The organism is Salmonella sp. NW38 (assembly GCF_051807745.1).
GTDB classification, from domain to species: Bacteria; Pseudomonadota; Gammaproteobacteria; order Enterobacterales; family Enterobacteriaceae; genus Salmonella; species Salmonella enterica.
In genome coordinates this window covers 1-57,671 of the sequence record NZ_JAMMTO010000016.1, presented here as the reverse complement: position 1 = coordinate 57,671, position 57,671 = coordinate 1, and the positions used below count along the sequence as shown (strand labels likewise).

General features: G+C 52.4%; 53 protein-coding genes and 1 pseudogene. 24 read left to right on the top strand and 30 right to left on the bottom strand.

The window, feature by feature from the left end:
• Positions 1-130 precede the first annotated feature (130 nt).
• Together dnaN and dnaA are read right to left on the bottom strand one after the other, a co-directional pair.
• A complete protein-coding gene (gene dnaN, locus NA624_RS22050; RefSeq protein WP_000673474.1) occupies positions 131-1,231 on the bottom strand; it encodes a DNA polymerase III subunit beta in 1,101 nt (366 codons plus the stop codon).
• A gap of 4 nt (positions 1,232-1,235) precedes the next feature.
• Positions 1,236-2,636, bottom strand: a complete 1,401-nt coding sequence (gene dnaA, locus NA624_RS22045; RefSeq protein ID WP_000059093.1) for a chromosomal replication initiator protein DnaA — start codon at positions 2,634-2,636, stop codon at positions 1,236-1,238.
• 339 nt (positions 2,637-2,975) lie between these two features.
• Here dnaA and NA624_RS22040 point away from each other — a divergent pair, with 339 nt between their 5' ends.
• From NA624_RS22040 to NA624_RS21975, 14 genes and pseudogenes are all read left to right on the top strand, one after another.
• A complete protein-coding gene (locus tag NA624_RS22040; protein WP_418142141.1) occupies positions 2,976-3,068 on the top strand; it encodes a hypothetical protein in 93 nt (30 codons plus the stop codon).
• Between the two features lie 228 nt (positions 3,069-3,296).
• Positions 3,297-3,437 (top strand): 50S ribosomal protein L34, encoded by a 141-nt coding sequence (gene rpmH / locus NA624_RS22035; protein WP_000831330.1) that lies wholly within the window; start codon positions 3,297-3,299, stop codon positions 3,435-3,437.
• A gap of 16 nt (positions 3,438-3,453) precedes the next feature.
• On the top strand, positions 3,454-3,813 hold the full coding sequence (gene rnpA, locus NA624_RS22030) for a ribonuclease P protein component (RefSeq protein WP_000239725.1): 360 nt from the start codon (positions 3,454-3,456) through the stop codon (positions 3,811-3,813).
• Positions 3,777-4,034: a membrane protein insertion efficiency factor YidD gene (gene yidD / locus NA624_RS22025; protein WP_001307474.1), complete on the top strand. Its 258-nt coding sequence runs from the start codon at positions 3,777-3,779 to the stop codon at positions 4,032-4,034. Before rnpA ends, yidD begins: the two co-directional genes overlap by 37 nt.
• Positions 4,035-4,036: 2 nt before the next feature.
• The gene (gene yidC / locus NA624_RS22020) at positions 4,037-5,683 is read left to right on the top strand and encodes a membrane protein insertase YidC (protein WP_000378283.1); all 1,647 of its coding nucleotides are present in this window, start codon (positions 4,037-4,039) and stop codon (positions 5,681-5,683) included.
• A gap of 141 nt (positions 5,684-5,824) precedes the next feature.
• The gene (gene mnmE / locus NA624_RS22015) at positions 5,825-7,189 is read left to right on the top strand and encodes a tRNA uridine-5-carboxymethylaminomethyl(34) synthesis GTPase MnmE (protein ID WP_000019081.1); all 1,365 of its coding nucleotides are present in this window, start codon (positions 5,825-5,827) and stop codon (positions 7,187-7,189) included.
• Positions 7,190-7,512: 323 nt separating this feature from the next.
• Positions 7,513-8,730: pseudogene (locus tag NA624_RS22010) on the top strand (tyrosine-type recombinase/integrase); the annotation flags it as partial.
• Between the two features lie 324 nt (positions 8,731-9,054).
• Positions 9,055-10,017, top strand: a complete 963-nt coding sequence (locus NA624_RS22005; RefSeq protein WP_000461377.1) for a retron St85 family effector protein — start codon at positions 9,055-9,057, stop codon at positions 10,015-10,017.
• On the top strand, positions 10,017-10,952 hold the full coding sequence (locus NA624_RS22000; RefSeq protein ID WP_000353754.1) for a retron St85 family RNA-directed DNA polymerase: 936 nt from the start codon (positions 10,017-10,019) through the stop codon (positions 10,950-10,952). Before NA624_RS22005 ends, NA624_RS22000 begins: the two co-directional genes overlap by 1 nt.
• Before the next feature lie 257 nt (positions 10,953-11,209).
• The gene (locus tag NA624_RS21995) at positions 11,210-11,338 is read left to right on the top strand and encodes a hypothetical protein (protein ID WP_001641723.1); all 129 of its coding nucleotides are present in this window, start codon (positions 11,210-11,212) and stop codon (positions 11,336-11,338) included.
• A gap of 514 nt (positions 11,339-11,852) precedes the next feature.
• Positions 11,853-13,040 carry an MFS transporter gene (locus tag NA624_RS21990; protein WP_000819622.1) on the top strand — a complete coding sequence of 396 codons (1,188 nt, stop codon included), beginning with the start codon at positions 11,853-11,855 and terminating at the stop codon, positions 13,038-13,040.
• The gene (gene yidZ / locus NA624_RS21985; RefSeq protein WP_000749364.1) at positions 13,009-13,968 is read left to right on the top strand and encodes an HTH-type transcriptional regulator YidZ; all 960 of its coding nucleotides are present in this window, start codon (positions 13,009-13,011) and stop codon (positions 13,966-13,968) included. The genes NA624_RS21990 and yidZ overlap by 32 nt, the downstream gene beginning before the upstream one ends.
• A gap of 157 nt (positions 13,969-14,125) precedes the next feature.
• The gene (locus tag NA624_RS21980) at positions 14,126-14,881 is read left to right on the top strand and encodes a 4'-phosphopantetheinyl transferase family protein (protein ID WP_000190678.1); all 756 of its coding nucleotides are present in this window, start codon (positions 14,126-14,128) and stop codon (positions 14,879-14,881) included.
• A 16-nt stretch (positions 14,882-14,897) separates the two neighbouring features.
• Complete coding sequence (locus tag NA624_RS21975) at positions 14,898-15,464, top strand: NADPH-dependent FMN reductase (protein WP_000005236.1); 567 nt, start codon at positions 14,898-14,900, stop codon at positions 15,462-15,464.
• A gap of 44 nt (positions 15,465-15,508) precedes the next feature.
• Here NA624_RS21975 and adeP read toward each other — a convergent pair whose 3' ends face one another.
• Positions 15,509-16,846 carry an adenine permease AdeP gene (gene adeP / locus NA624_RS21970; RefSeq protein WP_001519317.1) on the bottom strand — a complete coding sequence of 446 codons (1,338 nt, stop codon included), beginning with the start codon at positions 16,844-16,846 and terminating at the stop codon, positions 15,509-15,511.
• 168 nt (positions 16,847-17,014) lie between these two features.
• On the opposite strand from adeP, the gene yieH reads away from it, so the two are divergent.
• On the top strand, positions 17,015-17,680 hold the full coding sequence (gene yieH / locus NA624_RS21965; RefSeq protein WP_000078081.1) for a 6-phosphogluconate phosphatase: 666 nt from the start codon (positions 17,015-17,017) through the stop codon (positions 17,678-17,680).
• Positions 17,681-17,774: 94 nt separating this feature from the next.
• Here the strand turns inward: yieH and phoU are convergent, their stop codons facing one another.
• From phoU to NA624_RS21930, 7 genes are all read right to left on the bottom strand, one after another.
• Complete coding sequence (phoU, locus tag NA624_RS21960) at positions 17,775-18,500, bottom strand: phosphate signaling complex protein PhoU (protein ID WP_000377800.1); 726 nt, start codon at positions 18,498-18,500, stop codon at positions 17,775-17,777.
• A 14-nt stretch (positions 18,501-18,514) separates the two neighbouring features.
• The gene (pstB, locus tag NA624_RS21955; protein WP_000063118.1) at positions 18,515-19,288 is read right to left on the bottom strand and encodes a phosphate ABC transporter ATP-binding protein PstB; all 774 of its coding nucleotides are present in this window, start codon (positions 19,286-19,288) and stop codon (positions 18,515-18,517) included.
• Positions 19,289-19,398: 110 nt separating this feature from the next.
• Positions 19,399-20,289, bottom strand: coding sequence for a phosphate ABC transporter permease PstA (pstA, locus tag NA624_RS21950; RefSeq protein ID WP_000212198.1), 891 nt, complete (start codon positions 20,287-20,289; stop codon positions 19,399-19,401).
• Positions 20,289-21,248 carry a phosphate ABC transporter permease PstC gene (gene pstC, locus NA624_RS21945; protein ID WP_000741630.1) on the bottom strand — a complete coding sequence of 320 codons (960 nt, stop codon included), beginning with the start codon at positions 21,246-21,248 and terminating at the stop codon, positions 20,289-20,291. Before pstC ends, pstA begins: the two co-directional genes overlap by 1 nt.
• A gap of 136 nt (positions 21,249-21,384) precedes the next feature.
• Positions 21,385-22,425, bottom strand: a complete 1,041-nt coding sequence (gene pstS, locus NA624_RS21940) for a phosphate ABC transporter substrate-binding protein PstS (protein ID WP_000867131.1) — start codon at positions 22,423-22,425, stop codon at positions 21,385-21,387.
• 165 nt (positions 22,426-22,590) lie between these two features.
• Positions 22,591-23,964 carry a fructose-specific PTS transporter subunit EIIC gene (locus NA624_RS21935; protein ID WP_000162542.1) on the bottom strand — a complete coding sequence of 458 codons (1,374 nt, stop codon included), beginning with the start codon at positions 23,962-23,964 and terminating at the stop codon, positions 22,591-22,593.
• Positions 23,965-24,013: 49 nt separating this feature from the next.
• Positions 24,014-24,832, bottom strand: coding sequence for a shikimate 5-dehydrogenase (locus NA624_RS21930; RefSeq protein WP_000166716.1), 819 nt, complete (start codon positions 24,830-24,832; stop codon positions 24,014-24,016).
• Between the two features lie 94 nt (positions 24,833-24,926).
• On the opposite strand from NA624_RS21930, the gene NA624_RS21925 reads away from it, so the two are divergent.
• Entirely contained in the window at positions 24,927-26,684 is a 1,758-nt protein-coding gene (locus tag NA624_RS21925; RefSeq protein WP_000213156.1) for an SgrR family transcriptional regulator, read from the top strand.
• Positions 26,685-26,833: 149 nt separating this feature from the next.
• Here NA624_RS21925 and glmS read toward each other — a convergent pair whose 3' ends face one another.
• The 16 genes from glmS to asnC form a co-directional block, all read right to left on the bottom strand.
• Positions 26,834-28,663, bottom strand: a complete 1,830-nt coding sequence (glmS, locus tag NA624_RS21920; protein ID WP_000334069.1) for a glutamine--fructose-6-phosphate transaminase (isomerizing) — start codon at positions 28,661-28,663, stop codon at positions 26,834-26,836.
• 188 nt (positions 28,664-28,851) lie between these two features.
• A complete protein-coding gene (gene glmU, locus NA624_RS21915; RefSeq protein ID WP_000934845.1) occupies positions 28,852-30,222 on the bottom strand; it encodes a bifunctional UDP-N-acetylglucosamine diphosphorylase/glucosamine-1-phosphate N-acetyltransferase GlmU in 1,371 nt (456 codons plus the stop codon).
• A 319-nt stretch (positions 30,223-30,541) separates the two neighbouring features.
• Positions 30,542-31,240, bottom strand: a complete 699-nt coding sequence (locus NA624_RS21910) for a Bax inhibitor-1/YccA family protein (protein WP_000009908.1) — start codon at positions 31,238-31,240, stop codon at positions 30,542-30,544.
• A 229-nt stretch (positions 31,241-31,469) separates the two neighbouring features.
• The gene (locus tag NA624_RS21905; RefSeq protein WP_001251971.1) at positions 31,470-31,889 is read right to left on the bottom strand and encodes a F0F1 ATP synthase subunit epsilon; all 420 of its coding nucleotides are present in this window, start codon (positions 31,887-31,889) and stop codon (positions 31,470-31,472) included.
• A 20-nt stretch (positions 31,890-31,909) separates the two neighbouring features.
• A complete protein-coding gene (gene atpD / locus NA624_RS21900) occupies positions 31,910-33,292 on the bottom strand; it encodes a F0F1 ATP synthase subunit beta (protein ID WP_000190499.1) in 1,383 nt (460 codons plus the stop codon).
• 26 nt (positions 33,293-33,318) lie between these two features.
• A complete protein-coding gene (gene atpG, locus NA624_RS21895; RefSeq protein WP_000896506.1) occupies positions 33,319-34,182 on the bottom strand; it encodes a F0F1 ATP synthase subunit gamma in 864 nt (287 codons plus the stop codon).
• Positions 34,183-34,232: 50 nt separating this feature from the next.
• Positions 34,233-35,774, bottom strand: a complete 1,542-nt coding sequence (atpA, locus tag NA624_RS21890) for a F0F1 ATP synthase subunit alpha (protein WP_001176751.1) — start codon at positions 35,772-35,774, stop codon at positions 34,233-34,235.
• A 12-nt stretch (positions 35,775-35,786) separates the two neighbouring features.
• Entirely contained in the window at positions 35,787-36,320 is a 534-nt protein-coding gene (gene atpH / locus NA624_RS21885; protein WP_001288957.1) for a F0F1 ATP synthase subunit delta, read from the bottom strand.
• 14 nt (positions 36,321-36,334) lie between these two features.
• Positions 36,335-36,805 (bottom strand): F0F1 ATP synthase subunit B, encoded by a 471-nt coding sequence (gene atpF, locus NA624_RS21880; RefSeq protein ID WP_001052212.1) that lies wholly within the window; start codon positions 36,803-36,805, stop codon positions 36,335-36,337.
• Between the two features lie 59 nt (positions 36,806-36,864).
• Complete coding sequence (atpE, locus tag NA624_RS21875; RefSeq protein WP_000429386.1) at positions 36,865-37,104, bottom strand: F0F1 ATP synthase subunit C; 240 nt, start codon at positions 37,102-37,104, stop codon at positions 36,865-36,867.
• 46 nt (positions 37,105-37,150) lie between these two features.
• Positions 37,151-37,966: a F0F1 ATP synthase subunit A gene (gene atpB, locus NA624_RS21870; protein ID WP_000135632.1), complete on the bottom strand. Its 816-nt coding sequence runs from the start codon at positions 37,964-37,966 to the stop codon at positions 37,151-37,153.
• Between the two features lie 8 nt (positions 37,967-37,974).
• Positions 37,975-38,355, bottom strand: a complete 381-nt coding sequence (gene atpI / locus NA624_RS21865; protein WP_000116685.1) for a F0F1 ATP synthase subunit I — start codon at positions 38,353-38,355, stop codon at positions 37,975-37,977.
• A 615-nt stretch (positions 38,356-38,970) separates the two neighbouring features.
• A complete protein-coding gene (gene rsmG / locus NA624_RS21860; RefSeq protein ID WP_001528235.1) occupies positions 38,971-39,594 on the bottom strand; it encodes a 16S rRNA (guanine(527)-N(7))-methyltransferase RsmG in 624 nt (207 codons plus the stop codon).
• Between the two features lie 102 nt (positions 39,595-39,696).
• Positions 39,697-41,586, bottom strand: a complete 1,890-nt coding sequence (mnmG, locus tag NA624_RS21855) for a tRNA uridine-5-carboxymethylaminomethyl(34) synthesis enzyme MnmG (protein ID WP_000499876.1) — start codon at positions 41,584-41,586, stop codon at positions 39,697-39,699.
• A 378-nt stretch (positions 41,587-41,964) separates the two neighbouring features.
• The gene (gene mioC, locus NA624_RS21850; protein WP_000763722.1) at positions 41,965-42,408 is read right to left on the bottom strand and encodes an FMN-binding protein MioC; all 444 of its coding nucleotides are present in this window, start codon (positions 42,406-42,408) and stop codon (positions 41,965-41,967) included.
• Positions 42,409-42,497: 89 nt separating this feature from the next.
• Positions 42,498-42,956, bottom strand: coding sequence for a transcriptional regulator AsnC (gene asnC / locus NA624_RS21845; RefSeq protein ID WP_000433016.1), 459 nt, complete (start codon positions 42,954-42,956; stop codon positions 42,498-42,500).
• Between the two features lie 150 nt (positions 42,957-43,106).
• Between asnC and asnA the strand changes: the two genes are divergently transcribed.
• A complete protein-coding gene (gene asnA, locus NA624_RS21840; RefSeq protein ID WP_000845120.1) occupies positions 43,107-44,099 on the top strand; it encodes an aspartate--ammonia ligase in 993 nt (330 codons plus the stop codon).
• Positions 44,100-44,103: 4 nt separating this feature from the next.
• Here asnA and viaA read toward each other — a convergent pair whose 3' ends face one another.
• Both viaA and ravA read right to left on the bottom strand, forming a co-directional pair.
• Positions 44,104-45,555 (bottom strand): ATPase RavA stimulator ViaA, encoded by a 1,452-nt coding sequence (gene viaA / locus NA624_RS21835; protein ID WP_000956592.1) that lies wholly within the window; start codon positions 45,553-45,555, stop codon positions 44,104-44,106.
• The gene (gene ravA / locus NA624_RS21830) at positions 45,549-47,045 is read right to left on the bottom strand and encodes an ATPase RavA (RefSeq protein WP_000940988.1); all 1,497 of its coding nucleotides are present in this window, start codon (positions 47,043-47,045) and stop codon (positions 45,549-45,551) included. The genes viaA and ravA overlap by 7 nt, the downstream gene beginning before the upstream one ends.
• Positions 47,046-47,393: 348 nt before the next feature.
• Between ravA and kup the strand changes: the two genes are divergently transcribed.
• The 7 genes from kup (at position 47,394) to rbsR (ending at position 55,361) form a co-directional block, all read left to right on the top strand.
• Complete coding sequence (gene kup, locus NA624_RS21825; RefSeq protein WP_000102338.1) at positions 47,394-49,262, top strand: low affinity potassium transporter Kup; 1,869 nt, start codon at positions 47,394-47,396, stop codon at positions 49,260-49,262.
• Positions 49,263-49,478: 216 nt separating this feature from the next.
• A complete protein-coding gene (gene rbsD, locus NA624_RS21820; RefSeq protein ID WP_000715944.1) occupies positions 49,479-49,898 on the top strand; it encodes a D-ribose pyranase in 420 nt (139 codons plus the stop codon).
• Between the two features lie 7 nt (positions 49,899-49,905).
• Positions 49,906-51,411 carry a ribose ABC transporter ATP-binding protein RbsA gene (gene rbsA, locus NA624_RS21815; RefSeq protein WP_000339361.1) on the top strand — a complete coding sequence of 502 codons (1,506 nt, stop codon included), beginning with the start codon at positions 49,906-49,908 and terminating at the stop codon, positions 51,409-51,411.
• 5 nt (positions 51,412-51,416) lie between these two features.
• Complete coding sequence (rbsC, locus tag NA624_RS21810; protein ID WP_000211345.1) at positions 51,417-52,382, top strand: ribose ABC transporter permease; 966 nt, start codon at positions 51,417-51,419, stop codon at positions 52,380-52,382.
• 24 nt (positions 52,383-52,406) lie between these two features.
• Positions 52,407-53,297 carry a ribose ABC transporter substrate-binding protein RbsB gene (rbsB, locus tag NA624_RS21805; RefSeq protein WP_001056260.1) on the top strand — a complete coding sequence of 297 codons (891 nt, stop codon included), beginning with the start codon at positions 52,407-52,409 and terminating at the stop codon, positions 53,295-53,297.
• Between the two features lie 132 nt (positions 53,298-53,429).
• Positions 53,430-54,359, top strand: coding sequence for a ribokinase (gene rbsK, locus NA624_RS21800; RefSeq protein WP_000844725.1), 930 nt, complete (start codon positions 53,430-53,432; stop codon positions 54,357-54,359).
• Between the two features lie 3 nt (positions 54,360-54,362).
• The gene (gene rbsR / locus NA624_RS21795; protein WP_000224491.1) at positions 54,363-55,361 is read left to right on the top strand and encodes a ribose operon transcriptional repressor RbsR; all 999 of its coding nucleotides are present in this window, start codon (positions 54,363-54,365) and stop codon (positions 55,359-55,361) included.
• Here the strand turns inward: rbsR and mdtD are convergent.
• Both mdtD and NA624_RS21785 read right to left on the bottom strand, forming a co-directional pair.
• Complete coding sequence (mdtD, locus tag NA624_RS21790; protein WP_439040292.1) at positions 55,327-56,754, bottom strand: multidrug transporter subunit MdtD; 1,428 nt, start codon at positions 56,752-56,754, stop codon at positions 55,327-55,329. The genes rbsR and mdtD overlap by 35 nt on opposite strands.
• An 11-nt stretch (positions 56,755-56,765) precedes the next feature.
• Positions 56,766-57,470: a FadR/GntR family transcriptional regulator gene (locus NA624_RS21785; protein WP_001131144.1), complete on the bottom strand. Its 705-nt coding sequence runs from the start codon at positions 57,468-57,470 to the stop codon at positions 56,766-56,768.
• Between the last annotated feature and the right edge of the window lie 201 nt (positions 57,471-57,671).

Here is a 57,671-nt window from a genome sequence, read left to right as displayed (position 1 = left end):
CGTACTGGAGTACGTGAGGATTGCTCGCTGCGCTCGCCCTTCGGGCCGTCCATAAGACGTCCAAAATACTTCGTATTTTGTGCGAGCACTGCCCGGAGCCAGAATAACAAGTAAGATAGCCCGATATTCTTTACAAGCGCATTGGCATAACAACATAGGCAGCCGACTGTGACGCCGCATCCTCAATCTGTACGCTGGATACGGAATCCGTCAGCATAATGCGCACGGTTTCGCACTTCAGCGCATTGAGCACGTCCAGCACATAACTGACGTTAAAGCCGATTTCCATCTCCGTCCCGCCGTAGCTCACGTCCAGAATCTCTTCCGCTTCTTCCTGCTCCGGGTTATTGGCGGTGATTTTGAGCTGATTCTCACTGACGTACAGACGCACGCCGCGGAATTTCTCATTCGAGAGGATTGCCGCGCGGGCAAACGCCTGCTTGAGGATATCGCAGCCCGCTTCCAGATGTTTATCCGGATTCTTCGGCAGAACGCGACGGTAATCCGGGAAGCGACCATCCACCAGCTTCGAGGTAAAGATAAAGTCGCCGACGTGCGCGCGGATATTATTACTGCCAATCTGCACGCGCAGCGGGTTTTCGCCGCCGTCGAGCATACGCATCAGTTCAATCACGCCTTTACGCGGCACAATCACCGAGTGGCTGGGTAAAGACGCTTCCAGCGGCATTGAGCACACCGCCAGGCGGTGGCCGTCGGTCGCGACAGTGCGCAGTTCGCTACCTTCCGTTTCAAACAGCATACCGTTTAAGTAGTAGCGCACATCCTGATGGGCCATCGAAAACTGGGTCGCTTCAATCAGGCGCTTCATCGTGGCCTGCGGCAGCGTAAATTCAACTTCGCTTTGCCAGTCGTCAAGATTCGGGAAATCGGCGGCAGGCAGCGTAGACAGCGAGAAGCGGCTACGGCCAGAACGCACCAGCATCCGATCGCCTTCCAACTGAACGGCAATCTCCGCGCCCTCCGGCAGGCCGCGGCAGATATCAAAGAATTTCCGCGCCGGCACGGTAGTAGCACCCGGCTCATGCGGCTGAGAAAGCGTAACGCGCGCGACCATCTCCATTTCAAGATCGGTGCCGGTCAGAGAAAGCGTACCGTCCGCTACCTGGAGGAGCAGGTTACCGAGAATCGGCAGCGTAGGACGACCGCCCAGCGGGCCGCTGACCTGCTGAAGCGGTTTTAATAAATGTTCACGTTCAACGGTAAATTTCATAGGATCACGACGACAATGTTCTGATTAAATTCGAAAAATCTTCTTTGATATCGTGGCTTTCTTCACGCAGTTGCTCAATTTTACGACAGGCATGAAGTACGGTAGTGTGGTCGCGCCCGCCAAACGCATCGCCGATTTCCGGCAGACTGTGGTTGGTGAGCTCTTTTGCCAGCGCCATAGCCATCTGGCGCGGACGTGCTACCGAGCGAGATCGACGCTTAGAAAGCAGATCCGCAATTTTGATTTTGTAATACTCCGCCACCGTCTTCTGAATATTGTCGATGGTGACCAGTTTTTCCTGCAACGCCAGTAAATCGCGCAGCGCTTCGCGCACAAAGTCGATAGTAATCGCCCGGCCGGTAAAGTTGGCATTGGCGATCACCCGGTTCAGCGCGCCTTCCAGCTCACGCACGTTAGAGCGTAGACGCTTGGCGATAAAGAACGCGACCTCGCCTGGCAGACGAATATCATTTTCGTCCGCTTTTTTCATCAGGATCGCCACGCGGGTTTCCAGTTCTGGCGGTTCGATCGCCACTGTTAGCCCCCAACCAAAGCGGGACTTGAGACGATCCTCAACGCCGTTGATCTCTTTCGGATAGCGATCCGACGTCAAAATGATCTGCTGATTGCCTTCCAGCAGAGCGTTAAAGGTATGGAAAAACTCTTCCTGGGATCGTTCTTTATTGGCGAAGAATTGAATATCGTCGATCAGCAATGCGTCAACGGAGCGGTAGTAGCGTTTAAACTCTTCGATGGCGTTATTTTGCAGGGCTTTTACCATGTCCTGCACAAAGCGCTCGGAGTGCATATACACGACTTTCGCGTTGGGTTTGCGCGCCATAATGCCGTTACCCACCGCGTGCAGCAGGTGAGTTTTACCCAGACCGGTGCCGCCATAGAGGAATAACGGGTTATAAGCGCCGCCAGGATTATCCGCCACCTGACGTGCCGCCGCGCGCGCCAGTTGGTTGGATTTACCTTCAACGAAGTTATCAAATGTATGTTTAACATTGACGTTGGAGCGGTAGGTCGGCTCCGCCGGCGCTGGTACGTTATCCCAGCCCGAACGGGCCGCAGGCGCTACGCGCTGCGGCTGCGCCGTTGTTGTCTGCGCAGGCGCGACAACGTTATGCACAGGCGTTTTTAGCGTTTGCGTAACGGGCTTTGTTCCCACTTCAAAACGCAGTTGTGGGGCATCCGCGCCGCAGAATGTGTTGAGTAACCCATTGATATTGTTGAGGTACTTATCTCTTACCCAATCGAGCACAAAACGGTTTGGCGCATACAAAGCCAGCGTGTTATCGCTCAGTTCCGCCTGCAACGGGCGTATCCACATACTGAATTCTGTGGCTGGTAACTCATCCTGCAATCGGGCAAGACACTGCTGCCAAAGCGAAAGTGACACGGCGGACTCCACTCGAACAAAAGTCGATAAATGACAAAGGCTGATACATTAATGATTGTTGGCGCACGTCGATAAGACCCTGCATGAAGGGTGACGCACGAACCGCTGTCTGCGGTTTTCACGGATCTTTCAAACGATCGCGACTTCACGCAGTCTGAAAGATTTCGTGTTCATGCCTGACCAGGATCGTTTGAAACGATCAGGACCGCGGATCATAGCCTAAACTGAGCAAGAGATCTTCTGTTTCTCACAGATTCTTCCCGATTTATCCACAGGACTTTCCAGGAAAGGATAAGTGTAATCGATCCTGGGGAACTCCTGTACGCTTTCGCGCGCATATTGAAAAAATTAATAGGTAAAGGTGAGCAGACGCCTAAAAGATCGCATAAAGATCCAGGGCGATCCTTGCGCTTTACCTGGCAGTCCGTATAATTCTCCACCCGTCGCGCAATGCCCGTCATATGGCGTCAACGCTGCTTATTTTCCGCACAAAAAGGCGTGGAAAATAGCGGGAAAATAAGGAAAGAGAATTGACTCCGGAGTGTACAATTATTACAATCCGGCCTCTTTAATCACCCACACTGTGGCGTAAGTCGTTCAAAGTTTGTTCGGGTATACGCAAAAGTCAGTGAATTTATTCAAGTTTAGGTAGAAATCGCCATGAAACGCACTTTTCAACCGTCTGTACTGAAGCGCAACCGTTCTCACGGCTTCCGTGCTCGTATGGCTACTAAAAATGGTCGTCAGGTTCTGGCACGTCGTCGTGCTAAAGGCCGCGCTCGTCTGACCGTTTCCAAGTAATAAAGCTAACCCCTGAGTGGTTAAGCTCGCATTTCCCAGGGAGTTACGTTTGTTAACTCCCGCTCATTTCACATTCGTCTTCCAGCAACCTCAACGGGCTGGCACGCCGCAAATCACCATCCTCGGCCGCCTGAATTCGCTGGGGCATCCCCGTATCGGTCTTACCGTCGCCAAGAAAAATGTTCGACGTGCGCATGAACGCAACCGGATTAAACGTCTGACGCGTGAAAGCTTCCGTCTGCGCCAGCATGAACTTCCTGCAATGGATTTCGTGGTGGTGGCGAAAAAAGGGGTTGCCGACCTCGATAACCGTGCTCTCTCGGAAGCGTTGGAAAAATTATGGCGCCGCCACTGTCGCCTGGCTCGCGGGTCCTGATAGCCCTTATTCGGGTCTATCAACGCCTGATCAGTCCGCTGCTTGGGCCGCATTGTCGTTTCACGCCAACGTGCTCAAGCTACGGAATTGAGGCATTGCGCAGGTTTGGAGTGATAAAAGGCAGTTGGTTGACGGTGAAACGCGTATTAAAATGCCACCCTTTACACCCTGGTGGTGACGATCCCGTCCCGCCCGGACCATTTGATACCAGAGAACACTAACGATGGATTCGCAACGCAATCTTTTAGTCATCGCTTTGCTGTTCGTGTCTTTCATGATCTGGCAAGCCTGGGAGCAGGATAAAAATCCGCAACCTCAGACTCAACAGACCACGCAGACAACGACCACCGCAGCGGGTAGCGCCGCCGACCAGGGCGTACCAGCCAGTGGCCAGGGGAAAATGATTACGGTGAAAACCGATGTGCTTGATTTGACTATCAACACCCGTGGTGGTGATGTCGAGCAGGCCTTGCTCCCGGCTTACCCGAAAGAACTGGGTTCCAACGAACCGTTCCAGCTGCTGGAAACCACCCCGCAGTTTATCTATCAGGCGCAAAGCGGCCTGACAGGCCGCGACGGCCCGGATAACCCGGCGAACGGCCCGCGTCCGCTGTACAACGTCGAGAAAGAGGCGTTTGTGCTGGCCGACGGTCAGAACGAACTGCAGGTTCCGATGACTTATACTGACGCCGCAGGCAACACGTTTACCAAAACGTTTGTCTTTAAGCGTGGCGATTATGCGGTTAACGTGAACTATAGCGTGCAGAACACCGGCGAAAAACCGCTGGAAGTCTCCACCTTTGGTCAGTTAAAACAATCCGTCAACCTGCCTCCTCATCGCGACACCGGCAGCAGCAACTTTGCGCTGCATACGTTCCGCGGCGCAGCGTACTCCACGCCGGATGAGAAGTATGAGAAATACAAATTCGACACCATTGCCGATAACGAAAACCTCAACGTCAGCTCCAAAGGCGGTTGGGTGGCAATGTTGCAGCAGTATTTCGCCACCGCATGGATTCCGCGTAACGACGGCACCAACAATTTCTACACCGCCAATCTGGGTAACGGCATTGTCGCTATCGGCTATAAAGCGCAGCCGGTACTGGTACAGCCAGGCCAGACTGGCGCGATGACCAGCACCCTGTGGGTCGGCCCGGAAATTCAGGATAAAATGGCGGCTGTTGCACCGCACCTGGATTTGACCGTGGACTACGGCTGGTTGTGGTTCATCTCTCAGCCACTGTTCAAGTTGCTGAAGTGGATCCACAGCTTTGTGGGCAACTGGGGCTTCTCCATTATCATCATTACCTTTATCGTTCGCGGTATCATGTACCCGCTGACCAAAGCGCAGTACACATCAATGGCGAAGATGCGTATGCTGCAGCCGAAAATTCAGGCGATGCGCGAACGTCTTGGCGATGATAAACAGCGCCAAAGCCAGGAGATGATGGCCCTGTACAAAGCGGAGAAGGTTAACCCGCTGGGCGGCTGCTTCCCGCTGATCATCCAGATGCCTATCTTCCTGGCGTTGTACTACATGCTGATGGGTTCCATTGAACTGCGTCATGCGCCGTTCGCGCTGTGGATTCATGACCTGTCCGCACAGGACCCGTACTACATTCTGCCGATCCTGATGGGCGTAACGATGTTCTTCATTCAGAAGATGTCGCCGACCACCGTGACCGACCCGATGCAGCAGAAGATCATGACCTTTATGCCGGTCATCTTTACGGTGTTCTTCCTGTGGTTCCCGTCAGGTCTGGTGCTGTACTATATCGTCAGCAACCTGGTCACCATCATTCAGCAGCAGCTGATTTACCGTGGTCTGGAGAAGCGTGGCCTGCATAGCCGCGAGAAGAAAAAATCCTGATTCGGTGTAGGCCGGATAAGGCGAAGCCGCCATCCGGCAAGGCGCGCCGGTCAGCCTGATGGCGCTAACGCTTATCAGGCCTACAATCAAAAGGCGGTCATATGACCGCCTTTTTTTATTGCAACAAAGTTGAGACTAACCATGAGCCATAACGACACTATCGTCGCCCAGGCAACCCCACCGGGACGCGGTGGCGTGGGTATCCTGCGTATCTCTGGTCTGAAGGCGCGCGACGTTGCGCAAGAGGTGCTGGGCAAGCTGCCGAAGCCGCGCTATGCCGACTACCTGCCGTTTAAAGACGTTGACGGCAGCGCGCTGGATCAGGGTATTGCGCTGTGGTTCCCCGGCCCGAACTCCTTCACCGGTGAAGATGTGCTGGAGCTACAAGGGCACGGCGGTCCGGTGATCCTGGACCTGCTGTTAAAACGTATCCTGACGCTTCCAGGCGTGCGCATTGCCCGACCGGGCGAGTTCTCCGAGCGAGCGTTCCTCAACGATAAGCTCGATTTAGCCCAGGCGGAAGCCATTGCCGACCTGATCGATGCCAGTTCCGAACAGGCGGCGCGTTCGGCGCTAAACTCGTTACAGGGGGCATTTTCCGCCCGCGTTAACCACCTTGTGGAAGCACTTACTCACCTGCGAATCTACGTCGAAGCGGCTATTGATTTTCCGGATGAGGAGATCGACTTTCTCTCTGACGGCAAAATCGAAGCGCAGCTCAATGGCGTCATCGCCGATCTTGACGCCGTGCGCACCGAAGCGCGCCAGGGTAGCCTGCTGCGCGAAGGGATGAAGGTAGTGATTGCCGGACGCCCGAATGCCGGGAAATCCAGCCTGCTGAATGCGCTGGCAGGCCGTGAAGCAGCCATTGTCACCGATATCGCCGGTACCACGCGTGACGTGTTGCGCGAGCATATCCACATCGACGGGATGCCGCTGCATATCATCGATACCGCCGGACTGCGCGACGCCAGCGACGAAGTTGAGCGTATCGGCATCGAACGCGCCTGGCAGGAGATTGAACAGGCCGATCGCGTGCTGTTTATGGTGGATGGCACCACGACGGACGCCGTTGACCCTGCCGACATCTGGCCGGACTTTATCGCCCGTCTGCCCAAAAATCTACCGATTACCGTGGTACGTAACAAGGCGGATATCACCGGCGAAACGCTGGGTATTAGTGAAGTAAATGGTCACTCACTGGTTCGTCTCTCGGCGCGTACCGGCGAAGGCGTCGACGTGCTGCGTAACCACCTCAAGCAGAGCATGGGTTTTGATACCAATATGGAAGGCGGCTTCCTGGCCCGCCGCCGTCACCTGCAGGCGCTGGCGGAAGCCGCTGAACATCTTGAGCAGGGCAAAGCACAGCTATTAGGCGCGTGGGCGGGGGAACTGCTGGCGGAAGAGTTGCGACTGGCGCAGCAAAGCTTAAGCGAGATTACCGGCGAGTTTACCTCCGACGACCTGCTGGGACGGATTTTCTCCAGCTTCTGTATCGGTAAGTAAGTTTTAGTCCATCCTCGTCCGTGAACGTTCACTAACCCGCATTAACTGCCTGTTAATGCGGGTTTTTACTTTCCATACTCGTCCATAGTCGTGCGGGTTCATCCGCGATTTTTGTGTCCTGAATTGTGCCCATCTTTAAATTCCCCGTGTGCCATTGTTTATTTTTTGAGCTAAAAATCACATCAAATGGACACAAAAAACGGTATAAAAAACGCTCAAATCTGCCTTCTCATGGACACAGTGAAAAAGAAGGCGTTAATAATCCAATATTAAACAATCTATTAGAAAGGATGCTCATGGACACACTGTAGAGGTGAGATACGGCACTTTCAGATACCAAACTACGCACACTTGCCCCCAGAAACCGCCCCTGGCAACTTGCCGATCATGACGGGTTGGTGATTGAAGTTCTTCCTACCGGACGAAAAATCTGGCGTTTCCGCTACCGCTTTGACAACAAATCGCAAAAGATCACGCTGGGCGAATACCCTGCTTTCTCACTTGCAGAAGCGCGGCTTTGGCGTGAAAAGTGCCGCTCAATGGTTGCCCATGGCATCAATCCCGCGCAGAAAAAGCAGGAAGAAAAGCTTAAACAGAAAGACCCAACGACAGTCAAAACATTCGCCAAACGCTGGCTGACCGATATCGTTGAAAAAAGTAACCGCGATCCGCGCAACATCACTCGCGTTATCGAGAAGGACATCATTCCCATCATCGGGAAGCTGGAACTCGAAGAACTCACAACTGCCCACATTCAGGTCGTGCTCGACCGTATCAAGCAACGAGGTTCGGATCACGTCGCGCTACTGACGCGAAACGTGCTTAAACGCATGCTGGCCTATGCGATTTCCAGGGGAATCATATTCAACAACCCGGCAGCCGCTATCGAGGCCCGTTATATCGCACAAGCAACAAGCCGCGACGTGGCGCTAACAGCAGAAGAGATCGGCATCCTGCTACGGGGGATATACACCTCTAATATGAACCGACGCCACAAGCTGGCCCTGCACCTGTTAATCATCTGCATGGTGCGTAAATCGGAGATGATTGAAGCGACATGGAGTGAAGTTAACTTCAACGCGCTGGAATGGCGTATCCCCGGCGAAAGAATGAAGATGGATAACCCGCATATTGTTCCGCTGTCAAAGCAGGCGCTGGCGATGTTCGAAGAGCTAAAATTTCTGGCCGGAGATTCTCCATACGTCTTCCCCAGCCGAAACGACCACCGACGCCCGATCTCCAAAACAACGCTGAACTGCGCGGTGCGTACGCTGGATCTAAACGTCAGGGATTTTGTTATTCATGACTTCCGGCGTACTGCCAGCACTTTGCTCCATGAGCAGGGCTACAACTCCGACTGGGTAGAGAAATGCCTGGCGCATAAGATCGGCGGCGTTCGCGGCATCTACAACCGTGCGGAGTACCTGAATCAGCGCCGGGAGATGCTTCAGTCCTGGGCTGATTTTGTTGATGCGCAGATTGAGACTGGAAGGAAGGTTATCATTGGACAATTCGGGAAGTCTTACAATGTAACCGTATGAATAATATGGAAAATATAACAATAATAGTTTCTGATTAGAATATACTATCTAACCGGTTGAAAAAGATGCACTTCTCAACCATAATAACATCACTCTTTAGCGTTAGGCTTTGATTTATAGCCTTGTCGAGCGTTTCGCCAGACACTAACTTATTGAGTACTTTTAGGGTTGCGCTAGAAAGTTTTCTACCGATCCTAGAAGTCTCTAGGATCGGTAGAAAACTTTCTAGCGCCTCCTCTAGTAAAGAGTAAAAAACGAGCAAAAAACATTGCTCGTTTTTTTCATCAACGGAAGACAAATCAAAAATACATAACGTTTAAATCAATGTTTGAAGAAACTATTAAAAAACAATTTGAATTGTTAGACATAAGTAACTTCAATGTTGATATATCTCATCGTCTCCTTTTCGTGTGTGGTGGCAAAGTCGATGTACGTGCACCAATTCCCCCCAGTTTTAGGGATAGACTACTCACTTACACAGCAAAACATGCCTCTGAGCTTCACGAACATTTCATTCTAGCTGAGACATTCAAGGATTATTTTAAAGAGAATGCCTATCCGGACCTTCTGGTGTTTGAAGATGATATAGCCAGTATTTCATCTCTTATTATCATTTTTTTAGAAAGTCCAGGATCATTAGTTGAGTTAGGTATATTTTGCAACAAATCAGAACTATTTAAAAAAATACTGATTGTTGCTTCAGCGGAAGAAGTATCCGGTGAGGACTCATTCATTTATTTAGGCCCACTAGAGTATATTAAGAAGAAAGTCTCATCCTCTGTTGTAATCTATCCTTGGCCGGATCCTGAAGTCTTAAAATACGATAATGATTTTCTTGATGATTTATGTGTAAATATAAAAGAAAAACTTTCATCAATCCCAAAAACAGAACAATTCAGTAAGGATAATTCTGGACATATAGCACTTCTAATTACTGAGATTATATCTCTTTGCGCCCCAATACAACTTAGTGAAATAGAATCAGCCCTAAACTCATTAGGGTTTAATATTTCAACAAAAATTATTAACAGATCAATTTATTTACTTCAGAAAGTTGGTTTTATAGACGTTTTATCATATAGCTCAAACAAATATTACTTTCCATTAAAAGAGCGCAAATGGGTAAAATTTGGTAAAACTAAAGATAATAAACTCATAGATAATCAACAATTAAAAATGAAGGTTAGACAATCTTTTGTAACATTAACCGATCCATTATCAAAACGAAGAATTACAGCGCTGCGTCAAATAATAGCAAAAAAAGAAATGGCTGAGGAGATTAATTAATGGACATATTACAGCATATTTCAGATTTACTATTAACCAAGAAAAGTGAAATCATTTCCTTTTCATTGACGGCACCTTATCGCTATAAAATATATAAAATTGCAAAAAGAAACTCAGATAAGAAGAGAACTATTGCTCATCCTTCGAAAGAACTAAAATTTATACAACGTGAAATTACTGAGTATTTAACCGATAAATTACCCGTTCATGAATGCGCATTTGCATATAAAAAGGGCAGTAGCATTAAGACCAACGCTCAAGTTCATCTTCATACAAAATACTTGTTGAAGATGGATTTTGAGAATTTTTTCCCTAGCATAACACCACGTCTATTTTTCTCAAAGTTACGACTTGCAAATATTGATTTAACTGCAGATGATAAAGTACTACTTGAGAATATATTATTCTTCAAATCCAAGAGAAATAGTAATTTAAGATTAAGTATTGGAGCACCAAGCTCACCTTTAATATCAAATTTTGTGATGTATTTTTGGGATATTGAGGTTCAAGAGATATGCTCTAAAATAGGCGTTAACTATACTCGTTATGCTGATGATTTAACCTTTTCAACAAATAATAAAGATGTTTTGTTTGATATACCTGACATGCTTGAAAACGTACTGCCTAAATATTCTTTAGGTAGGATTAGAATCAATCATGAAAAAACAGTGTTTTCTTCAAAAGGACATAACCGTCACGTTACTGGTATAACTCTAACAAACGATAACAAATTATCCATAGGTAGAGAAAGGAAAAGAAAAATCTCTGCCATGATCCATCATTTTATAAATGGGAAATTATCTACTGACGAATGCAATAAATTAGTCGGGCTACTTGCATTTGCTAAAAATATTGAGCCTTCGTTTTATAAAAGCATGGTCATTAAATATGGATCTGATAATATTTATAAATTACAAAAACAAAAAGACAAATAACTTCTGCTGCACTTTTATAGACACCAGTGTTTTGTTGATTATGCCCAGAACAACTTGGAATAAGTTTTCCTAAGCGTATTACATTATACGCTTGGCCTAACTTAATCATAGATTTTCCAGAAAAATAAATTTTTCAAATCCCATAAACAATTCCCCACAGCTTCCCTACGCCCCCCGCTCTACCCTATCCCCAACTCATAGCAGTACCCCTAAAAGCTTCCTGTTCTAAGACGAACTGCGACCTGTAAGAAGCGCCTTTGGCGGTCAGCCCCCCGGTCAACCAGGGAGCGAAGCGTGGTCTGAAACTGACCTCCTGTCTCGATACAGGTGACCACACCCTTTATCGCTACCCTGTTGCAAGCGTAGCGACAGACAGAACGCTGTAGAGAAGTCGGACGGCATTGCCGAAGGCTTTGCGTCCGTACTTCCTGCTGAATGTGCAAAACGCGGCGTCACTTTTAAGAGCGTAAGCGAGTGAAAGTGACGCCAGCGCGCAGATCAGCTTCAACCCGGCTACTGCCTGCAAATCCACTGCAACAAACTGGCTGACACTCAAACAGATGTCAGAAATTCACTTACCAGGGTCAATCTGGCCGGGATCTCAAAAAATGCATGGAACTAAAACGGGTCTATTTACAGTTTCACCAGCTACTTGGTTTTTGTGTCCTTTAATGTGCCCATAGCCATGTTTTCAAGGCAAATTATAGATTATATATCAACGAATTATCTAGATTTTCCAGTTTCTGTATTGGTGTCGGGTGACGGCTGACGCCATCCGGCTTACGTCACTGCCGGGGTGATATCTCATTGCCTCATAGGAAATCACTGTTGTCCAAATGGCAACTCGTCTCGCGCAACGTCGCCCCGTATTCTTAGCGCCACACTTTTCGTGAGGCCGCTATGAAACGTTTTCTACTGTGTAGTTTTGCCCTGGTTTTACTCTATCCTGCCGGTATTGATATGTATCTGGTCGGTTTACCGCGTATAGCCGCCGATCTGAACGCCAGCGAGGCGCAGTTGCATATCGCCTTCTCCGTTTACCTGGCCGGAATGGCGACGGCCATGCTGTTTGCCGGGAAGATAGCCGACCAGTCAGGCCGCAAGCCGGTCGCGATCGTCGGCGCGCTCGTCTTTATGATGGCCTCACTGCTTTGTTCATGGGCGTCGGAAGGCTCGCTATTTCTGAGTGGGCGTTTTCTTCAGGGGGTAGGAGCAGGCGGCTGCTATGTGGTGGCGTTCGCCATTCTGCGCGACACGCTCGACGAGTATCGCCGGGCAAAAGTGCTGTCATTATTGAATGGGATTACCTGTATTGTGCCGGTACTCGCCCCGGTGGTGGGGCATTTGATTATGCTTCGTTTCCCCTGGCAAAGTCTGTTCTATACGATGTCCGCGATGGGCATTATTGTGGGCCTGTTATCACTGTTTATCCTGCGCGAGACGCGCCCGGCAAGGCTGGCTCCACGCGATTTATCACGATCGTCGCCCGCCGCCGAGTCGCTGGTTAACCGTTTTTTCGTCAGTCGACTGGCGATCACCACCCTTAGCGTGTCGGTGATCCTGACCTTCGTCAATGCCTCTCCAGTGCTACTGATGGAGGTGATGGGATTTAGCCGTGGCGACTATGCCATGACCATGGCGCTCACCGCAGGCGTCAGCATGGTCGTCTCTTTTTCTACCCCTTTTGCGCTTGGGTTATTTAAGCCGCGAACCTTAATGCTCGTCTCACAGGGGCTGTTTTTGACGGCTGGCGTGACGTTAAGCCTTGCTCATACCAATACCGTCACGCTCTTTGGCCTGACGCTTATCTGCGCCGGATTCTCGGTTGGTTTTGGCGTCGCGATGAGCCAGGCGCTGGGGCCGTTTTCGCTGCGCGCCGGAGTAGCCAGTTCCACGCTGGGTATCGCGCAGGTTTGCGGTTCATCACTGTGGATTTGGCTGGCGGCAATACTCGGTATCAGCGCGATGAATATGCTGATCGGGATTCTGATTGGTTGTAGCATAGTGAGTATTCTGCTGATCTTCTCCGTCGCGCCCAACAGGTCCGTAGCCGAGCATGAAGAAATCCCTTACCAATCTCGATCTTAATCTGCTGTTATGCCTACAGTTACTCATGCAGGAGCGCAGCGTCACTAAAGCTGCAAAACGGATGAACGTAACGCCCTCTGCGGTCAGCAAATCGCTGGCGAAACTCCGGGCATGGTTTGACGATCCGCTGTTCGTCAATACGCCGCTGGGTCTGGCGCCGACGCCGCTGATGGTCAGTATGGAGCAAAGTCTGGCGGACTGGATGCAGATGGGGAATCAACTGCTTGATAAGCCGCATCATCAAACGCCGCGCGGTTTAAAATTTGAGTTGGCGGCAGAGTCGCCGCTGATGATGATTATGTTTAATTCACTGTCGCAGCAGATTTATCAACGCTATCCGCAGGCTACCATTAAGGTTCGCAACTGGGATTATGACTCACTGGAGGCGATTACGCGTGGGGAAGTCGATATCGGATTTACCGGACGCGAAAGCCATCCCCGCTCGCGAGAATTGCTCAGTCTGTTGCCGCTCGCGATTGATTTTGAGGTGTTGTTTAGCGATTTGCCGTGGGTCTGGCTGCGGGAAGATCATCCGGCGCTGCGCGAAGCGTGGGATCTGGACACATTTCTGCGCTACCCGCATATCAGTATTTGCTGGGAGCAAAGCGATACCTGGGCGCTGGATGATGTCCTGCAAGAAATGGGACGCAAACGCCATATCGCGTTGAGCCTGCCGGGGTTCGAGCAGTCGCTCTTTATGGCCGCCCAGCCGGATCACACCCTGATAGCAACCGCGCCGCGCTATTGCCAGCACTACAATCAGCTCCACCAGCTACCGTTAGTGGCGCGCCCCCTGCCTTTTGATGCGCAACAGCGGGAAAAGCTGTTGGTGCCGTTTACCCTATTATGGCACAAACGTAATAGTCATAATCCCAAGATTGTGTGGCTACGACAGGCTATCAACACGCTCTGCCGTCGCCTTATCTGACCACCTGCGTTGATAAATTAACCTTCCTCTTACCAGAAATGTCACCGTCTGATTAAAGAACGTTCTGAAATTGAATTTTTAGCGCGTAAAACCTGTCCATAATTTACGTTAATGTTACTCTCGTCATTATCACGGCCCATTAATCACGGAGCGAAAAATGGCGACTCACTTTGCCAGAGGGATACTTACGGAGGGACAGTTGGTTTCAATTCGTCTCTCTTCGTCTTGCCATATTGAAGCCAGAAACCTGCCTGCTCACCGACGAACGCGTTTTCTCGCCTCCAGAGGCCTTCTTGCCGAACTGATGTTTATGCTGTACGGAATTAGCGAGCTGCCGGAAATCATTATTCAGGCGAAAGGTAAACCCGCGTTTCGTGACAAAAATCTGCCAGGTTTTTCTATCTCCTACGCCGGAAATATGGTTGGCGTGGCGTTGACCACCGAAGGAGAGTGCGGGCTGGATATGGAATTACAGCGCACCTCCCGCGGCTTTCACCATCCGCATTCGCTCGAACGCCACCCTTTCTCCCGTAATGAAAACTTATGGGTAGCCAATCAAAACGATCCCAACGAAGCGCGAGCGCAACTCATCACATTGCGCCAGAGCGTGTTAAAACTCACCGGCGATGTCATGAATGACGATCCGCGGGAGCTGCAACTTTTACCCGTTGCCGGACGCCTGAAGTGCGCGCATGTCACACAGCTTGAAGCCGTATGCGATGCGGAAGATGTGCTGGTATGGTCCGTAACCGTTACGCCAGCGATAGAAAAATTAAAAGTGTGGGAGTTCGATGGCAAACTGGGCTGGAAAAGCCTGCCCGATATCCAGACGCGCGCCAATGAGCCAACCGGGCGTCTGATGCGATTCGCCCAACTCCCCGCCGCCAAATCGTATACGCTTAATCGTTCATAATGAAAAAGGGGCACGTATGTCTGAAACGCTGAATGTGGTTACATTGCTGGGAAGTTTACGCAAAGGTTCCTTTAACGGGATGGTGGCGCGTACTCTGCCTAAAGTCGCGCCGACAGGAATGACGGTATCGCCGCTGCCTTCGATCGGGGATATTCCGCTGTATGACGCCGATATCCAGCAGGAAGAGGGATTTCCAGCCAGCGTAGAGGCGCTGGCGGAGCAGATTCGCAACGCCGACGGCGTCGTCATTGTGACGCCGGAATATAACTATTCCGTTCCCGGCGGCCTGAAGAATGCCATCGACTGGCTATCCCGTCTGCCTGAGCAGCCGCTGGCGGGTAAACCCGTTCTTATCCAGACCAGTTCAATGGGGGCGATTGGCGGCGCGCGCTGCCAGTATCATCTGCGCCAGATTCTGGTGTTCCTTGATGCAATGGTGATGAATAAACCGGAATTTATGGGCGGCGTGATTCAGAATAAAGTCGACCCGCAACTGGGCGAAGTGATTGAGCAGGGAACGTTAGATCATTTGACCGGTCAGTTGACCGCATTTGGCGAGTATATTCAGCGCGTTAAAGCGTAAGTTCGTTAAAAACCCTCCCCCCGATGGGGCGAGGGTTCATTTCATCAGTGTGCGTCAATAAACACAATCTTCAGCACGAATAACAGCGCGACAATCACTACGCACGGGCTAAGGTCGCGCAGGCGACCGGTACCGATTTTCATCACGCAGTAAGAGATAAAGCCCAGCGCGATACCTTCGGTGATCGAAAAGCTAAACGGCATCATTACCGCCGTAATAAACGCCGGGACCGATTCGGTTAAATCCTGCCAGTTTACCCGCGCCAGGCTGGAGGTCATCAGCACGCCGACGTAAATCAGCGCGCCCGCCGCCGCGTAAGGCGGCACCATGCCCGCCAGCGGCGACAGGAAGATAACCAGCAGGAACAAAATACCGACCACCACCGCCGTCAAACCGGTGCGACCGCCCACCGAAACGCCAGAAGAGGATTCAATATAAGCGGTCACAGAAGAGGTTCCGACAAATGCGCCAGTGACAGAAGAGATACTATCAACAAACAGCGCCTGCTTCATGCGCGGGAATTTGCCTTTCTCATCCGCCAGGCCGGCTTTATCGGTCACGCCAATCAGCGTACCGGAGGAGTCAAACAGGTTTACCAACATAAAGGAGAAAATAACCCCCGCCAGGCCAAGATTGAACGAGCCTGCCAAATCGACATGCCCTACCACGCTGGTGACGCTTGGCGGCGCGGAGACAATGCCGTTGTAGTGCACATCGCCCATCATCCAGCCAAGCAGCGTCGTGACGATGATGGACACCAGCACCGCCGCATGAATGTTGCGCGAAGCGAGAATCGCAATAATAAAGAATCCGAGAACCCCCAGCAGCACGCTGTGCGAGGTCAGGTTGCCGATGCTGACCAGCGTTTCTGGATTGGCGACAATCACGCCGGCGTTTTTTAGCCCCATCATGCCGATAAACAGGCCGATGCCGCTGGTGATGCCCACGCGCAGGCTGACCGGAATGTTGGCGATCATCCAGTAACGCACGCGGAAGATAGTCAGCAATAAAAGACCAACAGCGCCCCAGAAAATGGCGCCCATGCCTACCTGCCACGGCAGTCCCATTGCCTGAACAACCACGAAGGCAAAGAACGCATTCAGCCCCATCGCGGGCGCCAGCGCCACCGGCAGGTTAGCGAACAGGCCCATCAGAATACTACCAAAGGCCGCAATCAGACAGGTGGTCACAAAGACGGCGCTGGTGTCCATGCCAGCTACGCCCAGAATTTGCGGGTTAACAAAAACGATATAAACCATCGTCAGGAAAGTGGTAAAACCGGCGATCACTTCGGTTCGTGCCGTCGTGCCATGTTCGCGCAGTTTAAACACGCGTTCCAGCATACCCTGACCAGAAGCCTGGGTGGTGTGTTGTTGACTCATTATCAATTTCCGGAGAAAGGAGGGAAAATTCGCCGTTATCCTATACCAAAATGCGACACCTGGCGCAGTTGTGTGGTAATTTTTTTCACTCAATTTGTTAGTACGGCAACGATTGCGTCCCCTCATTCAGCATTACGTAAACGTTAAACTTGTTAAAATGGAAATGACATGTCCCAAATCGAAGCGGTGTTTTTTGACTGTGACGGCACGCTGGTCGACAGTGAAGTGATTTGCTCGCGCGCCTATGTCACTATGTTCCGGCAGTTCGGCATTACGCTTGAGCTCACGGAAGTATTCAGACGCTTTAAAGGCGTAAAGCTCTACGAAATTATCGATACCATCAGTAAAGAGCATGGCGTTGCGCTGGCAAAGGCGGAGCTGGAACCCGTGTATCGCGCCGAGGTTGCGCGCCTGTTCGATACCGAACTGGAAGCGATCGCGGGCGCAAATACCCTGCTGGAGAGCATTAAGACGCCCATGTGCGTGGTATCCAACGGGCCGGTCAGTAAGATGCAGCATTCGCTGGGTAAACTGGGCATGTTGCATCATTTTCCCGATTTGCTGTTTAGCGGTTACGATATTCAACGCTGGAAGCCCGATCCGGCGCTGATGCTCCATGCGGCGAACGCCATGAAGGTCAATGTTGAGAAATGTATTCTGGTGGATGATTCCAGCGCAGGCGCGCAGTCAGGAATTGCAGCGGGAATGGAAGTGTTTTATTTCTGCGCCGATCCGCATAACAAGCCGATCGATCACCCTAACGTGACGACGTTTACCGATTTGGCGCAGTTGCCGGGATTGTGGAAAGCGCGCGGGTGGGAGATTACGCGTTAACTGAAATGCCGGATGGCGCTAACGCTTATCCGGCCTACAGCATCTGTACCTGTAGGCCCGGTAAGCGCAGCGCCACCGGGCAAAAGAATGAGATTTACTCTTTCGGATCTTTCCCCGCCAGCAGCTTATCCAGCTCATCACCGCCCACGTGACGGAAGTCTTGCCCCTTCACGAAGTAGAAGATGTATTCGCAGATATTCTGGCAACGGTCACCGATACGCTCAATAGAGCGCGCGCAGAATAACGCGGTCAGCACGCTGGGAATGGTGCGCGAGTCTTCCATCATGTAGGTCATCAGCTGACGCACGATGCCTTCATATTCCTGGTCAACTTTCTTGTCTTCACGGTAGATACGCACCGCTTCGTCGAGATCCATCCGCGCGAACGCATCCAGCACGTCGTGTAGCATCTGCACGGTGTGGCGACCCAGCGACTCCAGGCTGACCAGCAGTGGCTGGTGCTGCTGGGAGAATTTCTCCAGCGCGGTACGGCAGATTTTATCCGCCACGTCGCCAATGCGCTCCAGTTCGGCGATGGTTTTGATAATCGCCATTACCAGACGCAGGTCACTCGCCGTCGGCTGGCGCTTGGCGATAATACGCACACAGGCTTCATCGATGGCGACTTCCATCATATTAACCTGATGGTCGCCTTCTACCACGCGCTTCGCCAGCTCGCTGTCCTGGTTGTGCATGGCGGTGATAGCGTCAGAAAGCTGCTGCTCCACCATGCCGCCCATGGTCATTACCTGAGTGCGGATGCTTTCCAGTTCTGCGTTGAACTGGCCGGAAATATGTTTATTAAGGTTCAGACTGTCCATTACGCACTCCTGAATTAACCGTAACGACCGGTGATATAGTCTTCTGTTTGTTTCTTCGCGGGCTTGGTGAACAGATCGTCCGTGTTGCTGAACTCAATCAACTCGCCCAGGTACATAAACGCCGTATGATCGGAGCAACGTGCCGCCTGCTGCATGTTGTGGGTCACGATCACCACGGTGTAATCCTGTTTCAGCTCGGTGATCAGCTCTTCAATACGCCCGGTGGAGATCGGGTCCAGAGCTGAACATGGCTCATCCAGCAGCAGCACTTCCGGGCGAATGGCGATACCGCGCGCAATGCACAGGCGCTGCTGCTGACCACCGGAGAGAGAGTACCCGCTCTGGTGCAGTTTATCTTTGGTTTCGTTCCATAATGCGGCCTTGGTCAAGGCCCACTGCACGCGTTCGTCCATATCGGCGCGAGACAGCTTCTCAAACAGACGCACGCCAAAGGCGATATTGTCATAGATGGACATCGGGAACGGCGTCGGCTTCTGGAATACCATCCCCACTTTTGCGCGCAGCAGCGCGATATCCTGGGTGTTGGTGAGAATATTGTCGCCATCCAGCAGAATTTCACCTTCCGCGCGCTGCTCCGGATAAAGCGAATACATTTTATTGAAGGTACGCAGTAGCGTTGATTTACCGCAGCCGGATGGCCCGATAAATGCCGTTACCTGATTCTTCGCGATATCCAGATTAATGTTCTTCAGGGCATGGAATTTGCCGTAGTAGAAGTTCAAATCACGAACCTGAATCTTACTCGGGGCAGTTTCAACCATACTCATTTCACTCTTTTCCTCATCATGCCTGATGGCGCTTCGCTTATCAGGCCTACATATATGTCAACCGTAGGCCGGATAAGGCGTTTACGCCGCCATCCGGCAAGGTATTAAACTTAACCGTGTTTCTTCTTGGCGAAAATCACGCGCGCCAGAATATTCAGCAGCAGTACGCACAGGGTAATAATCAGCACGCCCGCCCAGGCTAATTGTTGCCATTCGGCAAACGGACTCATCGCGAATTTAAAAATGGTCACCGGCAGGTTGGCGATCGGCTGCATCATGTCGGTGCTCCAGAACTGGTTGGAGAGCGCGGTAAACAACAATGGCGCCGTTTCGCCGGCAATACGCGCAATAGCCAGCAGGATACCGGTCATAATGCCGGAGATAGAGGCTTTCAGCGTAATCGAGGAGATCATCTTCCACTTCGGCGTACCCAGCGCATAAGCGGCTTCACGCAGGCTATCCGGCACCAATTTGAGCATGTTTTCAGTGGTACGGATAACGATCGGCACCTGCAACAGCGCCAGCGCAATCACCCCAGCCCAACCGGAGAAGTGCTGCATCTGCGCCACCACGATGGTGTAAACAAACAGCCCCACAACAATTGACGGCGCGGAAAGCAGAATGTCGTTAATAAAGCGAATAATTTCCGCCAGCCAGGATTTACGGCCATATTCCGCCAGATAGATCCCGGCCATAATCCCCAGCGGCGTACCCAATACGGTAGCCCAGAGAATCAATAATCCACTCCCTGCCAGGGCGTTCGCCAGCCCGCCGCCCGCCGTGTTCGGCGGCGGCGTCATTTCGGTAAACAGCGCCAGCGACATACCATCAATGCCGCGCGTGATGGTGGACATCAAAATCCAGATCAGCCAGAACAGGCCAAATGCCATCGTCGCCATTGAGAGCGTTAGTGCGATACGGTTCTTCATGCGGCGACGCGCCTGCATCTTGCGACGGGATTCCGCGAGCTGCGCGGTGTTCTGCATATCAAGCGTAGCCATTAACGTGCTCCCTCGTTCTTCGCCAGACGCATAATCATGAACTTAGACGCCGCCAGGACGATAAAGGTGATCACAAACAGAATCAGCCCCAGTTCCATCAACGCTGCCACGTGCAGACCCGATTCCGCCTCAGCGAATTCGTTCGCCAGTGCGGAAGTGATGCTGTTGCCCGGCATATACAGCGACGCGCTGTCGAGCTGGTAGGTGTTGCCGATGATAAAAGTGACCGCCATCGTTTCACCCAGAGCACGGCCCAGTCCCAGCATAATGCCGCCGATCACGCCATTTTTGGTGAACGGTAGCACGATGCGCCAGATAACTTCCCAGGTAGTGCAGCCGATACCGTAAGCGGACTCTTTCATCATTACCGGCGTTTGCTCGAAGACGTCGCGCATAACCGCCGCAATGTAGGGGATGATCATGATGGCGAGGATGACGCCCGCCGCCAGAATGCCGATACCAAACGCCGGGCCGGAGAACAGCGCGCCGACAAAAGGAATGTTGGAAAGAATATTGCCGACCGGCTCCTGGAAGTACGTCGCAAACAGCGGCGCGAAGATAAACAGCCCCCACATGCCGTACACGATACTGGGAATTGCCGCCAGCAGTTCAATGGCGATGCCGAGCGGACGCTTTAGCCAGCCTGGCGCCAGCTCGGTTAAAAACAGGGCAATGCCGAAACTGACCGGAACGGCGATCAGCAGTGCGATAAAGGAGGTCACCAGCGTGCCGTAAATGGGCACCAGTGCGCCGTAGATATCGTTTGGCGCGTCCCATTCCTTAGTCCAAAGAAATGAGAAACCAAATTTCTGAATACTTGGCCAGGAGGAGATGATCAATGAGACGATAATACCGCCCAACATCAATAGCACAATCAGCGCAGCCAGTTTTACCAGCGCGCTGAAAATCATGTCGCCTTTTTTACCCGGCGGGTTAAAAGCAGGCTTGGTTGCAGCCATAAATTACTCTTTCCATTAAACGCGTTTTACGACGTTGCCCCCTGCCGGATGGCGCTACGCTTATCCGGCCTACAACGTGGGCCTGCGGTCGAAACCGTAGGGCGGATAAGCGTAGCGCCATCCGCCAATTCGTTAATTAATACAGCGCCTTACCGTTGCTGTCTTTTATACTGGTCTTCCAGGCAGTACGAACCTGCTCAACGACGTTATCCGGCAGGCTGGCGTAGTCCAGATCATTCGCCTGTTTAGCGCCATTTTTGTAGGCCCAGTCGAAGAACTTCAGCACTTCAGCACCCTGCTCAGGTTTCTTCTGCGCTTTGTGGACCAGGATAAAGGTGGTGGAGGTGATTGGCCACACATCGTCACCTTTCTGGTTGGTCAGATCCTGCGCGAAGGTTTTGCTCCAGTCTGCGCCTTTCGCCGCATTAGAGAAGCTCTCTTCCGTCGGGCTTACCGGTTTGCCGTCGGCAGAAACCAGTTTGGTGTAGGCCAGGTTGTTCTGCTTGGCATACGCATACTCAACGTAGCCAATAGCGCCTGGCAGACGCTGTACAAATGCCGCGATGCCGTCGTTACCTTTACCGCCCAGGCCGGTTGGCCAGTTCACGGTAGAACCCGCGCCCACTTTCGATTTCCACTCGTCGTTGACTTTCGCCAGGTAACTGGTGAACACGAAGGAGGTACCGGAACCGTCAGCGCGACGCACCACAGCGATGTTCTGAGAAGGCAGCTTCACGCCTGGGTTCAGTTTGGTGATGGCTTCATCATCCCACTTTTTGATTTTACCGAGGTAGATGTCACCCAGCGTTTTACCATCCAGCACCAGTTCGCCGGATTTGAGGCCTGGAATATTCACCGCCAGCACCACGCCGCCGATCACAGTCGGAAACTGGAACAGGCCTTCCTGATTCAGTTTTTCGTCAGACAGCGGCGCATCGGAAGCGCCAAAATCAACGGTATTCGCGGTGATTTGTTTCACGCCGCCGGAAGAGCCTATCCCCTGGTAATTAACTTTGTTACCGGTTTCTTTCTGGTAGGTATCCGCCCATTTGGCATACACCGGCGCAGGAAACGTTGCACCGGCACCTGTCAGGCTTGCTGCTGCAAAGGCAGAGAACGCGCTCATCGATAAGGTCGCGGCGACAACAGTTGCGACAGTGGTACGCATAACTTTCATAATGTCTCCTGCACGGTTTCGGTAAATCATTGTTTGAGTTGCTACGATGAGCAAAATAGGACAAATTGATGACAGTTATATGTCTTGATTATGACGGTTTGATGACAATGGAAATAAAAAAGCTGGCCCGGGGAGACACCAGACCAGCCTGCAGGGGGAGATGAATTAAACTGTTTGCGCAACCACAGACGGTTTCAATAGCGCGTACATCAGGCCGCAGACAATCGTGCCCAGGGCAATCGAGAGCAGGTACTGCATCACATGTTCCACCGCATGCGGGATCGCCAGGACAAAGAGGCCGCCGTGTGGCGCCATCAGTGTACAACCGAAATACATGGACAGTCCCCCGGCGATTGCGCCACCGACCATCGTGGAAGGGATGACGCGCATCGGGTCTCGCGCGGCGAAGGGAATCGCCCCTTCAGAGATAAAGCACAGCCCCAGGATAAAAGATGCATTACCCGCTTCATGCTCAGCGGCATTGAATTTCGCTCTGGCCGCCCAGGTTGCGACGCCCATTCCTAATGCCGGTACCATCCCTGCCGCCATAATAGCCGCCATTGGCATATAAGAATGAGAAGCCAGTAAACCAACGCCGAAGGTATACGCAGCTTTATTCACCGGCCCGCCAAGGTCAAAACCTTGCATTGCGCCCAGCAACATTCCCAGCAAGATCGCATTCGTAGAGGTCATATTCCCCAGGAACGTCGTCAGCCCCTCCATCACCGCAGAAACGGGGCCACCCACCACGTAAATCATGATAAGGCCGATAATCAGCGTAGACAGTAGCGGCAGAACCAGCACAGGTTTAAGCGCTTCCATCGACGCCGGCAGCTTAATATTTTGCGCCAGAAACCGTACGCTGTAACCGGCCAGAAAACCGGCCACAATCCCACCCAGGAAACCAGCGCCGCACAGGCTGGCCAACATCCCGCCAATAAGCCCCGGGGCCAGACCCGGACGATCGGCAATTGAGAAGGCAATAAACCCAGCCAGTACCGGCACCATCAGCGCAAAGGCCGCCTTACCGCCGATTTGAAATAACGCAGCCGCCAGCGTGTCCGGCTCGTTGAAGGCCTGGATACCGAAGACAAAAGAGAGCGCGATACACAACCCTCCCGCAACCACCAGGGGAAGCATATGGGATACGCCGGTCATTAAATGCTTATAAACGCCGGGTAGCTCTGTTTTACCAGCTGAAGAAGAGCGCCCGGCACTCCCCTGATAGACCTCGGCGCTATTGAAAGCATTATCCATTTCCTGCGCACTCTTTTTTAGCGCCGCGCCGGTACTGGTGCGATAGAGTCTTTTGCCAACAAAGCCTGACAGATCCAGTTCAATATCCGCCGCGATAATCACCACATCCGCCTGCGCTATCTCTTCCGCGGTCAGCGTGTTCTTCGCCCCGACGGAACCGCGGGTTTCAACCTTGATCCAGTCACCACGCTTGCGGGCTTCAATTTCCAACGCTTCTGCCGCCATAAAGGTATGGGCGACGCCCGTCGGACAGGCCGTCACAGCAACAATTTTTTTAGTCATAGTAGGGTACCCTGTTCTTTTAATTTAAAGAAAAAGCGGGAAAAAAATGTTACAGACGTGACCAGGCCGCGGCTTTCTGGAACAGCGCGTCATCCGGGCGAATCCCGGTATAAAGGACAAATTGCTCCACGGCCTGAATAGCAAACACTTCGGAACCGGTAATCACGGTTTTACCGCGTTCACGGGCGTAGCGGATCAGCGGCGTGACGGGCGGTAGCGCCACCACATCAAAGATAACGCTCGCCTTATCCACTTCCTGTTCGGAATAAGAGAGTTTGTCGGCATCATTACCGCCAGCCATTCCGATAGGCGTGGCGTTAATTAACAAATCGGCTTCAATACCGTCGGTATCCGGGCGCCATTCATAGCCATAGAGTTCGGCCAGTTGTTTACCTGACGCTTCATCAATCGCGACAATATAACCACGGGTAAACCCCGCATCCTTCAGCGCGCAGGCCACCGCCTTTGCCATACCACCGCTGCCACGCAAAGCAAACACCAGGTCGGGAGAGACCTTGTAACTCGCCAGCAAGCGAGCTATTGCAATGTAATCGGTGTTGTACGCCTTCAGATGGCCATTGGTATTCACAATGGTATTAACTGAGTGAATGGCCTGAGCGGAAGCATCCAGTTCATCCACCAGCGGAATGCAGGCTTCCTTAAAAGGCATAGAGATCGCGCACCCACGGATCCCCAGACCGCGCACGCCGCTAATGGCCTGCGTAAGATCGGTCGGCGAAAAGGCTTTGTAGAGATAATTGAGATCCAGCGCTTCGTACAGATAGTTGTGAAAGCGTGTACCGAAGTTACTCGGGCGTGCCGCCAGGGACATGCAGACCTGAGTATCTTTATTAATGCGCTTTGTCATGATGAATCCTCATAGAAGTTGCGATAGAGAAAATCATCGGCTAAAAAGGGGATATTAAAAATTGCTCATTCCCGTTCGGGAAATTTCACCTTTTATGACAACCCGGCACACTGAACAAAAATACTTAAAGCTACTCCAGCACTATGGCGACAAGCCCGTTAGCGTGACGCTACAGGAGCTGGCGGATGTGTTGTTCTGCACCCGGCGGCATATGCGTAATCTGTTGCTTCAGATGCAGGAGGCAAAGTGGCTCATCTGGCAATCACAGGCCGGACGTGGGCATCGCGCCCGGCTTCACCTGCGCTATAAACCAGAACAGCTGTTAAGCGAAAAGGCGGAGCAGTTACTGGAGTCTGGTCATATTGATCAGGCCATTCAGCTGCTGGGTAAAAATAAGCACCAGGTGGCGCAACTGCTGCGTTCAAAGCTGGGCTATAGCGTGCGGGCAGACTATCAGCGGCTGTGCATCCCCTATTACCGGACAATGCCGTCGCTGTGCCCCGGCATACCGTTGCGTCGCTCTGAGCAGCATCTGGTCAGGCAGATTTTTAGCGGCCTGACGCGCATAAATGAGGAAAAAGGTGAAATCGAAGCCGATCTTGCCCACCACTGGCGGCAGATTGATCCACTGCGCTGGCGTTTTTATCTGCGCCCCGCCGTCCTCTGGCATGATGGTCAGGAGCTGACGATCGACGCGGTTATCGCTTCACTAACTCGCAGCGCCAAGCTGCCGCTGTTCTCGCACTTGCAGACCATTCAGGCCACCGGGCCGCTGAGTCTTGAAATTACGCTGGCGCACCCGGATAACCGACTGCCGCTGCTGCTCAGTCATATTGATGCCATGATCCTACCGCCCGATCATACACAACGCGCTGATTTCCCGGCACATCCTGTGGGGACTGGCCCTTATGAGGTGGTGGAAAACAATGGCTTTCATCTGCAAATGAAGGCCTTTGACCACTACTTTGGTCTGCGCGGGCTGCTGGATGAAGTGGAGGTTTTTATCTGGCCGAATTTAACGGAGACAGACAACCTGGCGGAATCGCTGTCGGATAACGACACGGCAGCCTGGCTCAGCTCCAGCCTGAGCGATGAGGATTACGTTTCCGGACGGCTTAGCCAGGTAGCGGGCAAACCTTCTGACAACCTGCGCGAGATGTTTCTTGAGCGTGGAGGCTATTTTTTATTATGCGACAGCCGCTCCCCGCACTGGCATACCGCCGAACATCGCCGCTGGCTACGGGAAACACTCAGCCCTTACGCCTTACTCCAGCATCTGAGTGAGGCAATTCGCCCCTTCTGGGTACCGGGCGGCAGCCTGCTGTCCTCCTGGTTTCATACTATTGAGGCGGGCCCGGCCTGTTCACCTTTTATCTCGTCGTCGCCCTACGCAAAACTGCGTCTGGCCTATCACGATCAGCACCCTGAATTTCCAATGCTCCTGGATATCATGCAAGAGATCATGCGCCAGCGGGGCATTTTACTTGAGGGTGTTGCACTGAATTATGATGACTGGGCGAATGGCAAAGCCAATGTGGATCTCTGGCTGGGGACGGTCAATTTCCCCATTCCCGAAGAGTGGAACGTCGGTACATGGCTACTGGGCTCCCCTTTACTGCGCCACGCCATCAGTGGTGGGGATGATGCGCTGCTGGCCCAATGGGAAACCCAGTGGCATGCCGAAACCATCAGCGCGGAACAACTGGTCAGGGAAACCACCCGTTCAGGCTGGCTACAGCCGCTTTTTCACCACTGGATGCGACTCAAAGGCCCCGACCGGGCCAGGGGGATCCACCTGAATAACCTGGGATGGTTTGATTTCCGATCCACCTGGATTGAGCCAGGGCCTTAAAGAAGAGAATGTGGCCGGGTGCCCGTAGCGCAGGCAGGCGTAGCACCTCTTAGTCGCTCTTCAGCCACCATAGAGAAAGAACAGCGCCTGTCACGGCGCACAAAAAAAGGCCGTCTATCGACGGCCTTCTGCCTGGTACTACATTTGACTTACTCTACCGTCACCGATTTCGCCAGGTTACGCGGCTGGTCAACGTCGGTGCCTTTAATCAGCGCCACGTGATACGCCAGCAGTTGCAGCGGAACAGTGTAGAAGATAGGCGCAATGACCTCTTCCACATGCGGCATCTCAATGATGTGCATGTTGTCGCTGCTCACAAAACCCGCATCCTGATCGGCGAAGACGTACAACTGACCGCCACGCGCGCGAACTTCTTCGATGTTGGATTTCAGTTTCTCCAACAGTTCGTTGTTCGGCGCCACCACAATCACCGGCATATCGGCGTCAATCAGCGCCAACGGCCCGTGTTTCAGCTCGCCTGCAGCATAGGCTTCCGCGTGAATGTAAGAGATCTCTTTCAGCTTCAGCGCGCCTTCGAGCGCAATCGGATATTGATCGCCACGCCCCAGGAACAGCGCATGGTGTTTGTCAGAGAAATCTTCCGCCAGGGCTTCAATACGTTTGTCCTGCGACAGCATCTGCTCAATACGGCTCGGCAGCGCCTGCAGACCATGCACGATATCATGCTCAATGGACGCATCCAGACCTTTCAGGCGAGACAGTTTCGCCACCAGCATCAACAGCACGGTTAACTGGGTGGTGAAGGCTTTGGTAGATGCTACGCCAATTTCCGTACCCGCGTTGGTCATCAGCGCCAGATCGGATTCACGCACCAGCGAAGATCCCGGCACGTTACAAATGGCCAGAGAGCCCAAATATCCCAGCTCTTTCGACAGACGCAGGCCAGCCAGGGTATCTGCCGTTTCGCCAGACTGTGACAGGGTAATCATCAGGCTGTTACGACGCACGGCAGATTTGCGATAGCGGAATTCAGAGGCGATTTCAACGTCGCACGGAATACCTGCCAGCGATTCAAACCAGTAACGGGAAACCATACCGGAGTTGTAAGACGTACCGCAGGCGAGGATCTGAATATGCTCAACCTTCGACAGCAGTTCGTCGGCGTTCGGCCCCAGCTCGCTTAAATCCACCTGACCGTGGCTGATGCGCCCGGTAAGGGTGTTTTTGATCGCGTTCGGCTGTTCGTAGATTTCTTTCTGCATGTAGTGGCGGTAAATACCTTTATCGCCCGCGTCATATTGCAGATTAGATTCGATATCCTGACGTTTTACTTCCACGCCGGTGTTATCGAAGATATTTACCGAACGGCGAGTGATTTCAGCGATATCGCCCTCTTCAAGGAAGATAAAGCGACGAGTCACTGGCAACAGCGCCAGCTGGTCAGAAGCGATAAAGTTTTCGCCCATACCCAGGCCAATCACCAGCGGGCTACCAGAACGTGCCGCCAGTAGGGTATCCGGATGACGGGTATCCATGATCACTGTACCGTACGCACCACGCAGTTGCGGGATAGCACGCAGAACAGCCTCACGCAGAGTACCTCCCTGTTTCAGTTCCCAGTTTACCAGGTGTGCAATCACTTCGGTGTCGGTTTCAGAAACGAAGGTATAGCCACGCGCTTTTAATGCTTCACGCAGCGGTTCATGGTTTTCGATGATGCCGTTATGCACCACCACAATGTGTTCAGAAACATGCGGATGCGCGTTAGCTTCTGAAGGTTCACCGTGCGTCGCCCAACGCGTGTGAGCAATACCGGTGCCGCCATGTAGAGGATGTTCTTCCGCTGCCTGAGCCAGCATCTGGACTTTACCGAGGCGACGCAGACGGGTCATATGACCTTCTGCATCAACCACGGCCAGACCGGCAGAGTCATATCCGCGGTATTCCAGACGACGTAAACCTTCGAGAAGGATTTCAGCTACATCACGCTGCGCGATAGCGCCAACAATTCCACACATAGTTTTATTTCCTGATTCTGGCATTACGCCATGCGTTGTCGCTGACCTGTATGCCCGTCGTTGCGGGCGCCCCGAGCCTTGTAGAGAGTGGGGTTATTTTTATAAGTACTGCTCATGGAGCGGAGGATTATTTTATCCTCTCATCTCCGGTCTGCCGGATGGCACTGACGCTTATCCGGCTTACAAAATCACTTTTTCTTCACCGGACGCTGCCAGCCTTGCTTATGTACCTGCGGCACGCGGCTTAATACCAGTTCATTGTCGGCTACATTACGGGTGACGGTAGTCCCTGCGGCGATGGTGGCACCTTTACCAACAGTAACCGGCGCCACCAGTTGGGTATCGGAGCCGACAAACACATCGTCGCCAATAACCGTTTTGAATTTGTTCGCGCCATCATAGTTACAGGTGATGGTCCCCGCGCCAATATTCACGTTGTCGCCAATTTCCGCATCGCCCAGATAGGTCAGATGACCGGCTTTAGAACCTTTACCCAGACGCGCTTTTTTCATTTCAACGAAATTGCCGACATGAGCGCCCGCTAACAGCTCCGCGCCGGGACGCAGGCGAGCAAACGGACCGATGGTGCAGGCCGCTTCCAGATGCGCATCTTCCACCACGCTGTATGGGCTAATTTCGCAGTCATCGCCAATAACGCTGTTTTTAATAATGCACCCCGCGCCGATCTTCACGCGGTGACCGAGCGTCACGTTACCTTCGATGATAACGTTAGCGTCAATTTCCACATCACGCCCGTGAGCCAGATTACCGCGCAGATCAAAACGAGCCGGATCGCGCAACATAACGCCGGATAACAGCAGTTTCTCCGCCTGTTCGGCCTGGTAAATACGCTCCAGACGAGAAAGCTGTAGACGGTTATTCACGCCGTCCGTTTCGCTGATGCGAGCCGGATGCACCGCGGCGATTTCCCGTCCTTCATGATAAGCCAGCGCAATGATATCAGTGATGTAATATTCACCCTGCGCATTATTGTTAGTCAGCTTAGACAACCAGCGTTTCAGGTCCGCGCCGTTGGCGATCAGAATACCGGTGTTAATTTCCTGGATCTGACGCTGTTCATCAGTGGCGTCTTTATGTTCAACGATGCCGGTCACTTTACCGTTTTCACGCGTAATACGGCCATAGCCGCTCGGATCGTCCAGCTTCACGGTTAATAACCCAATACCACCCTGCGGTTTGGCATCGCGCAGGCGCTGTAAGGTTTCAACCGAAATCAGCGGCACGTCGCCGTAAAGCATTAAAATATCTTCATCGTCGCTAAAGAAGGGCGCGGCCTGCTGCATTGCGTGACCTGTTCCCAACTGTTCCGCCTGAAGCACCCAGTTCAGCTTGTCATCTTTCAGGGTCTGTTTTAACAACTCGCCACCGTGGCCATAGACCAGATGAACCTGTGCGGCCCCTAATTTAGTAGCTGCATCAATGACATGCTGCACCATGGGTTTACCCGCCAGCGTGTGCAGCACTTTAGGAATATCGGAATACATGCGCGTGCCTTTACCTGCGGCAAGGATCACTACGCTCATAGCACTATTTAACATACGCGTCCTGACTGTAATTTGAGAACGAATTTATACTGTTTCACGTTGAAAATACTACATTTTTTTCATCGTAAAATGGAAGAAGGATAAAACGCTCACCGGGATAACATCCCCGCCTGCTAATGAATCATTTTCGTTCATTACCGCGCCTCTTGTCTCCTGAAAAGTAAAAACACCCGCGTATTGGCAACGTAGCCCGATGTTTTTGCTGTTTTTTTACTCCATAAATAAAGAAGATAACGTAATAAAGCGCAGGGGAGCCAGAAAAGCAAAAACCAGCGACAGAGGCCGCTGGTTTTCCGTTGCGCGTATTTTTTACTTAATTACGCGACATAAAAATCCGCAAAATATACCAGAACATGGTCGCGATAGAAGCAAACAGATGTAATGCCGCGCCAGCAGGGCGATCGGTAGGGTAATGGTGAATAATGTTAGAAGTATCGTAAAGTATAAACCCGGCGCACAGCAGTACCATTAGCGCAGAAAACCAGACACCCAGCGAGAAGCCGCAGATGACGCTGGCAATAATCGCGCCAAAAGCAATGAACCCAGCCATAGTCAGAAACGAGCGCAGAAAAGAAAAGTCTTTTTTTATGGAAAAAGCGGTAAACGTCAGACCGCCGACCAGCAACAGAGTCGTTATTGCCGCCGCGCCAATGCTCGACGGGTTAATATACGCCGCCACCGTTAACAGGGGGGCAAAAATCAGGGATTCTGCCAACACATAAATCCCCAGCCCGATAAGTTGCGTTTGATTAGTCCCCGCATTATCCGCCAGACGGGTCGCCAGCATTCCCACCAGCATAAAAGCGCCGAGAACAACCAACCAGCTATATCTTCCACCAGCCAGCAGCACATCAAGCGCATACTCCCCGACCCCTATAAAACTCCACGCCGCGCTCAACACGATAAAACCGACGATGGCGACGGCGAGATGAAGATAAGCGCGACGAATAAAGGTAGTACGATCAATCCTTGAGTCGGGTTGTGGACCCGCAAAGGATGGCTGAAATGACATAGTAATAATCCCTCATTTTATGCAATAAAAACGCATCCATTCCTTCCTTCTTCGCACAATGTGCAGATGCCAATGCCAGAAAGAAGGATTTAATGAAAACAGCGCTGTCGCTGAAAACGCATCGCCTTCAGCCGCTTGTTTTTGTCGTTGCTAGTTTATCGAATAAAAATTGAGAGGATAAAAAAAAACCAGTCCGCAATCAGACTGGTTTTATGCTTTCAAGCCGGTGTTACATCGCTTTTTTGGTCAACTCGATAACGCGCAGTTTAGCGATCGCTTTGGCCAGTTCCGCAGACGCCTGAGCGTAATCCACGTCACCGTGCGAGCTCTTAATGTGCTCTTCGGCTTTACGCTTCGCTTCCAGGGCTCGCGCTTCGTCGAGATCCTGACCGCGAATCGCGGTATCCGCCAGAACGGTCACGCTGCCAGGCTGCACTTCCAGAATACCGCCGGACAGATAGATAAACTCTTCATGACCGTGCTGCTTAACGATGCGAATCATACCAGGCTTAATGGCGGTGAGCAGCGGCGCGTGCCCCGGGTAAATCCCCAGTTCGCCTTCGCTACCCGTAACCTGGATTTTCTCGACCAGACCGGAGAACATTTGTTGCTCCGCGCTGACGACATCCAGGTGGTAAGTCATTGCCATATCACCCTCCGATTAAGGCGTTAAAGTTTTTTGGCTTTTTCCACGGCTTCGTCGATGGAACCGACCATGTAGAACGCCTGCTCCGGCAGGTGATCGTATTCGCCTTCCATGATGCCTTTAAAGCCACGGATGGTGTCTTTCAGGGAGACGTATTTGCCCGGAGAACCGGTAAATACTTCCGCCACGAAGAACGGCTGGGACAGGAAGCGCTGAATTTTACGCGCGCGAGCTACCACCAGTTTATCTTCTTCAGACAGTTCATCCATACCGAGGATGGCGATGATGTCTTTCAGTTCCTGATAACGCTGCAGGATGGACTGAACGCCACGCGCGGTGTCGTAGTGTTCCTGACCAACAACCAGCGGATCCAGCTGACGGCTGGTGGAGTCCAGCGGGTCAACGGCCGGGTAGATACCCAGGGATGCGATCTGACGGCTCAGTACCACGGTTGCATCTAAGTGCGCAAAGGTGGTGGCTGGAGACGGGTCAGTCAAGTCATCCGCCGGTACGTATACCGCCTGTACGGAGGTGATAGAACCGGTTTTGGTGGAGGTGATACGTTCCTGCAGAACGCCCATCTCTTCCGCCAGAGTCGGCTGGTAACCTACTGCGGAAGGCATACGGCCCAGCAGTGCGGATACTTCCGTACCGGCCAGGGTGTAACGATAGATGTTATCGACGAACAGCAGTACGTCACGACCTTCGTCACGGAATTTCTCCGCCATGGTCAGGCCGGTCAGTGCAACGCGCAGACGGTTTCCCGGCGGCTCGTTCATCTGGCCATACACCAGGGATACTTTATCGATAACGTTGGAGTCGGTCATTTCGTGGTAGAAGTCGTTACCCTCACGAGTACGTTCACCTACGCCCGCAAACACTGAGTAACCGGAGTGCTCGATCGCGATGTTACGAATAAGCTCCATCATGTTTACGGTTTTACCTACACCCGCACCACCGAACAGACCGACTTTACCGCCCTTCGCGAACGGACACATCAGGTCGATAACTTTGATACCGGTTTCCAGCAGTTCCTGAGAGTTTGACAACTCTTCGTAGGAAGGCGCTGCGCGGTGAATCGCCCAACGCTCTTCTTCGCCGATCTCGCCTTTCATGTCGACCGGTTCGCCCAGGACGTTCATGATACGACCCAGCGTGGCTTTACCTACCGGGACTTCGATCGGGTGTTCGAGATCTTTTACATCCAGACCGCGACGCAGACCGTCAGAAGACCCCATCGCGATGGTACGCACAATACCGCCGCCAAGCTGCTGCTGAACTTCCAGCACCAGCTTCTCATTACCATTCTGCACCTCAAGAGCATCGTACACGCGTGGTACGGCATCCTGAGGGAACTCGACGTCGACCACGGCGCCGATTACCTGGACAATCTTTCCAGTAGCCATCTTAAATCCTCTACGAAATAACCTGGTTAAACCGCGGCGGCCCCCGAGACGATCTCGGTGAGTTCCTGAGTAATGCTGGCCTGACGAGCTTTGTTGTATACCAACTGCAGCTCTTTAATCAGGCTGCCGCCATTATCGGTTGCGGCTTTCATCGCCACCATTCGTGCGGCCTGCTCGCTGGCCAGGTTTTCTACCACGCCCTGATAAACCTGAGACTCCACATAACGACGCAGGAGAGTATCCAGCAACGCTTTCGGGTCGGGTTCATACAGGTAATCCCAGGCTTTACGCTTCAGATCATCATCTTCTGACGCCGGCAGCGGCAGCAGTTGAGTGATCGTCGGTACCTGAGACATGGTGTTAATAAATTTGTTGCTGACAATGTAAAGCTTGTCCAGACGGCCTTCGTCGTAGGCCTGCAACATCACTTTAACCGGACCGATCAGTTCGGACAGAGAAGGGTTATCCCCCATACCTGTCACCTGAGCGACAACGTTGCCGCCTACGGAATTAAAGAATGACACGCCCTTAGAGCCGATCATTGCGAGTTCGCACTGAACGCCTTTATCGGACCATGCCTTCATATCCGCCAGCAGCTTTTTGAACAGGTTAATGTTCAAGCCACCGCACAAACCACGGTCGGTCGACACTACCAGGTAGCCCACGCGTTTAACGTCGCGCTCTTCCAGGTAGGGGTGCTTATATTCCAGATTACCGTTCGCAAGGTGACCAATCACTTTGCGCATGGTCTCTGCATAAGGACGGCTGGCCGCCATGCGATCCTGCGATTTACGCATTTTGGAAGCGGCGACCATCTCCATCGCTTTAGTGATCTTCTGCGTGTTCTGGACGCTTGCGATCTTACTACGTATCTCTTTTGCGCCGGCCATGAGCTTCTCCTCAATGCCTTACGGCCTGCCCTAAGGCAAGCCGCCAGACGTTACCAGGACTGGGTTGCTTTGAAGGAATCGAGGATGCCTTTCAGCTTGCCTTCGATTTCGTCGTTATAGCCACCGGACTGGTTGATCTCTTGCATCAGCGGAGCGTGATCACGGTCGACGTAAGCCAGCAGTGCGGCTTCGAAGCTACCGATTTTCGCCAGTTCGACATCCGCCAGATAACCACGTTCTGCTGCGAACAGAACCAGAGACTGCTGCGCGACGGACATCGGCGCATACTGTTTCTGTTTCAGCAGTTCGGTCACTTTCTGACCGTGGTCAAGCTGTTTACGGGTGGCATCGTCAAGGTCGGATGCAAACTGAGAGAACGCCGCCAGTTCACGATACTGCGCCAGCGCGGTACGAATACCACCGGACAGTTTTTTCATGATCTTGGTCTGGGCTGCGCCACCTACACGGGATACCGAGATACCCGGGTTAACCGCAGGACGAATACCGGCGTTGAACAGGTTAGATTCCAGGAAGATCTGACCATCGGTAATGGAAATTACGTTGGTCGGAACGAACGCGGAAACGTCACCTGCCTGCGTTTCGATAATCGGCAGCGCGGTCAGAGAGCCGGTTTTCCCTTTCACTTCACCTTTGGTGAAGGCTTCGACGTAGTCGGCGTTAACACGCGCAGCACGCTCCAGCAGACGAGAGTGGAGGTAGAATACGTCGCCCGGGAATGCTTCACGTCCTGGCGGACGACGGAGCAGCAGGGAGATCTGACGGTAAGCAACAGCCTGTTTAGACAGGTCATCGTAAATGATCAGCGCATCTTCGCCGCGGTCACGGAAGTATTCGCCCATTGCGCAACCGGCATACGGTGCCAGGTATTGCAGCGCAGCGGATTCGGACGCGGTTGCCACCACAACAATGGTGTTAGCCAGCGCGCCGTGCTCTTCCAGTTTACGTACCACGTTAGAAATGGTGGACGCTTTCTGGCCGATTGCAACGTAAATACATTTAATGCCGGAGTCGCGCTGGTTGATGATGGCATCGATAGCCAGCGCGGTTTTACCGGTCTGACGGTCACCGATGATCAGTTCACGCTGACCACGACCGATTGGGATCATGGAGTCAACGGCTTTATAGCCGGTCTGCACCGGCTGATCGACAGACTGACGATCGATAACGCCCGGCGCAATCGCTTCAACGGCAGAGAAGCCGTCATTATCAACCGGACCTTTACCGTCGATTGGCGCACCCAGGGTGTTTACCACACGTCCCAGCAGGCCGCGGCCAACCGGAACTTCCAGAATACGACCCGTACATTTAACCTTCATGCCTTCGGCAAGGTCAGCGTATGGACCCATGACTACCGCACCCACGGAGTCGCGCTCCAGGTTCAATGCGATAGCGTAACGGTTACCCGGCAGGGAGATCATTTCACCCTGCATACAATCGGCCAGGCCGTGAATGCGGATAACACCGTCACTGACAGAAACAATAGTACCTTCGTTGTGAGCTTCGCTCACCACATTGAACTGAGCAATGCGCTGCTTGATCAGTTCGCTGATTTCGGTGGAATTCAGTTGCATGCTCCAGTCCCCTTAAGACTGCAAGACGTCTGCAAGGCGCTCAAGACGGCCGCGTACGCTGCCATCAATGACCATATCACCCGCCCGGATGATAACGCCTGCCATTACAGACTTATCGATTTTGCAATTCAGCTTCACTTTGCGTGACAGACGTTTTTCCATCGCGGCGCTGATTTTCGAAAGCTGCTCTTCACTCAATGCGGTTGCCGACGTAACTTCTACCTCGGAGGTAGCTTCACTGGCGGCACGCAGATGAATAAACTGCTCCAGAACATCCGGGAGCGCGTTCAGACGATTATTTTCAGCCATCACCCGAATCAGGTTCTGACCGTTTTCGTCTAACTGCTCACCGCAGACTGCGATAAACGACTCAGCGAGCGTTTCCGGCGCCAGCGCGCCAGAGAGAAGCTCTGCCATTTGTTCGTTCTTGGTTACCTCGGCGGCAAACGCCAGCATATCCTGCCAGCGCTCTACACTTTGGTGTTCAACGGCAAAGTCAAAAGCTGCTTTGGCGTAGGGGCGAGCTACCGTAACAAATTCAGACATCAGCCCCTCCCTCCTTACAGTTCAGCGACAAGTTTATCCACGATGTCGCTGTTAGCAGCTTCATCCACGGAACGTTCGATGATCTTCTCGGCGCCAGCAACAGCCAGGATAGCAACTTGCTTACGCAGCTCTTCACGGGCGCGTTTACGCTCGGCTTCAATTTCCGCCTGCGCCTGCGCCACGATTTTAGTACGTTCCTGCTCTGCTTCAGTTTTGGCTTCGTCCAGGATCTGAGCGCGGCGTTTGTTTGCCTGCTCGATGATTACCTGAGCTTCCGCTTTCGCTTTTTTCAGCTGGTCGGTCGCGCTGGCCTTTGCAAGGTCAAGATCCTTATGTGCTCGTTCAGCAGAAGCGAGACCGTCAGCAATTTCTTTCTGACGTTTCTCGATGGCTGCCATTAACGGCGGCCATACGTACTTCATGCAAAACCAGACAAAGAGAATAAACGCGATGGCCTGGCCGAGGATTGTTGCGTTAAGATTCACAGCACAATGCCTCTATCTAGTTAACCTTCTGATATTGCTCTTAATTCAAGCAACGCTTACTACGCGACAGCGAACATCACGTACAGACCCAGACCTACAGCGATCATCGGGATAGCATCCACCAGACCCATAACGATAAAGAACTGAGTACGCAGCAGAGGAATCAGATCAGGTTGACGCGCCGCGCCTTCCAGGAATTTACCCCCGAGGATGCCGATACCGATCGCAGCACCGATTGCCGCCAGACCCATCATCACAGCGGCAGCCATGTACAGCAGATCCATATTCAGGTTTTCCATGACAGTCTCCAGTTTGTTTCAGTTAAAACGTAGTAGTGTTGGTAAATTAATGCTCTTCGGACGCCATCGACAGATAGACAATCGTCAGAACCATGAAAATGAAGGCTTGCAGCGTAATAATCAGTATGTGGAAAATGGCCCACGGCACATTCAGAATCCACTGTGACCACCACGGCAACAGACCAGCAATCAGAATGAAAATCAGCTCACCGGCATACATGTTGCCGAACAGTCGCAGACCGAGAGAAACCGGTTTGGACAGCAGACTTACCCCTTCAAGGATTAAGTTGACAGGAATGAACGCCCAGTGATTGAACGGCTGCAGCGTCAACTCTTTAGCGAAGCCGCCGATGCCTTTCATTTTGATGCTGTAGAACAGAATAAGGATGAATACGCCCAGCGCCATCGACAGGGTGATGTTGACGTCAGCAGACGGCACCACGCGCGTTGCCGGCAGACCCAGCCAATGCTCAGCGATATACGGCAGCAGGTCGATAGGCAGTAAGTCCATCAGGTTCATAAGGAATACCCAGACGAAAATCGTCAGGGCCAGCGGCGCAATCAGCTTGCTTTTGCCATGGTACATGTCTTTGACGCTGCCATGCACAAAACCGACTATCAGCTCAATCGCGGTCTGAAACTTGCCTGGCACGCCGCTGGTCGCTTTTTTAGCAACGCTACGGAACATCACCAGAAACAACAGACCCAGCACCACCGAGAAGAACATGGAGTCAATATTGAGCGTCCAGAAGGTGGCTGGGGGGTTCTGCGGATCCACCAGCGAGAAAGTACGCAGGTCCAGCTGAAGGTTATTCAGATGGTGTCCTATGTATTCCTGCGGCGTCATATTTTCTGAAGCCATGATGCCTTTTACCCTTTGTTGTTAATTACAGCCGGCGCCAGTATCTGAACCACCAGCACCAAAACCCACGTAACGATCAGCGGCAAAAACACCGCCTTTAAAACCGCCAACGCCACCACCAGTAAAACCAGCATCGCTAACACCTTGAAGGCTTCACCGAAGGCGAAAGTCCAGGACACGCGGCCCTTAGCAGGTGTATGCGCCTGGTGACGCCAGGCAAATATCATAAACAACATATTAGGCAGTGCCACTGCCAATCCCCCACATACTGCGGAGATGCCCCAGAAGGGGTCTTTGAGGCAAAACAGCAATCCACTTGCTATTACCGCCAGAAACTGAATGAACAGAAGCTTACGAGCAACGTTTCGACTCACGAGCGACACAGACATCACGTTTTTACTCCTGCTCACTTCGAGGTATGCCGCGTGTCGTATAAAACGTTCTTTAAGACTTAGAGTCAAGCATCAAAAAGCGGTCAAATTATACGGTGCGCACCCGTGATTTCAAACAATAAGTAGCCAAAAGGTGAATAAATGTTTAAATATTTTTCTCTGGCCCGCATTTTTAACTTTTAGCCAAAGTGTGAACGATCGTACAAAACTGCAAATAGCGCGAAAACACTGGCGATAAAGCGTGCACCAGATCACACATTAAACATATTCATGCTTACGCAATTCATTTACGTGTCAATTCATGCCTTTTCATCTTTTTGATATTTAAGCGTAAAACCAGGTACTGTTTTAAAAATACCAGCTTACACCTTAAAAACGCCCCATTGACATTTATAATAAAAATTTAACAAGCAAAAGTGATTTTTCGATTCGATTTTTAGCAGACTGATATTTACAAAGTTGATTACTCTCTGTTTTAACAAAAGAAGCGACGTTGTCATGTTGAAACGAAACCGTAAATCCAGAGTTAAATGTAACAACGCTTAAATGCGTTATACCTGTCGATTTTTAACACAAGCCGCGTCGTTTTTTTTCTATTTTTTTTGATAAAAATTAAACTTTGTTTGACTTAATAATCACCAGATGCCGCTCGCCTTCCAGTTGCGGAACGCGTAATTTTTCAACAGATTCGACGCTAAAATCGTCAGGTAGTGAGGCAATTTCATCCCCTGGTAATTGCCCTTTTAAGGCATAAAAACGCCCTTTCTCTCCCGGCAGATGGTGGCACCAGCTCACCATATCATTCAACGATGCGAAAGCGCGGCTGATAACGCCATCAAACGGCGGTTCGGAGGGATAGGCTTCAACGCGGCTTTGAACCGGCGTGATGTTTTCCAGTTTCAGTTCGTGCTGGACCTGACGCAGAAAACGTACCCGCTTGCCCAGGCTGTCGAGTAAGGTGAAATGCGCGTCAGGGAGAACAATAGCCAGCGGGATGCCCGGCAGCCCCGGTCCTGTTCCTACATCGATAAAACGCTGTCCCTGAAGATACGGCGCAACGACTATGCTGTCGAGAATATGGCGTACCAACATTTCGTTGGGATCCCGCACTGACGTCAGGTTGTATGCTTTGTTCCATTTATGCAGCATATCAACGTAGGCGACCAGCAGCGTTTTCTGGTGATCGGTAAGAGAAATACCGGCATCAGCCAGCAGACGAGAGAGTTTGTTGAGCACGGTCATTACCTGTTAATAATCAAATGCCCGATGCGCTTTCGCTTATCGGGCCTACAAATTTGTAGGGCGGGCAAGCGAAGCGCCCCCGCCAAATTAGTGTTATCAAGCGCTACGACGCAGCATACCTTGTTTTTTCAGCCATACCAGCAGAATGGAGATTGCCGCTGGCGTAACGCCGGAGATACGCGATGCCTGACCGATAGACGCCGGTTTATGATCGTTCAGCTTGGCGATAACTTCGTTCGACAGACCGGAAACCTGACGATAATCCAGCGTGGCAGGCAGCAACGTATTCTCGTTACGTAGTTGTTTTTCAATCTCATCCTGCTGGCGAGCGATATACCCTTCGTATTTGACCTGGATTTCCACCTGCTCAGCGGCTTGCTCATCTTCAAGCGCAGGCGCGAATGCGGCAAGCGAAGTGAGCTGCGCGTAGGTCATTTCCGGACGACGCAACAGATCTTCGCCGCTGGCCTCACGGGAGAGAGGCGTGGTCAAATGCGCATTCACTTCATCGGCGGATTCCGCAGACGGCGTTACCCATGTCGATTTCAGCCGCTGACGTTCGCGTTCGATATTTTCCAGCTTCTCGTTGAAGCGCTCCCAGCGTTCATCATCCACCAGACCCAGCTCGCGGCCCATTTCGGTCAAACGCAGATCGGCGTTGTCCTCACGCAGCATCAGGCGATATTCGGCGCGGGAGGTAAACATGCGATACGGCTCTTTGGTGCCCAGCGTACAGAGATCGTCCACCAGCACGCCGAGATAAGCCTGAGAACGCGCAGGCGCCCAGCCCTCTTTGTCGGCGGAAAGACGCGCGGCATTCAGACCAGCGAGCAAGCCCTGCGCCGCAGCCTCTTCATAGCCGGTAGTACCGTTGATTTGACCAGCAAAGAACAGGCCGTGAATAAATTTACTTTCCAGTGTCGGTTTCAGATCGCGCGGGTCGAAGAAATCGTACTCAATCGCGTAACCAGGGCGAACGATCTTCGCGTTCTCCATGCCCTGCATGGAACGGACAATCTGCATCTGCACGTCAAACGGCAGACTGGTGGAGATACCGTTAGGGTAAATCTCGTTAGAGGTCAGTCCTTCCGGCTCAAGGAAGATCTGATGCTGGTTACGATCGGCAAAACGCATCACCTTGTCTTCGATCGAAGGACAGTAGCGTGGGCCGATCCCTTCGATCACGCCAGCGTACATTGGGCTACGATCGAGGTTATTACGAATCACATCATGGGTTTTCTCATTGGTATGCGTGATGTAACACGGCACCTGTTGCGGATGCTGAGAAGCATTCCCCATAAACGAGAAAACCGGCATCGGGTTATCACCATGCTGTTGAGCCAACACGCTGAAATCGATAGTACGCGCATCAATACGCGGCGGTGTGCCGGTTTTCAGGCGACTGACGCGTAGCGGAAGCTCACGCAGACGGCGAGATAGCGGGATGGATGGCGGATCGCCAGCACGACCGCCGCTGTAGTTATCCAGACCAATATGAATTTTGCCGTCCAGGAAGGTTCCGACGGTCAGCACCACCGCTTTCGCGCGGAATTTGAGCCCCATTTGGGTCACGGCGCCGACAACGCGATCGTTTTCGACAATCAGATCTTCAACCGCTTGCTGGAAGATCATCAGGTTCGGCTGGTTCTCCAGCGCGGTACGCACCGCCTGGCGATATAAGACTCGATCCGCCTGAGCCCGGGTAGCGCGAACGGCCGGACCTTTGCTGGCGTTTAGTATCCTAAACTGAATACCTGCCTGATCAATCGCTTTCGCCATCAGACCGCCGAGCGCATCCACCTCTTTTACCAGATGTCCCTTTCCAATACCGCCGATCGCCGGGTTGCAGCTCATCTGTCCCAACGTGTCAATATTGTGTGTCAAAAGCAGAGTCTGTTGACCCATACGCGCCGCGGCCATCGCGGCCTCAGTGCCTGCATGACCCCCGCCAATAATAATGACGTCAAAAGGATCCTGATAAAACATGGTAATTGCCTCGCATAACGCGGTGTGAAAATGGATTGAAGCCCGGGCGGTGGATTCTACTCAACTTTAGCCGATGGAGAAAGCCCCGGGATCCGGGCTATTAAAAAGAAGATCTTTTTATTTAGAGATCTGTTCTATTGTGATCTCTTATTAGGATCGCTCCAGGCTGTGGATAACCCGGATCCTGTAATAAAGATCAATGCGTTGGAAAGGATCACTAGCTGTGAATGATCGGTGATCGTGGCCCGTATAAGCTGGGATCAAAACGGGTACTTATACACAACTCAAAAAGTGAACAACGGTTATTCTTTGGATAACTACCGGTTGATCCAAGCTTTCCACCAGATTTATCCACAATGGATCGCACGATCTTTACACTTATTTGAGTAAATTAATCCAGGATCCGAGCCAAATCTCCGCTGGATCTTCCGGAATCTCATGTTCAAGGATGTTGATCTTCAGTGTTTCCCCAACCTGTTTTGCGCCAGCGCCTTTCAGTTCTGCTTCTATTTTCTCAATCGCGCCACAAAACGTGTCGTATTCTCGACTACCAATGCCAATTGCGCCGAAACGTACCGCGGAAAGATCGGGTTTCTGCGTCTGAAGGTCTTCATAGAAAGGGGTCAGGTTGTCCGGAATGTCTCCGGCACCGTGCGTTGAGCTGATTATCAGCCAGATCCCGGAAGTTGACAGATCCTCTAATAACGGACCGTGCACCGTTTCGGTTGAAAAACCGGCAGCTTCCAGCTTTTCCGCCAGATGTTCCGCGACGTATTCGGCGCCGCCCAGGGTGCTGCCGCTGATAAGAGTAATGTCTGCCATTGATCGCTCGCTCAGGTAAAGAGGCTGCATTGTACTCTGTGAACGAGCTGGGATCTACCTGTGGAAAAATGTGGGATTAAAAAAGCCGATCATGGCTTGATGGTGCGCATGATCGGGTTCTGCAAGACGATCAGTGTCTCAGTGGACTGAATTTCATCAATTGTTTGGATCTTGTTGATAAGTACGTGCTGAAGCGCGTCGATTGATTTACACATCACTTTTATAAAGATGCTGTAGTGACCGGTGGTGTAATACGCTTCCGTCACCTCATCCAGGCTTTCCAGCCGGGCCAGTGCGGAAGGGTAATCCTTTGCGCTTTTGAGGATGATGCCAATAAAACAGCCTACGTCGTAGCCCAGCTGTTTGGGGCTGACGTCAATCCGTGCGCCCGTAATGATCCCGGCCTGCTTCATCTTTTCTACGCGAACATGAATGGTTCCAGGGCTAACGCCAAATTGTTTGGCCAGCTCGGCGTAGGCGGTGCGGGCATTTTCCATTAAGGCGTCAAGTATGCCGCGGTCCAGATTGTCGATCTGATAATTTTCCATCGCTTTTTCTTATGCAGATTAATGATTATCTCTATTTTAGCCATTATTTTTAACGAATCAAAATCGAAGTTAGCTTTTTATCTGTTGATTATTGAATAGTGCTCTCGTTTTGTTGCTTAATCATAGGCAACAGGACGCAGGAGTAAAAAAATGAAAACCGCTTACATTGCCAAACAACGTCAAATTAGCTTCGTGAAATCACATTTCTCTCGCCAGCTGGAGGAGCGTCTGGGTCTGATTGAGGTCCAGGCGCCGATCCTGAGTCGCGTAGGAGATGGTACGCAGGATAATTTGTCCGGCTGTGAAAAAGCGGTGCAGGTAAAAGTGAAAGCATTGCCTGACGCCCAGTTCGAAGTGGTGCATTCACTGGCGAAGTGGAAACGTCAAACCCTGGGGCAGCATGACTTCAGCGCGGGCGAAGGGCTGTACACGCACATGAAAGCCCTTCGCCCCGATGAAGACCGACTCTCTCCGCTCCACTCGGTCTATGTGGATCAGTGGGACTGGGAGCGTGTCATGGGCGATGGCGAGCGCCAATTTTCCACCCTGAAAAGCACAGTAGAGGCTATATGGGCAGGTATTAAGGCGACGGAAGCGGAAGTGCATAAACAGTTTGGTCTGGCGCCGTTCCTGCCGGATCAGATCCATTTTGTTCACAGCCAGGAGCTGTTGTCTCGCTATCCGGATCTGGATGCGAAAGGGCGCGAACGCGCGATCGCCAAAGAACTTGGCGCCGTTTTCCTGGTGGGGATCGGCGGTAAACTGAGCGATGGCCACCGCCATGATGTACGCGCGCCGGATTATGATGACTGGAGCTCCGCATCTGAGCTGGGCTACGCCGGTCTGAACGGCGATATCCTGGTGTGGAACCCGGTGCTGGAAGATGCGTTTGAGCTTTCCTCTATGGGTATCCGCGTAGATGCCGATACGCTGATGCGCCAGCTGGCGTTGACCGGTGATGAAGATCGTCTGCAACTGGAGTGGCATCAGGCGCTGCTGCGCGGCGAAATGCCGCAGACCATCGGCGGCGGGATTGGGCAGTCGCGTCTGACGATGTTGCTGCTGCAATTGCCGCATATTGGTCAGGTGCAGTGCGGCGTATGGCCCGCGCAGGTTCGCGAAAGCATTCCTGCTATTTTATAAGCCGTTAGCGCCGCCAGCGTCTCAGCAGGCGGCTTCGCATCCCGGTGTCAAAGCGCCAGATATGATCGAAAATGCGCATGATGCCGGGTTTGCCGTGCGCCGACATCGCCACCGCATGGAATCGATGCTGGTGAAGACGCTGCAACTCTCCTACTTTGCTCACCACGTCATCCGGCAAGCGCTGGGCGATAAAATCTGAAATGACCACCGCATCGGCATCAAACCATTCCCGTCCCTGCATTCTTTCAATAATGGCGCGAAAACAGCTGGCGATATCTGTGCCGCCGCGAAAACGTTGACTTAAAAAGCGGATGGCCTGCTCGATACCTTCCGGGCCGGAGAGTTCATAACGCACAACGTCAGTGGAAAACAGCATAATAAAGCAGCGGCGGTTATCCGCCAGCGCAACGCGCATCAACGCCAGGCAGAACGCTTTTGCGCACTGCTCGTTAAATCCCCCCATCGAGCCTGAAGTATCGACGCAGACAATAAACGGTCCGCGCGGCTGCTCGTCGACATCCTGGTGTACTACCGGCCGTTCGGTCACTTTCTCACGCCACGCTTCGCCATGCAGGCGATAGGTGAGGAGCTGTTTTTCCACTAACCGGCGGTAAAATTCATATTCCAGCTCGGTGATGCCGAGCGTCGCCAGCTCTGGCGGCAACAGGCGCAGAATATCATCGCTTTGCTGAATACCGTCAACCTGCTCCGGCACCGTAGCGGGTTCGCGTACCAGTGTACGAAAGGTTTCCATCGGCGCGTCTTTTTTCGGTACCGATTTGGCTTCCCGCGAACGTCCCAGTTGTTCCGCCAGTTGCATTAGCTCCGGCTGGGCGGCGAGAAATTCGCCGTATTTTACAATCAGTTGATAATCACCACGTTTAAGCTGGCCTGCGCTCATATCCCACAGGCGGCCTGCGGCATTATCATTTTCCGCCAGCGTCGGTTCCAGTTGCCCGCTCAGCGTCATCCGTTCCTGGACGTCACTCAGCAACTGCTCGCGCTCTTCTTCCAGTAGTTGTTGGTTTAACGTGGTGGCCTGCACGACCAGACTTAACCGCCAGCGTTGCAAAAAAAGCGTGTGTAGCGCAGGGGTAAAGGTACTGTTGCTCTCCGTCAACTGCTTCGCCTGCGCGGCATACGGTGAATGCAGGCGATGAAGCAACGCCAGTATTTGCGGCAGTTGCACGATGAACTGTGGGGTAGAGAGAAGTTGGCTTTGCTGATAACACATGACCTCTTCCGTGAGTTCCGGCGGAACGCGTGCGTCTTTAAGACGGCTGCGTAGCGCTTCCCGCCAGCGCGGGAGATCGGCGGTCACGGCGTTTTTTAAACGCGGAAACTTTTCAAAGAAAATGACCAGCTGTGGGGAAGCCAGTAGCGCGAGGATCATCTCTTCGACCATTCCCTCTTCGCTGACGGCCAGCATGGTATTTAGCGTATCCAGCGTCAGCATTGTTGCGCCTGGCGGATCTGTTCTCCTACATCCTGCAGGCTGGCCTCAATGCGCCCTAACCAGTCGCTGTGAATAAACAGGCAACGTTGCTGCTCGCTGAAGCGGGTATGCTGCTGGCGCCAGTCGTTTTCTAACGTTTCCAGCTGCTGTTTGATCTCCGCAGGCATACTGTCTTCAGCCGCTCCCGGTAACGCCAGACGGGTACCTTGTAGACTGATGTCGCGCACCACCAAATGTTGAGCGTTATCGACTTCCATATTCAGCGTTTGGGCAAAGCCGATCCCGTTCAGTTTGCCGCGGATCTCGCCGCCTTTGGTCAGCCAAAGTTCCAGCGCGCTGCGGTCAAAGGTAATATGGATCACTTCCATATCATGCAGTTTTAGCGGTTTTTGTAGCAATAACGTCAACGTTGACGCACTGGCTTCCGGCGGTAAAGTGTAATGCGGGCGGCGGCTGAACATACCGCCTTCTTTAATGACGGTGAAGGCGGTTTTATCGCTTTGCTGTTGCTGCAACTGGAGGCGGCGCTGGACAATACCGCCGAGGCGAGTCAGCATGGCCTGCTGCTGCCAGGCGTGTCCGGTCATCAATATTTCCAGTTGCTGTTGCATGAGATTCAGACTCTGCGCGTCATACCACAAGCAATCTTTTAGCAGGATAAGGTCAATCGGCGCAACCGCGTCGCGTCCGCTAAAGAAGGCGCTGGCCTGTAACAGGCGGATGGCTTTCTTCCAGCGACGGTCGGAGACATAAGGCGCATTCGGCAAATTATCCAGCTGTTGGCGCAGAGTAAATATCAGCTCAAAGACCGGATCAGGGAGTGAAATCGCGCCGATATCTTTTTGCCACTGTTGATATTCTTCGTCGCTAACCTGTAACGAGGCGGGGACCGGGTTATCGCTCTCATCCTGCTGACTAACCAGCATGGAGCGGAAATTGGCTTTATCCTGAACTTTATCCAGCCACAGGCGAATCAACATTCGGTCGTACAAGGCTTCCAGGCTGCTGTCCGCTTCGGGCAGTTCGTTAGAGGCCGCCACCAGCAGCCGCATCGGAATTTTTTCCTCAAACGCGCCGTTGCGGAAATGGCGTTCGTTAATGGCGGTCAGCAATGTGTTCAGGATAGCGGGCCCGGCTTTCCAGATTTCATCCAGAAAAACGATTTCGGCTTCGGGAAGGTAGCCGGTCGTTAAGCGTTCATAGCGACCTTCATCTTTCAGCGCCTGAATAGAGAGCGGTCCAAAAACCTCTTCCGGCGTGGAAAAGCGTGTCATCAGATATTCAAAAGCGCGGGCGCGCTGGAAAGCAAACTTCAGGCGGCGGGCAATCAGACTCTTGGCGATACCGGGCGGGCCCAACAAAAAGACGCTTTCACCGCTTAACGCCGCCAGTAGGCACAGGCGTATGGCGTGACTACGTTCATACAGCCCCTTCTCAAGGGCGCTGCTCAGACGGGAAATTCTTTCCGCTAATAAATGTGGGTGAGCCATAATAAAGAGGCGTCCTTTCGACAAATGGATCATGCTAATTGCGAGTATAGACGTTTCACCACCGGGGCTATAATCGTCTGATGCGCTGTTTATTTTTCTTTGAGCCAGGTTAATCTGGCTTCATTTAGGGGTACGATTTTATGATTAATCGTGCATACTGTGCGCTTTTTTGTGGGCCAAGGGACTAAGCACACATTTCATATCTATACACTCATTCATTCAAACTACATCAAGGCGGCAAAGGAGTGAATCCCCTGGCACTAACATTCAACGTGTGACTGGGGTAAGCGAATGCAGCCGACAAGGAGGTAGCGTGAAGGGTGACGTGTATAAACGAAAGATGAGTCTATGAGCACTGATAATAAGCAATCGTTGCCTGCGATTACCCTCGCAGCTATTGGGGTTGTCTACGGTGATATTGGTACCAGCCCGCTTTATACGCTTCGTGAATGTTTGTCCGGTCAGTTTGGTTTTGGCGTTGAACGAGATGCCGTGTTTGGTTTTCTGTCGCTGATCTTCTGGCTACTCATCTTTGTGGTTTCCATCAAATATCTCACCTTCGTGATGCGCGCCGATAACGCGGGTGAAGGTGGAATTTTGACGCTGATGTCGCTTGCCGGGCGTAATACCTCGGCGCGCACTACATCCATGTTAGTTATCATGGGACTGATAGGCGGCAGCTTTTTCTATGGCGAAGTGGTCATTACGCCGGCGATTTCGGTGATGTCGGCGATTGAAGGCCTGGAGATTGTCGCGCCGCAGCTGGATACCTGGATTGTCCCGCTCTCCATTATTGTGCTGACTCTGTTGTTTATGATTCAGAAGCACGGTACGGGAATGGTAGGGAAACTCTTTGCGCCGATTATGCTGACCTGGTTTTTAATCCTGGCGGTACTTGGCCTGCGCAGTATTATCGCCAATCCCGAAGTGTTACATGCGCTGAATCCTGTCTGGGCGGTACGTTTTTTCCTTGAATATAAAACCGTATCATTTATTGCGTTGGGCGCGGTGGTGCTGTCGATTACCGGCGTAGAGGCGTTGTACGCCGATATGGGACACTTCGGTAAGTTCCCGATTCGCCTGGCGTGGTTTACCGTGGTACTGCCGTCGTTAGTACTGAACTACTTTGGTCAGGGCGCATTGCTACTAAAGCATCCGGAAGCGATTAAAAATCCCTTCTTCCTGTTGGCGCCGGACTGGGCGTTAATTCCGCTGCTGATTCTGGCCGCGCTGGCGACGGTGATCGCCTCCCAGGCGGTCATTTCCGGCGTCTTTTCGCTGACGCGTCAGGCCGTGCGTCTTGGCTATTTGTCGCCAATGCGCATTATCCATACCTCCGAGATGGAGTCCGGTCAGATCTATATCCCTTTCGTTAACTGGCTGCTTTATTTCGCGGTCGTGGTTGTTATTGTTAGCTTTGAGCACTCCAGCAACCTGGCGGCGGCCTATGGTATCGCCGTGACCGGCACGATGGTGCTGACGTCTATTCTTTCTACGACCGTGGCGCGTAAGAACTGGCACTGGAACAAATATTTTGTCGCGCTGATCCTCATCGCGTTCCTGTGCGTGGATATCCCGCTGTTCTCGGCTAACCTCGACAAATTGTTGTCCGGTGGTTGGCTGCCGCTGAGCCTGGGCCTGATCATGTTCACGATCATGACCACCTGGAAGAGCGAGCGTTTCCGCCTGTTGCGTCGTATGCATGAACACGGTAATTCGCTGGAAGCGATGATTGCTTCACTGGAGAAGTCACCGCCGGTTCGGGTGCCGGGTACTGCCGTATACATGTCGCGCGCGCTCAGTGTGATCCCTTTTGCTTTATTGCATAACCTGAAGCACAACAAAGTGTTGCATGAGCGCGTAATCTTACTGACGTTGCGTACGGAAGATGCGCCTTATGTGCATAACGTTCGCCGGGTGCAGATTGAGCAGTTGTCTCCGACATTCTGGCGCGTGGTGGCCAGCTACGGCTGGCGCGAAACGCCAAACGTTGAAGAGGTGTTCCACCGCTGCGGTCTGGAAGGGCTTAGCTGTCGGATGATGGAAACGTCGTTCTTTATGTCGCACGAGTCGTTGATTGTCGGCAAACGCCCGTGGTATTTGCGCTTGCGCGGTAAACTGTATTTGTTGCTGCAACGTAACGCTCTGCGCGCGCCGGATCAGTTCGAGATCCCGCCTAACCGCGTGATTGAGTTAGGAACGCAGGTCGAGATTTAACCTCCCATCACCATGCCGGGGGCCGCGTTGGCTTACCCGGCCTGGCCAATCCGTAGATTCCCACAAGATAATCGCCATTGGGCGATTATCTTCACCTGATTTCCGCTAGCGAAACGTTTCGACGGCGATCACAATTCTGTTACGTCATGATGGTTTTATGAACACATCCAGGGTTACACTGCGGCCAGCGAAACGTTTCGCTAGTGGAGCAGAAAAATGAAGAAAGGCACCGTACTCAACTCTGAAATCTCGTCGGTCATTTCCCGTCTGGGGCATACTGATACTCTGGTGGTCTGTGATGCGGGTTTACCCATCCCGAATAGCACTGCGCGTATCGATATGGCACTAACCCAGGGCGTACCTTCTTTTATGCAGGTGGTGGATGTCGTGACCCGGGAAATGCAGGTTGAGGCGGCGATTCTTGCAACGGAAATCAAACAACAGAATCCGCAGCTCCACGAAACGTTGCTCACTCACCTTGAGCAACTGCAGCAACACCAGGGAAACACCATAAAAATTAGTTATACGACACACGAACAATTCAAAAAATTGACTGCAGACAGTCAGGCAGTGATTCGCAGCGGGGAGTGTTCCCCGTATGCGAACGTCATTCTTTGCGCTGGTGTCACTTTCTGAGGCCGCTATGGACGCATTACTGCAACTCAAAGGGATCGATAAAGCGTTCCCCGGCGTGAAGGCTCTCTCCGGCGCCGCGTTAAACGTTTATCCTGGCCGCGTTATGGCGCTGGTGGGGGAAAACGGCGCTGGAAAATCCACCATGATGAAAGTATTAACCGGCATCTATACGCGAGATGCGGGATCGTTGTTATGGCTGGGTAAAGAGACCACCTTTAATGGGCCTAAATCGTCTCAGGAAGCCGGGATCGGCATTATTCATCAGGAACTGAACCTGATCCCGCAGTTGACCATTGCGGAAAACATCTTCCTGGGCCGTGAGTTTGTGAATCGCTTTGGCAAAATCGACTGGAAAAAGATGTATGCCGAAGCCGACCACCTCTTAGCCAAACTCAATCTGCGCTTTAAGAGCGATAAGCTGGTGGGCGAACTCTCTATCGGCGATCAGCAAATGGTGGAAATCGCCAAAGTGCTGAGCTTCGAATCCAAAGTCATCATTATGGATGAACCGACCGATGCGCTGACCGACACCGAAACCGAATCGCTGTTCCGCGTTATCCGCGAATTAAAATCGCAGGGGCGCGGCATTGTCTATATCTCCCACCGTATGAAAGAGATTTTTGAAATTTGCGATGACGTGACGGTCTTCCGCGATGGGCAATTTATCGCCGAGCGTGAAGTGGCCACGTTGACCGAAGATTCTCTTATCGAAATGATGGTGGGACGTAAGCTGGAAGATCAGTACCCGCATCTGGATAACGCGCCGGGTGAGATTCGCCTGAAGGTCGATAATCTGTGCGGACCGGGCGTGAATGATGTCTCTTTTGTGCTGCGAAAAGGCGAGATTCTTGGCATTTCCGGCCTGATGGGCGCCGGTCGCACCGAGCTGATGAAAGTATTGTACGGCGCGATGCCGCGAACCAGCGGTTACGTGACGCTTGATGGACACGAAGTGGTGACGCGTTCTCCGCAGGACGGGCTGGCCAATGGCATCGTTTATATCTCTGAAGACCGTAAGCGCGATGGACTGGTGCTCGGCATGTCAGTTAAAGAGAATATGTCGCTGACGGCGCTGGACTATTTCAGCCGCGCTGGCGGAAGCCTGAAACACAAAGATGAGCAACAGGCGGTGGGGGATTTTATCCGTCTGTTCAACGTCAAGACACCGTCAATGGAACAGGCGATAGGCCTGCTTTCTGGCGGTAATCAGCAAAAAGTGGCGATTGCCCGCGGGTTGATGACGCGCCCGAAAGTGCTCATTCTCGACGAGCCGACTCGCGGCGTGGACGTCGGCGCCAAGAAAGAGATTTATCAGCTTATCAACCAGTTTAAGGCCGACGGCCTGAGCATCATTCTGGTCTCATCTGAGATGCCAGAAGTATTAGGCATGAGCGATCGCATCATCGTCATGCATGAAGGGCATCTCAGCGGTGAATTTACTCGCGAGCAGGCCACCCAGGAAGTGTTAATGGCTGCCGCAGTGGGCAAGCTTAATCGCGTGAATCAGGAGTAAAAAAGATGACAACCCAGGCTGTTTCTGGTCGCCGTTATTTCACTAAAGCGTGGCTTCTTGAGCAGAAGTCGCTCATTGCCCTGCTGGTGTTGATCGCGATTGTTTCGACGTTGAGCCCCAACTTTTTTACCGTTAATAATCTGTTCAATATTCTTCAACAGACCTCCGTCAACGCCATTATGGCGGTAGGGATGACGTTGGTGATTCTGACATCGGGGATCGATCTGTCCGTCGGTTCCCTGCTGGCGCTCACCGGCGCGGTTGCCGCTTCAATCGTCGGCGTTGAAGTGAATGCGCTGGTCGCGGTTGCCGCCGCGCTGGCACTGGGCGCTGCGATTGGCGCCGTTACTGGCGTTATCGTCGCGAAAGGCCGCGTACAGGCGTTTATCGCTACGCTGGTGATGATGCTGCTACTGCGCGGCGTGACGATGGTTTACACCGACGGTAGCCCGGTCAACACCGGCTTTACCGATAACGCCGATCTGTTTGGCTGGTTCGGTATCGGCCGTCCGCTGGGCGTTCCTACGCCGGTCTGGATCATGGCTATCGTCTTTATCGCCGCCTGGTATATGCTGCATCACACCCGTCTGGGACGCTATATCTACGCGCTGGGCGGTAACGAAGCGGCGACGCGTCTGTCTGGCATTAGCGTGAGCAAAGTGAAAATTATCGTCTATTCACTTTGCGGCCTGACAGCATCGCTGGCGGGCATCATTGAAGTGGCGCGCCTCTCTTCCGCGCAGCCGACGGCGGGTACCGGCTATGAGCTGGATGCTATTGCCGCCGTGGTGCTGGGCGGTACCAGCCTTGCTGGCGGTAAAGGACGCATTGTTGGGACATTGATCGGCGCATTGATTCTCGGCTTCCTTAATAATGGTTTGAATTTGTTAGGTGTTTCCTCCTATTACCAGATGATCGTCAAAGCGGTGGTGATTTTGCTGGCGGTACTGGTAGACAACAAAAAGCAGTAACAACGACTACAGGACATCTGAAATATGAACATGAAAAAACTGGCTACCCTGGTATCTGCTGTTGCGCTGAGCGCCACCGTGAGCGCGAATGCAATGGCTAAGGACACCATTGCGCTGGTGATCTCTACCCTCAATAATCCCTTCTTCGTGTCGTTAAAAGACGGGGCGCAAAAAGAGGCGGATAAACTGGGTTATAACCTGGTGGTGCTGGACTCCCAGAACAACCCTGCCAAAGAGCTGGCGAACGTGCAGGATTTAACCGTTCGCGGGACCAAAATTTTGCTGATCAACCCGACTGACTCCGATGCGGTGGGTAACGCGGTGAAGATGGCTAACCAGGCGAAGATTCCGGTTATCACACTTGACCGCCAGGCAACCAAAGGTGATGTCGTCAGCCATATCGCGTCTGATAACGTGCTGGGCGGTAAGATCGCTGGCGACTATATCGCGAAAAAAGCTGGTGAAGGCGCCAAAGTGATTGAGCTGCAAGGCATTGCCGGAACATCCGCGGCGCGTGAGCGTGGCGAAGGTTTCCAGCAGGCGGTAGCCGCCCACAAATTTAATGTCCTGGCCAGCCAGCCTGCCGATTTCGACCGTACTAAGGGTCTGAACGTCATGCAGAACCTGCTGACCGCGCATCCGGATGTTCAGGCTGTCTTCGCCCAGAACGATGAAATGGCGCTGGGCGCACTGCGCGCGCTGCAAACTGCCGGTAAAGCAGATGTGATGGTGGTTGGATTTGACGGTACGCCGGATGGCGAAAAGGCCGTAAAAGATGGCAAACTGGCAGCGACTATCGCTCAGTTACCGGATCAAATCGGCGCCAAAGGCGTTGAAGTGGCGGATAAGGTGCTGAAAGGCGAAAAAGTTCAGGCCAAATATCCGGTTGACCTGAAACTGGTCATCAAGCAGTAATAAACGACACGGGTCAACTATGGCCTGATGGCGACAGAAATACGCGAGCCTCCGCTGAGGTGAACGTAAAAAAAGAAAAGCAGGGCACGCGCCACCCTAACCGGTGGCGCACTTTGACGTGGAACCCCGAATATGAAAACCGCAGGTAATCTCATCGTCCTTGGCAGCATTAATGCCGATCATATCCTTAATCTTGAGTCCTTCCCTACCCCGGGTGAAACGGTAACCGGCAGCCATTATCAGGTCGCGTTTGGCGGGAAAGGCGCGAATCAGGCGGTTGCTGCAGGACGTAGCGGGGCGAATATTGCGTTTATCGCCTGCACGGGCGATGACGATATTGGCGACAGTATTCGTAAACAATTAGTCAGCGATCGCATTGATATCGCGCCAGTTAGCGTCATTAAAGGCGAGTCTACCGGGGTGGCGCTGATTTTCGTTAATGGCGAAGGCGAGAACGTCATCGGTATTCATGCCGGAGCGAATGCCGCGTTATCGCCGGCGTTGGTTGATGCGCAACGTGAACGTATCGCGCAGGCGGATGCGTTACTGATGCAGCTGGAATCGCCGCTGGACAGCGTACTGGCGGCGGCGAAAATCGCCCATCAACATCATACTACTGTTGCGCTTAACCCGGCGCCTGCCCGTGAGCTACCGGATGAACTGCTGGCGCTGGTGGACATCATCACGCCAAATGAAACGGAAGCTGAAAAGCTGACGGGCGTGCGTGTGGAAAATGACAACGATGCCGCGAAAGCTGCGCAGGTTTTGCATGATAAAGGCATTCGAACCGTATTAATTACCTTAGGAAGCCGTGGCGTCTGGGCCAGCGTAGACGGCGAGGGCCGCCGCGTTCCTGGATTTAGCGTTGAGGCTGTCGATACCATTGCCGCCGGAGATACGTTTAACGGCGCCTTTATCACCGCGATACTGGAGGAGACGCCGTTGCCGGAAGCGATTCGCTTTGCCCATGCCGCCGCCGCGATTGCCGTAACGCGTAAAGGCGCGCAACCGTCCGTTCCGTGGCGCGAAGAGATAGAAGCGTTTTTACATCAGCAGGGGTAACGCTTGGCTACTATGAAAGATGTTGCCCGCCTGGCGGGAGTCTCTACATCGACGGTCTCTCACGTTATTAACAAAGATCGCTTTGTGAGTGAGACGATAACCGAAAAAGTTGAAGCGGCGATTAAATCACTTAACTATGCGCCTTCCGCGCTGGCGCGAAGCCTCAAGTTAAACCAGACCCGCACGATTGGTATGCTAATTACCGCCAGTACCAACCCTTTTTATTCCGAACTGGTGCGCGGCGTTGAGCGAAGCTGTTTTGAGCGCGGTTATAGTCTGGTGCTGTGCAATACCGAAGGCGACGAGCAACGGATGAACCGTAACCTGGAGACGCTGATGCAAAAACGGGTAGACGGTTTACTGCTGCTGTGTACCGAAACGCATCAGCCTTCTCGGGAAATCATGGAGCGTTATCCGTCTATTCCTACCGTCATGATGGACTGGTCGCCGTTTGATGGTGAGGGCGATAGCGATCTCATTCAGGATAATTCGTTGTTAGGCGGCGATCTTGCCACCCAATACCTTATCGATAAAGGTTTTACCCGAATAGCCTGTATTACCGGCCCGCTGGACAAAACGCCAGCGCGTTTACGGCTGGAAGGGTATCGGGCGGCGATGAAACGCGCAGGGCTGGCTATTCCGCAAGGCTATGAGATCACCGGCGATTTTGAATTTGGCGGCGGCTTTGACGCCATGCAGGCGTTACTCGCCCATCAACAGCGACCGCAAGCGGTTTTTACCGGAAACGATGCGATGGCTGTCGGAGCCTATCAGGCGCTATATCAGGCGGGGCTTCGTATTCCGCAGGATATGGCAGTCATTGGCTATGATGATATTGAGCTGGCGCGCTATATGACGCCGCCGCTGACGACTATCCATCAGCCGAAAGATGAATTGGGCGAGCTGGCTATTGATGTGTTGATTCATCGGATGGCGCAGCCCGCCTTGCAACAACAGCGACTTCAGCTTACTCCGGTTTTGACGGTGCGTGGGTCGGTTTAGATTTATGCCGTTCTTTAATCAGATTGTTGCCGTCTTTGGCTCTTAGCAGCATAAACATCAGCGCGGACACGATAGTGATCGCCCCCATCGTGATAAAGGTATAGTGGAACTGTTCCACGGTACTGGTGCCCGCAAAACCTTCATAAATACGTAACACCGCCGCGCTGATCGCCACGCCTAAACTGATAGACAATTGCTGCGTAACCGCCAGAACGCTGTTGCCGCTGCTGGCGTTATCGTCCGTCAGATCCGCAAGAGTAATTGTATTCATTGCCGTAAATTGAGTGGACATCGCCATTCCAAGAATGAATAGCGGCAGTACGAGCATCCAGATCGGCATGGCGGGAGATTGAAACGAAAACTGGGCAATCATCAGACCGATAAATACCGTAATGCCGACCAGAGTCTTCCGGTATCCCAAACGTCGCAAAACCTGCGTTACGGTCGATTTCGCGATAATAGAACCCAAAGCTGTCGGCGCCATCATGCAGCCGGCGATCAGAGCCGGGTAGCCAAAACCAACCTGTAGCATTAACGGCATCAAAAAAGGTACGCAGCCTGTCCCCAGACGCGTGGCGAGGTTGCCGGCAATACCGACGGAAAATGTGCGTGTCTTAAACAGCGATAGTGATATTAACGGTGTCGGATGACGGCGGGCGTGGCGGATATAGGCCAATAGTAGAACGATACTGCAAAAAATAATGGCGGATGCGATCCATGTCGCCACAATCTTTTCTCCAAACAGTTCCATTCCGCTGGAAAATAAAACCAGACTTAACCCAAAAAGAAAGAAGCCGGTCATGTCAAACTTGCGACGCGGCGTGGTGAAGTTGGGCATATATTTGCGGGCATACAGAATGCCTGCAACACCAATGGGAATATTAATCAGGAAGATCCAGTGCCAGCTTGCCCAGGTCACCAGTACGCCGCCTAATACCGGCCCCAGAATCGGACCTACCAGCCCCGGCATAGTGACAAAGTTAAGAACAGGCAGCAGCTCACTACGCGGATAGGCTCGCAATAACGCCAGTCGCGCCACTGGCATCATCATCGCTCCGCCGACGCCTTGTACGACGCGAAAAATAACCAATTCAGATAGTGAACTGGAGAGCGCGCAGGCCAGCGAGCCTAACGTAAACAGACTTACGGCAACTATAAAGACGCGACGCGTACCGAAGCGGTCAGCCAGCCAGCCGCTTACCGGAATTAACATAGCTACTGTCAGGGTATAACTGATAATAGCGGACTGCATGGCGAGTGGTGAACGGTTAAGACTATGCGCAATAGCCGGTAAAGCGGTATTCAAAATGGTGGCGTCTAGCGCCTGCATAAAGAAGGCCATCGCCGCGATCCACGGCAGGCCAGCCATACTGCGCGCTTTTTTGCTGGTCATTCAATATCCTGTTAATTATCTGGTCTTTCATTGGGCGCTATTAACAACGCCTGGCAGGCCTGGAAAGCGCGTTCGCCGTCGCCATCAGCGATGGCATCAACAATGGCCTGGTGCAAATCCAGCTTTACCACCTCGTTATAGGTGATTGAGGTAAAGTAAGTGTGATAAACCGAATGAAATAGCGTCGCAAAAGAGATTAGAAAGGGATTGGCGCTCATTTCGTAGATATGCTCGTGCCACGCCATATCCACTTCAATCCAGCGTTCACGCTTAAAATGCTTTTTCAGCGCGACCATCTCTTCCATTAAGGCATTAAGCCGCGCTTTCTGCTCCGGTGTGCCAAGAGTCGCCGCCAGCAGGCAGGCTTGCGGCTCCAGGCTAATACGCATCACCAGAAAATGATCCACCACCTGATGAAAATTTTCTTCCGTCATCCACCAGGTCAGCAGCTCTTGATCCAGAAAGTTCCAGTTTCCCTGCGGCATCACCCGCGTACCAATGCGCGGACGGGGTAGCACCATACCTTTAGCCGTCAACGTTTTCACCGCTTCGCGAACTGCCGTTCGACTTACGCCGTACTGCTCGCCCAGTTCTATTTCGCCGGGAAGAATCGTACCGGGGGCGTAGTCACCCTTTAATATCCGCTGCGCCAGCTTTTCAGCCAGAACATAGGATAGATTTTTCTGTGCGGCTAATTGTTGTGCGCTTAAAGGCATGAATGTTCTTCCTTTCTCTTTCGTTTGGTTATTAGTATGCCACCTGGAAGTGTGATTGCAGTTGCAATAACGGCAATTTGCTTATTTTATGGCACGTTAAGCCCGCTGTTGATGAAAAAAGAGACACTCAGAAAATTATTTTAAATTTCCTCTTGTCAGGCAGAAATAACTCCCTATAATGCGCCACCACTGACACGGAAC

Excerpts from the sequence above, each read along its gene's own strand:
- atpH (WP_001288957.1), bottom strand. The coding sequence starts at position 36,320 with ATGTCTGAATTTGTTACGGTAGCTCGCCCCTACGCCAAAGCAGCTTTT.
- pstB (WP_000063118.1), bottom strand. The coding sequence starts at position 19,288 with ATGAGTATGGTTGAAACTGCCCCGAGTAAGATTCAGGTTCGTGATTTG.
- dnaN (WP_000673474.1), bottom strand. The coding sequence starts at position 1,231 with ATGAAATTTACCGTTGAACGTGAACATTTATTAAAACCGCTTCAGCAG.
- asnA (WP_000845120.1), top strand. The coding sequence starts at position 43,107 with ATGAAAACCGCTTACATTGCCAAACAACGTCAAATTAGCTTCGTGAAA.
- mioC (WP_000763722.1), bottom strand. The coding sequence starts at position 42,408 with ATGGCAGACATTACTCTTATCAGCGGCAGCACCCTGGGCGGCGCCGAA.
- rbsK (WP_000844725.1), top strand. The coding sequence starts at position 53,430 with ATGAAAACCGCAGGTAATCTCATCGTCCTTGGCAGCATTAATGCCGAT.
- atpE (WP_000429386.1), bottom strand. The coding sequence starts at position 37,104 with ATGGAAAACCTGAATATGGATCTGCTGTACATGGCTGCCGCTGTGATG.
- NA624_RS22005 (WP_000461377.1), top strand. The coding sequence starts at position 9,055 with ATGTTTGAAGAAACTATTAAAAAACAATTTGAATTGTTAGACATAAGT.
- NA624_RS21935 (WP_000162542.1), bottom strand. The coding sequence starts at position 23,964 with ATGACTAAAAAAATTGTTGCTGTGACGGCCTGTCCGACGGGCGTCGCC.
- yidZ (WP_000749364.1), top strand. The coding sequence starts at position 13,009 with ATGAAGAAATCCCTTACCAATCTCGATCTTAATCTGCTGTTATGCCTA.
- rbsA (WP_000339361.1), top strand. The coding sequence starts at position 49,906 with ATGGACGCATTACTGCAACTCAAAGGGATCGATAAAGCGTTCCCCGGC.
- rbsB (WP_001056260.1), top strand. The coding sequence starts at position 52,407 with ATGAACATGAAAAAACTGGCTACCCTGGTATCTGCTGTTGCGCTGAGC.
- pstA (WP_000212198.1), bottom strand. The coding sequence starts at position 20,289 with ATGGCTACGCTTGATATGCAGAACACCGCGCAGCTCGCGGAATCCCGT.
- yidC (WP_000378283.1), top strand. The coding sequence starts at position 4,037 with ATGGATTCGCAACGCAATCTTTTAGTCATCGCTTTGCTGTTCGTGTCT.
- adeP (WP_001519317.1), bottom strand. The coding sequence starts at position 16,846 with ATGAGTCAACAACACACCACCCAGGCTTCTGGTCAGGGTATGCTGGAA.
- atpA (WP_001176751.1), bottom strand. The coding sequence starts at position 35,774 with ATGCAACTGAATTCCACCGAAATCAGCGAACTGATCAAGCAGCGCATT.
- phoU (WP_000377800.1), bottom strand. The coding sequence starts at position 18,500 with ATGGACAGTCTGAACCTTAATAAACATATTTCCGGCCAGTTCAACGCA.
- glmS (WP_000334069.1), bottom strand. The coding sequence starts at position 28,663 with ATGTGTGGAATTGTTGGCGCTATCGCGCAGCGTGATGTAGCTGAAATC.
- ravA (WP_000940988.1), bottom strand. The coding sequence starts at position 47,045 with ATGGCTCACCCACATTTATTAGCGGAAAGAATTTCCCGTCTGAGCAGC.
- NA624_RS21905 (WP_001251971.1), bottom strand. The coding sequence starts at position 31,889 with ATGGCAATGACTTACCACCTGGATGTCGTCAGCGCGGAGCAACAAATG.
- NA624_RS21785 (WP_001131144.1), bottom strand. The coding sequence starts at position 57,470 with ATGCCTTTAAGCGCACAACAATTAGCCGCACAGAAAAATCTATCCTAT.
- atpB (WP_000135632.1), bottom strand. The coding sequence starts at position 37,966 with ATGGCTTCAGAAAATATGACGCCGCAGGAATACATAGGACACCATCTG.
- NA624_RS21925 (WP_000213156.1), top strand. The coding sequence starts at position 24,927 with ATGACAACCCGGCACACTGAACAAAAATACTTAAAGCTACTCCAGCAC.
- atpI (WP_000116685.1), bottom strand. The coding sequence starts at position 38,355 with ATGTCTGTGTCGCTCGTGAGTCGAAACGTTGCTCGTAAGCTTCTGTTC.
- atpG (WP_000896506.1), bottom strand. The coding sequence starts at position 34,182 with ATGGCCGGCGCAAAAGAGATACGTAGTAAGATCGCAAGCGTCCAGAAC.
- viaA (WP_000956592.1), bottom strand. The coding sequence starts at position 45,555 with ATGCTGACGCTGGATACGCTAAATACCATGCTGGCCGTCAGCGAAGAG.
- kup (WP_000102338.1), top strand. The coding sequence starts at position 47,394 with ATGAGCACTGATAATAAGCAATCGTTGCCTGCGATTACCCTCGCAGCT.
- glmU (WP_000934845.1), bottom strand. The coding sequence starts at position 30,222 with ATGTTAAATAGTGCTATGAGCGTAGTGATCCTTGCCGCAGGTAAAGGC.
- pstC (WP_000741630.1), bottom strand. The coding sequence starts at position 21,248 with ATGGCTGCAACCAAGCCTGCTTTTAACCCGCCGGGTAAAAAAGGCGAC.
- NA624_RS21910 (WP_000009908.1), bottom strand. The coding sequence starts at position 31,240 with ATGTCATTTCAGCCATCCTTTGCGGGTCCACAACCCGACTCAAGGATT.
- NA624_RS21980 (WP_000190678.1), top strand. The coding sequence starts at position 14,126 with ATGGCGACTCACTTTGCCAGAGGGATACTTACGGAGGGACAGTTGGTT.
- NA624_RS21930 (WP_000166716.1), bottom strand. The coding sequence starts at position 24,832 with ATGACAAAGCGCATTAATAAAGATACTCAGGTCTGCATGTCCCTGGCG.
- yidD (WP_001307474.1), top strand. The coding sequence starts at position 3,777 with ATGGCGCCGCCACTGTCGCCTGGCTCGCGGGTCCTGATAGCCCTTATT.
- mnmG (WP_000499876.1), bottom strand. The coding sequence starts at position 41,586 with ATGTTTTATCAGGATCCTTTTGACGTCATTATTATTGGCGGGGGTCAT.
- rbsD (WP_000715944.1), top strand. The coding sequence starts at position 49,479 with ATGAAGAAAGGCACCGTACTCAACTCTGAAATCTCGTCGGTCATTTCC.
- rpmH (WP_000831330.1), top strand. The coding sequence starts at position 3,297 with ATGAAACGCACTTTTCAACCGTCTGTACTGAAGCGCAACCGTTCTCAC.
- NA624_RS22000 (WP_000353754.1), top strand. The coding sequence starts at position 10,017 with ATGGACATATTACAGCATATTTCAGATTTACTATTAACCAAGAAAAGT.
- atpD (WP_000190499.1), bottom strand. The coding sequence starts at position 33,292 with ATGGCTACTGGAAAGATTGTCCAGGTAATCGGCGCCGTGGTCGACGTC.
- pstS (WP_000867131.1), bottom strand. The coding sequence starts at position 22,425 with ATGAAAGTTATGCGTACCACTGTCGCAACTGTTGTCGCCGCGACCTTA.
- mdtD (WP_439040292.1), bottom strand. The coding sequence starts at position 56,754 with ATGACCAGCAAAAAAGCGCGCAGTATGGCTGGCCTGCCGTGGATCGCG.
- yieH (WP_000078081.1), top strand. The coding sequence starts at position 17,015 with ATGTCCCAAATCGAAGCGGTGTTTTTTGACTGTGACGGCACGCTGGTC.
- NA624_RS21990 (WP_000819622.1), top strand. The coding sequence starts at position 11,853 with ATGAAACGTTTTCTACTGTGTAGTTTTGCCCTGGTTTTACTCTATCCT.
- mnmE (WP_000019081.1), top strand. The coding sequence starts at position 5,825 with ATGAGCCATAACGACACTATCGTCGCCCAGGCAACCCCACCGGGACGC.
- rbsC (WP_000211345.1), top strand. The coding sequence starts at position 51,417 with ATGACAACCCAGGCTGTTTCTGGTCGCCGTTATTTCACTAAAGCGTGG.
- NA624_RS21975 (WP_000005236.1), top strand. The coding sequence starts at position 14,898 with ATGTCTGAAACGCTGAATGTGGTTACATTGCTGGGAAGTTTACGCAAA.
- asnC (WP_000433016.1), bottom strand. The coding sequence starts at position 42,956 with ATGGAAAATTATCAGATCGACAATCTGGACCGCGGCATACTTGACGCC.